The 57,205-nt window shown below is 64.2% G+C and carries 51 protein-coding genes, 1 tRNA gene and 4 pseudogenes (2 of these 56 only partly in view); 29 read left to right on the top strand and 27 right to left on the bottom strand.

Annotated elements, in window-relative coordinates:
- The 18 genes and pseudogenes from E5X34_RS00530 to E5X34_RS00445 form a co-directional block, all read right to left on the bottom strand.
- Positions 1-2,123 carry the 5' portion of an OmpA family protein gene (locus E5X34_RS00530; protein ID WP_292559651.1) on the bottom strand. The gene continues 925 nt to the left of window position 1, outside the view, so the window shows 2,123 of its 3,048 coding nt (coding positions 1-2,123); it begins with the start codon at positions 2,121-2,123; its stop codon lies off the left edge, out of view.
- Positions 2,124-2,130: 7 nt separating this feature from the next.
- Entirely contained in the window at positions 2,131-2,796 is a 666-nt protein-coding gene (locus tag E5X34_RS00525) for a hypothetical protein (protein ID WP_292559648.1), read from the bottom strand.
- 462 nt (positions 2,797-3,258) lie between these two features.
- Positions 3,259-3,394 (bottom strand): annotated as a pseudogene (locus E5X34_RS00520) (ATP-binding protein); the annotation flags it as partial.
- 178 nt (positions 3,395-3,572) lie between these two features.
- Positions 3,573-4,640, bottom strand: coding sequence for a cyclic nucleotide-gated potassium channel (locus E5X34_RS00515; RefSeq protein ID WP_292559645.1), 1,068 nt, complete (start codon positions 4,638-4,640; stop codon positions 3,573-3,575).
- A 348-nt stretch (positions 4,641-4,988) separates the two neighbouring features.
- Positions 4,989-5,753 (bottom strand): annotated as a pseudogene (locus E5X34_RS00510) (NAD(P)/FAD-dependent oxidoreductase); the annotation flags it as partial.
- A 430-nt stretch (positions 5,754-6,183) separates the two neighbouring features.
- Positions 6,184-7,191, bottom strand: a complete 1,008-nt coding sequence (locus E5X34_RS00505) for a sugar-binding protein (protein ID WP_292559642.1) — start codon at positions 7,189-7,191, stop codon at positions 6,184-6,186.
- Between the two features lie 78 nt (positions 7,192-7,269).
- On the bottom strand, positions 7,270-8,274 hold the full coding sequence (locus tag E5X34_RS00500) for an ABC transporter permease (RefSeq protein WP_292559639.1): 1,005 nt from the start codon (positions 8,272-8,274) through the stop codon (positions 7,270-7,272).
- Positions 8,275-8,292: 18 nt separating this feature from the next.
- Positions 8,293-9,033, bottom strand: a complete 741-nt coding sequence (locus E5X34_RS00495; protein ID WP_292559636.1) for an ATP-binding cassette domain-containing protein — start codon at positions 9,031-9,033, stop codon at positions 8,293-8,295.
- A complete protein-coding gene (locus E5X34_RS00490; protein ID WP_292559633.1) occupies positions 9,030-9,977 on the bottom strand; it encodes an ROK family protein in 948 nt (315 codons plus the stop codon). Before E5X34_RS00490 ends, E5X34_RS00495 begins: the two co-directional genes overlap by 4 nt.
- Entirely contained in the window at positions 9,974-10,792 is an 819-nt protein-coding gene (locus tag E5X34_RS00485) for an alpha/beta hydrolase (RefSeq protein WP_292559630.1), read from the bottom strand. Before E5X34_RS00485 ends, E5X34_RS00490 begins: the two co-directional genes overlap by 4 nt.
- Positions 10,789-11,616 (bottom strand): sugar phosphate isomerase/epimerase, encoded by an 828-nt coding sequence (locus tag E5X34_RS00480; RefSeq protein WP_292559628.1) that lies wholly within the window; start codon positions 11,614-11,616, stop codon positions 10,789-10,791. Before E5X34_RS00480 ends, E5X34_RS00485 begins: the two co-directional genes overlap by 4 nt.
- Complete coding sequence (locus E5X34_RS00475; protein ID WP_292559625.1) at positions 11,616-12,695, bottom strand: Gfo/Idh/MocA family oxidoreductase; 1,080 nt, start codon at positions 12,693-12,695, stop codon at positions 11,616-11,618. Before E5X34_RS00475 ends, E5X34_RS00480 begins: the two co-directional genes overlap by 1 nt.
- Positions 12,696-12,926: 231 nt before the next feature.
- Positions 12,927-13,997: an ROK family protein gene (locus E5X34_RS00470; RefSeq protein ID WP_292559622.1), complete on the bottom strand. Its 1,071-nt coding sequence runs from the start codon at positions 13,995-13,997 to the stop codon at positions 12,927-12,929.
- Between the two features lie 390 nt (positions 13,998-14,387).
- Positions 14,388-15,161, bottom strand: a complete 774-nt coding sequence (locus tag E5X34_RS00465; RefSeq protein ID WP_292559619.1) for a glucose 1-dehydrogenase — start codon at positions 15,159-15,161, stop codon at positions 14,388-14,390.
- Between the two features lie 103 nt (positions 15,162-15,264).
- Entirely contained in the window at positions 15,265-16,296 is a 1,032-nt protein-coding gene (locus E5X34_RS00460) for an ABC transporter permease (protein ID WP_127858552.1), read from the bottom strand.
- 23 nt (positions 16,297-16,319) lie between these two features.
- Complete coding sequence (locus tag E5X34_RS00455; protein WP_292560723.1) at positions 16,320-17,825, bottom strand: sugar ABC transporter ATP-binding protein; 1,506 nt, start codon at positions 17,823-17,825, stop codon at positions 16,320-16,322.
- 155 nt (positions 17,826-17,980) lie between these two features.
- A complete protein-coding gene (locus E5X34_RS00450) occupies positions 17,981-18,937 on the bottom strand; it encodes a substrate-binding domain-containing protein (RefSeq protein ID WP_292559614.1) in 957 nt (318 codons plus the stop codon).
- Positions 18,938-19,063: 126 nt separating this feature from the next.
- Positions 19,064-19,501: an RbsD/FucU domain-containing protein gene (locus tag E5X34_RS00445; RefSeq protein WP_292559611.1), complete on the bottom strand. Its 438-nt coding sequence runs from the start codon at positions 19,499-19,501 to the stop codon at positions 19,064-19,066.
- A 281-nt stretch (positions 19,502-19,782) separates the two neighbouring features.
- Between E5X34_RS00445 and E5X34_RS00440 the strand changes: the two genes are divergently transcribed.
- On the top strand, positions 19,783-21,009 hold the full coding sequence (locus tag E5X34_RS00440) for an ROK family transcriptional regulator (protein WP_292559609.1): 1,227 nt from the start codon (positions 19,783-19,785) through the stop codon (positions 21,007-21,009).
- A 639-nt stretch (positions 21,010-21,648) separates the two neighbouring features.
- Positions 21,649-21,993 (top strand): annotated as a pseudogene (locus E5X34_RS00435) (tyrosine-type recombinase/integrase); the annotation flags it as partial.
- Between the two features lie 83 nt (positions 21,994-22,076).
- Here the strand turns inward: E5X34_RS00435 and E5X34_RS00430 are convergent.
- A tRNA-Ile gene (locus E5X34_RS00430) sits at positions 22,077-22,152 on the bottom strand.
- An 881-nt stretch (positions 22,153-23,033) separates the two neighbouring features.
- Here E5X34_RS00430 and E5X34_RS00425 point away from each other — a divergent pair.
- From E5X34_RS00425 to E5X34_RS00390, 8 genes are all read left to right on the top strand, one after another.
- On the top strand, positions 23,034-23,165 hold the full coding sequence (locus E5X34_RS00425) for a hypothetical protein (RefSeq protein WP_292559606.1): 132 nt from the start codon (positions 23,034-23,036) through the stop codon (positions 23,163-23,165).
- Between the two features lie 150 nt (positions 23,166-23,315).
- A complete protein-coding gene (locus E5X34_RS00420; protein ID WP_292559603.1) occupies positions 23,316-23,744 on the top strand; it encodes an acid-shock protein in 429 nt (142 codons plus the stop codon).
- A gap of 45 nt (positions 23,745-23,789) precedes the next feature.
- Positions 23,790-24,332, top strand: coding sequence for an RNA polymerase sigma factor (locus E5X34_RS00415; RefSeq protein ID WP_292560720.1), 543 nt, complete (start codon positions 23,790-23,792; stop codon positions 24,330-24,332).
- A 74-nt stretch (positions 24,333-24,406) separates the two neighbouring features.
- The gene (locus E5X34_RS00410; RefSeq protein WP_292559600.1) at positions 24,407-24,856 is read left to right on the top strand and encodes a hypothetical protein; all 450 of its coding nucleotides are present in this window, start codon (positions 24,407-24,409) and stop codon (positions 24,854-24,856) included.
- On the top strand, positions 24,853-25,296 hold the full coding sequence (locus tag E5X34_RS00405) for a periplasmic heavy metal sensor (protein ID WP_292559598.1): 444 nt from the start codon (positions 24,853-24,855) through the stop codon (positions 25,294-25,296). Before E5X34_RS00410 ends, E5X34_RS00405 begins: the two co-directional genes overlap by 4 nt.
- A gap of 110 nt (positions 25,297-25,406) precedes the next feature.
- A complete protein-coding gene (locus E5X34_RS00400; RefSeq protein ID WP_292559596.1) occupies positions 25,407-25,694 on the top strand; it encodes a hypothetical protein in 288 nt (95 codons plus the stop codon).
- Positions 25,695-25,788: 94 nt separating this feature from the next.
- Positions 25,789-27,258: a DUF1800 family protein gene (locus E5X34_RS00395; RefSeq protein WP_292559593.1), complete on the top strand. Its 1,470-nt coding sequence runs from the start codon at positions 25,789-25,791 to the stop codon at positions 27,256-27,258.
- A 20-nt stretch (positions 27,259-27,278) separates the two neighbouring features.
- The gene (locus E5X34_RS00390; protein ID WP_292559590.1) at positions 27,279-28,517 is read left to right on the top strand and encodes a DUF1501 domain-containing protein; all 1,239 of its coding nucleotides are present in this window, start codon (positions 27,279-27,281) and stop codon (positions 28,515-28,517) included.
- 348 nt (positions 28,518-28,865) lie between these two features.
- On the opposite strand, the gene E5X34_RS00385 is transcribed toward E5X34_RS00390, so the two are convergent.
- Entirely contained in the window at positions 28,866-29,135 is a 270-nt protein-coding gene (locus E5X34_RS00385) for a hypothetical protein (RefSeq protein WP_292559588.1), read from the bottom strand.
- Between the two features lie 285 nt (positions 29,136-29,420).
- On the opposite strand from E5X34_RS00385, the gene E5X34_RS00380 reads away from it, so the two are divergent.
- Positions 29,421-29,867, top strand: coding sequence for a pyridoxamine 5'-phosphate oxidase family protein (locus tag E5X34_RS00380; RefSeq protein WP_292559586.1), 447 nt, complete (start codon positions 29,421-29,423; stop codon positions 29,865-29,867).
- 12 nt (positions 29,868-29,879) lie between these two features.
- Here the strand turns inward: E5X34_RS00380 and E5X34_RS00375 are convergent, their stop codons facing one another.
- Genes E5X34_RS00375 through E5X34_RS00355 form a run of 5 tightly spaced genes read right to left on the bottom strand, consistent with a single transcriptional unit; the run spans position 29,880 to position 36,515 of the window.
- A complete protein-coding gene (locus E5X34_RS00375) occupies positions 29,880-31,463 on the bottom strand; it encodes an indolepyruvate oxidoreductase subunit beta family protein (RefSeq protein WP_292559584.1) in 1,584 nt (527 codons plus the stop codon).
- Positions 31,456-33,609 (bottom strand): indolepyruvate ferredoxin oxidoreductase subunit alpha, encoded by a 2,154-nt coding sequence (locus E5X34_RS00370; protein ID WP_292559581.1) that lies wholly within the window; start codon positions 33,607-33,609, stop codon positions 31,456-31,458. Before E5X34_RS00370 ends, E5X34_RS00375 begins: the two co-directional genes overlap by 8 nt.
- A 44-nt stretch (positions 33,610-33,653) precedes the next feature.
- Positions 33,654-34,136, bottom strand: a complete 483-nt coding sequence (locus E5X34_RS00365; RefSeq protein ID WP_292559578.1) for a MarR family transcriptional regulator — start codon at positions 34,134-34,136, stop codon at positions 33,654-33,656.
- Positions 34,136-35,707 carry an NAD(P)/FAD-dependent oxidoreductase gene (locus E5X34_RS00360; protein ID WP_292559575.1) on the bottom strand — a complete coding sequence of 524 codons (1,572 nt, stop codon included), beginning with the start codon at positions 35,705-35,707 and terminating at the stop codon, positions 34,136-34,138. Before E5X34_RS00360 ends, E5X34_RS00365 begins: the two co-directional genes overlap by 1 nt.
- Positions 35,708-35,723: 16 nt before the next feature.
- Entirely contained in the window at positions 35,724-36,515 is a 792-nt protein-coding gene (locus tag E5X34_RS00355) for a cyclase family protein (protein ID WP_292559572.1), read from the bottom strand.
- 119 nt (positions 36,516-36,634) lie between these two features.
- On the opposite strand from E5X34_RS00355, the gene E5X34_RS00350 reads away from it, so the two are divergent.
- The 13 genes from E5X34_RS00350 (at position 36,635) to E5X34_RS00290 (ending at position 50,586) form a co-directional block, all read left to right on the top strand.
- Positions 36,635-38,209, top strand: coding sequence for an NAD(P)/FAD-dependent oxidoreductase (locus tag E5X34_RS00350; RefSeq protein WP_292559569.1), 1,575 nt, complete (start codon positions 36,635-36,637; stop codon positions 38,207-38,209).
- A 91-nt stretch (positions 38,210-38,300) separates the two neighbouring features.
- Entirely contained in the window at positions 38,301-39,830 is a 1,530-nt protein-coding gene (locus E5X34_RS00345; RefSeq protein ID WP_292559566.1) for an ABC transporter substrate-binding protein, read from the top strand.
- Positions 39,831-40,020: 190 nt separating this feature from the next.
- Positions 40,021-41,028, top strand: coding sequence for an ABC transporter permease (locus E5X34_RS00340; protein ID WP_292559564.1), 1,008 nt, complete (start codon positions 40,021-40,023; stop codon positions 41,026-41,028).
- Complete coding sequence (locus E5X34_RS00335; protein WP_292559561.1) at positions 41,021-41,869, top strand: ABC transporter permease; 849 nt, start codon at positions 41,021-41,023, stop codon at positions 41,867-41,869. Before E5X34_RS00340 ends, E5X34_RS00335 begins: the two co-directional genes overlap by 8 nt.
- Positions 41,866-42,744, top strand: a complete 879-nt coding sequence (locus tag E5X34_RS00330; protein ID WP_292559558.1) for an ABC transporter ATP-binding protein — start codon at positions 41,866-41,868, stop codon at positions 42,742-42,744. Before E5X34_RS00335 ends, E5X34_RS00330 begins: the two co-directional genes overlap by 4 nt.
- Positions 42,737-43,561: an ATP-binding cassette domain-containing protein gene (locus E5X34_RS00325; RefSeq protein ID WP_292559555.1), complete on the top strand. Its 825-nt coding sequence runs from the start codon at positions 42,737-42,739 to the stop codon at positions 43,559-43,561. Before E5X34_RS00330 ends, E5X34_RS00325 begins: the two co-directional genes overlap by 8 nt.
- Before the next feature lie 80 nt (positions 43,562-43,641).
- Positions 43,642-44,241: a VOC family protein gene (locus E5X34_RS00320; RefSeq protein WP_292559553.1), complete on the top strand. Its 600-nt coding sequence runs from the start codon at positions 43,642-43,644 to the stop codon at positions 44,239-44,241.
- A 196-nt stretch (positions 44,242-44,437) separates the two neighbouring features.
- Positions 44,438-46,732: a bifunctional salicylyl-CoA 5-hydroxylase/oxidoreductase gene (locus tag E5X34_RS00315; protein ID WP_292559550.1), complete on the top strand. Its 2,295-nt coding sequence runs from the start codon at positions 44,438-44,440 to the stop codon at positions 46,730-46,732.
- Complete coding sequence (locus E5X34_RS00310) at positions 46,729-47,502, top strand: SDR family NAD(P)-dependent oxidoreductase (RefSeq protein ID WP_292559547.1); 774 nt, start codon at positions 46,729-46,731, stop codon at positions 47,500-47,502. Before E5X34_RS00315 ends, E5X34_RS00310 begins: the two co-directional genes overlap by 4 nt.
- Positions 47,496-47,960, top strand: a complete 465-nt coding sequence (locus tag E5X34_RS00305) for a MarR family transcriptional regulator (protein ID WP_127249836.1) — start codon at positions 47,496-47,498, stop codon at positions 47,958-47,960. The genes E5X34_RS00310 and E5X34_RS00305 overlap by 7 nt, the downstream gene beginning before the upstream one ends.
- Complete coding sequence (locus tag E5X34_RS00300; RefSeq protein ID WP_292559545.1) at positions 47,957-48,769, top strand: enoyl-CoA hydratase family protein; 813 nt, start codon at positions 47,957-47,959, stop codon at positions 48,767-48,769. The genes E5X34_RS00305 and E5X34_RS00300 overlap by 4 nt, the downstream gene beginning before the upstream one ends.
- Before the next feature lie 237 nt (positions 48,770-49,006).
- A complete protein-coding gene (locus E5X34_RS00295) occupies positions 49,007-50,155 on the top strand; it encodes an acyl-CoA dehydrogenase family protein (RefSeq protein WP_292559542.1) in 1,149 nt (382 codons plus the stop codon).
- A 35-nt stretch (positions 50,156-50,190) separates the two neighbouring features.
- Positions 50,191-50,586 carry a RidA family protein gene (locus E5X34_RS00290; protein WP_292559539.1) on the top strand — a complete coding sequence of 132 codons (396 nt, stop codon included), beginning with the start codon at positions 50,191-50,193 and terminating at the stop codon, positions 50,584-50,586.
- Here the strand turns inward: E5X34_RS00290 and E5X34_RS00285 are convergent, their stop codons facing one another.
- On the bottom strand, positions 50,587-51,678 hold the full coding sequence (locus tag E5X34_RS00285; RefSeq protein ID WP_292559536.1) for an LLM class flavin-dependent oxidoreductase: 1,092 nt from the start codon (positions 51,676-51,678) through the stop codon (positions 50,587-50,589).
- Positions 51,679-51,799: 121 nt separating this feature from the next.
- On the opposite strand from E5X34_RS00285, the gene E5X34_RS00280 reads away from it, so the two are divergent.
- The 5 genes from E5X34_RS00280 to E5X34_RS00260 all read left to right on the top strand — a co-directional run bounded on the left by E5X34_RS00280 (position 51,800) and on the right by E5X34_RS00260 (position 56,991).
- Positions 51,800-52,561 (top strand): HpcH/HpaI aldolase/citrate lyase family protein, encoded by a 762-nt coding sequence (locus E5X34_RS00280; RefSeq protein ID WP_292559533.1) that lies wholly within the window; start codon positions 51,800-51,802, stop codon positions 52,559-52,561.
- 183 nt (positions 52,562-52,744) lie between these two features.
- Complete coding sequence (locus E5X34_RS00275) at positions 52,745-53,935, top strand: pyridoxal phosphate-dependent aminotransferase (RefSeq protein ID WP_292560717.1); 1,191 nt, start codon at positions 52,745-52,747, stop codon at positions 53,933-53,935.
- 88 nt (positions 53,936-54,023) lie between these two features.
- Positions 54,024-54,821 (top strand): ABC transporter substrate-binding protein, encoded by a 798-nt coding sequence (locus E5X34_RS00270; protein WP_126062926.1) that lies wholly within the window; start codon positions 54,024-54,026, stop codon positions 54,819-54,821.
- 159 nt (positions 54,822-54,980) lie between these two features.
- Entirely contained in the window at positions 54,981-55,655 is a 675-nt protein-coding gene (locus E5X34_RS00265) for an amino acid ABC transporter permease (protein WP_292559530.1), read from the top strand.
- Positions 55,656-55,704: 49 nt separating this feature from the next.
- Positions 55,705-56,991: a cysteine desulfurase-like protein gene (locus tag E5X34_RS00260; RefSeq protein WP_292559527.1), complete on the top strand. Its 1,287-nt coding sequence runs from the start codon at positions 55,705-55,707 to the stop codon at positions 56,989-56,991.
- A gap of 103 nt (positions 56,992-57,094) precedes the next feature.
- On the opposite strand, the pseudogene E5X34_RS00255 reads toward E5X34_RS00260, so the two are convergent.
- Positions 57,095-57,205, bottom strand: a pseudogene (locus E5X34_RS00255) (MocE family 2Fe-2S type ferredoxin) (its annotated part continues 198 nt past the right edge of the window); the annotation flags it as partial.

Raw genomic sequence — 57,205 nt, 5'->3', positions numbered from 1 at the left:
TCGACGATCGAAAGTCGCACTTTATCCATCGGATACAGTGACGCCGTCAGCCGCTTCAACACGAACGCCGGCTCGAGGCTCTGATAGAATTGCCAGCTTGCATGAACGCGCGCGGGATCGACCTGCGTTCCGGACAGCAGCGACTGCGGGTCGACGGCAAGCGGGTCTCTCAGTCCGGTAATATAGAATTGGCCATCGCGCACATTCTGCTGGGCGACGATGATGCCCGGCTGCGTCTCCAGTCGCGACACGTAGGCCTGCCAGCGCTCTTCGGGGCTCACATCACGGACCCCGGAGATGTCGAAGACCGGGCCGCCGGCTGAAAGCTGCTGCGCGGCCGCCCGCGCCCGGTTGATCCACGCGGTAGTAGCCTCGCCTGCGGCAACGATGCGATCATTGGCGACTGAAAGCCGCACCGAATCCGGTGGCGTGAGCGACGCCGTCAGCCGCTTCAGCACGAACTGCGGCTCAAGGCTCTGGTAGAATTGCCAGCTTGCATGCACACGCGCGGGATCGACCTGCGTTTCGGCCAAAAGCGACTGCGGGTCGGCGGCAAGCGGGTCTCTCAGACCGGTAATATAGAATTGGCCGTCGCGCACATTCTGATCGGCGACGATGATGCCAGGCTGGGTCTGCAGTCGCGACACATAGGCCTGCCAGCGGTCCTCGGCGCTCACATCGCGGACCCGGGAGATGTCGAAGACCGGGCCGCCTGCCGAAAGCTGCTGGGCAGCGGCCCGCGCCCGATTGATCCACGTGGTTGTCGCCTCACCCTCGGCGACGATGCGACCATCGACAACCGAGAGCCGTACCGAATCCGGAGGCGCCAGCGACGCCGACAGCCGCTTCAGCACGAACTGCGGCTCGAAGCTCTGATAGAACTGCCAGTTTGAATGAACGCGGGCGGGATCGACGTCCGTTCCCGGCAGCAGAGACCGCGGGTCCGCGGCGAGCGGGTCTCTCAGGCCGGCGACATAGAAGTCGCCGCCACGGATTTTTTGGTCCGAAACGACGATGCCCGGCTGGGCCGCCAGCCGCGACAGGTAGGTCTGCCAGCGGTGTGCGGATTGCCAGGACAGAAAGAACCAGCCGCCCGCCACGATCAAAACCAGCAGGACCGCCGTCACCACCAGCCACGGAAATCCCTCTTTCGAATCCATGTGCTGCAGCTCGACGCAGGTCTGCAACTGCGTCTCCACGCCGGGCAACTGGGAACTGTCGCCGTCGAACCGCTCCAGGGCCCGCGACGATTCTTGATGGATGCGAAGCAGTACATCGCGGATGACTTCATGCAGTTCCTCCGGGGGATTTCCCCGGATCACCGCAACCAGGGTCGCAAACTGTCCGACTTCCGACCAGAGGCGAAGTTCCCCGAACCGGATGGTGTCGAGGCCGCTGTTTTCTTTCTCTTTGAAAGAGTCCTTCACAAAATCCTGGATCGCGCTCAGCATCGAGGAAATCAGTTGAGGGTCTTCGCTGGTTGCGTCTTGAGAAGTTACATGTGCAATCAGGAGCCCGGAAGCGCGACTGATGAGAAAGACATGTTCCACGCGATAGACAAGAGAATGCTTGAGAACGACTGCCGAGAAGCTTGTCCCCGTTCGCCAGGCTTCAAACCTCCACTTCAACCCATGCCACGTGAATATATGCCTTAGAGACTCATTCAACGACTGGAAGGTCTGGTCGATCTTTTCGCCGATCGACTTGCGAATGGCCGGCAGAAACACCGGATACAATATATCCGTTAGCGTGTTCGGATTCTTCTGGATGGACCGCTGCGCTGCCCGCTCGACGGCCGGGGCAAGAGCCTCGCCGAGTTGCGCATGGGACGCGCGCGCGGTTGCTTCGGGCAGAACGTTGCCCACCGCGGCGGCAAGCTGCTCGGGTTCGTCGAGCAGGTGCGTAACGCGTGCCAGCTCAGAGATTTCGCCGCCGACGAGCAGTTGGCGGAGCCTTTCCAGCCGATGGTCGGCGGCTGGAACGCCTTCGTAAAGGGCATGATTGTCCGGATCGACGTTCCGGGCAATTTCCACCAAAAGGCGGGCCAAAGCCTCGCGATCAATACCGGTATCGTTCGAAGCTTGTCTTTGGGATAGGCTGATTGGTTCGACGCTCGACGTCAAGTTCCGATCAACTCACTTTCCAGCCACGCTCCGAATTGCTCTTGCTGCCGACGGGATCCTGGTTGAGACATTTCGCGACCTCGACGAACAGGCCGGCCAGAAGGTTGCGGTCGGTCTTGACGTTGCTGAGATCGGAAAAGATCTTCTCCATCAGCATTTGAGCGCTTTCGTTCTTCTGCTTGATTTCCTCGCGCAGCAAATGGTCGCTTCTGCTCATGCGATCCGCGAATTCGCGCTCGAGTTCGCTCAATTGATCCGACAAGGCGCGCACCTGCTTTTCGAGCGCCTGGTTTTGATCGCGAAGATTGCGGTCCATCTCCTTGTCGGCCTCGGCGCGCGCGTCCTTTTCGTTGCGCAACTGCGTCGCCAGCGAGTCAACCTGCTTCTTGGCATTCGACTCGTAGGTTTCAAGATTGCGCTTGGTTTCGGATTCGACATCCTTGAATCGCTGCAGGAACCGTTCCTCAAGCTTGGAGAAGCGGCGATCATAGTCCTGCATCTGATTGCCGAACAAAAGATCGCGTATCTTGTCGACACCTGGAGCGTCACCGCCTGGCCCGCCCTCGCGAGCCTGGGAGGCCATGAAGTTCAGCCCGTTTCCCTCTGAATTACCTATCAGATTTGCATCAGCTTTATTTGCCGAAGAAGCGGCACTCGAAGATTCCTTCGCCATCTCTAAACCCCGATTACCCCACACAACATTAGCAGATGGTAAATTATGTCAGACAAATACCAGGCCTGCAAGGCGGAATCTCCTTGGCCTAGCCAATCCGTCCGTTCTTGTTCGCCTCTTGGAATGGTAGCAAATGCGCCGATTGCGTCGCTCTCGGTACCGCTTGCGCCTTTGGTTAACTCGGGCAGGCGACCTCATCCTCGCCAAGGTCACAGAATGGAAGGCGTGATCGGCTCTTTGTGGTCCGCTGCCGTGGTGCGGACACAGAAGCAACGGGCCATTAGTGCGACGGGAGTGCTGTCCCGCCGAGCAGGAGACACTGGTTTCCATAAGCGTAACCCACTCCAACTGGATCATACGGGTTCGCAAGCTATAACTGGCCCTGTCATAGGCAAGGCGTTCACCATTTGTCCGGCGATGCGCGCCTCGATCACAGCAGAAGAGTTCCGGCACTGTGCGATTCTCGCGGCTTTCGGCCACCGCCTTGTTCGGAAGGCTGACGATCTGCATGGCGACCTTGCCCGGCACGATTATCCCCTGGACATCGACCGGCACGGCCTCGACGCCCAGGAAAGCTTACCGTGCGAACCCGCGCCACCGTCGCCTCAAGCTCCGGATCCCGGTTCGCCCGGCCTTGCGATCAGCCCGCGAGCGAGATCAGTCCAGACAATTACAGATTTGCGCAGCGCAACAACATTACGAGCACACAAGGGGCGCCGTCTGCGGCGATCTTGGGCGGAGATGATACACAGTCCGGAACCGCGCACCTAGTACGGTCAAGCCATCGGCGCCGTGCCGCGCCGCTCCAGGGCGGTCTTGCGGATGATTTCCGCGATCTCCGGGCTGCTGCCGCACAGCATCTGGAAATCCGCCGAGTGCAGCGACAGGAGTGAGACCGCCGTTGCGGCGCTGACGGTCGCCATGCGAGGTTCCCCGGTGATCAGCGCCATCTCGCCGAAGAAGGCGCCGGGGCCAAGCTCCACCGGATTCGGCGTCGCGACGCTGACGCGGCCCTCCACGACGAAGAACATCTGATCACCGGGCTCGCTAATGCGGCAGATCACGGCGCCCGCCGGCACCGTGCGGGGTCTCAACGCGCGCACGATCTCGACCAGCATGGCCGGGCCGAGCTTCTGAAACAACGGCACGGCAGCGACCATTTGCCAATTACGGACGAAATCACCGCGACGGACTTCTTGATAGAAGCCGGTGGCAAGAATGCCGGCCCAGAGCGCGAAGATGCCGATGCCACTCATCATGACGGCCCCGGAAAGGACGCGGCCGGCGAAGCTTTGCGGAATAGCGTCGCCATAGCCGGTGGTAGACAGCGTGACCACCGCCCACCACATTGCCTGGGGGATGCTGCCGAACTTTTCCGGCTGGATGCCGCGCTCGATGACATAGCCCGCGAGCGCGACGCCGAACAGAACGACGCCGAAGAGCGTGGTGACGCCGATCAGATTGCGCGCTTCGTTGGCCAGAACTCTGCCCAGCACTGGGAAAAAAGTCGAGTCGCGCAGCGGTTTCAGCAGCCAGACAGCACAGTAGAGACTCCGGTCGGGTGTGCCGACGAGCAGAAATGCCGCGAGTGGAACCAAAACCGCAAGCACATCGATGGCGATTGCCGGCGTCCTATTCCGAACGTCTCCTTCCCGGCGCCCGAGCAGCGTCGCGACCATTTGCAGGAGATAGGCGGCCCAAATGACGGCGAGCAGGGCAGCCAGAGCCACTCTGCTTCGTCCGGACATGTCCGGCATCGTGAGCGCAGCCACCGCCAGAAGCCCAGGCGCAGCCAGTACCGCGTTGAGCGGCGCGTAGATTCGTAAGAAAGGCAGTACCGACATTCCATGTCCACGAGCGGCTATAATTCGCCAAAATAGAATGCCTTCAAGGCAAGCGCAAAGGTGCGTGTGGTCGCTGCGATGTGCATCACCAACGGTGAACTCAAATGTCGTGCATTGCTTCGCAAGCGGACACGACCAACAAGAATGACCGGTCCGGACAATTGTCTGCGCGACCGCCTTCTGACCGACAATGTCCGCGGCGTCCGCTTTGATTACAGAACACAGCAACCGACGTTACCGCAGGTCCGGCACAGGCGAAGATGAACCCACCGCGAGCCGGACTTGAGGCAAACCTCGCAGCCAAGGGCATTTGGTGTCACATCCCCGATCTGCTCCGCGTGGCGACATTCAAATGGCACCGGTTACCTCCCTGTGCCTTTGTCGATGCGCCTTCGCCAAAAATTCGTGAATGGCGGCAACGACCTGGCGCGCCTTCTCCGACGGCTGACGCTACGCGCTTGACCGAGCCGGCTCGGACGTCTCCTATCGCGAAGGTTCCAGGCAGACTCGTCTCCAGAGGATGGCTCGCAGCCGGCAAGCCAGTCCGCATTCGGATCGGCGCCGACCAGCAGGAAGAGATGGCATATCCGGCGCATGGTCTCTTCGCCCGTGTCGGCATTCCGCCAGCTTACGTTGGTCAGATTTTCGCCGCCGTGAAGCCCGGTCACTTCCGTGCGCAGTACCACCTTTATGTTCGGTTGCGCCTCGATGCGCTCAATCAGATATTTCGACATCGATGCGGCGAGGCTGGCGCCGCGAACGATCAGCCAGACCTTTTCGACCTGACCTGCAAGATACACTGCGGCCTGGCCGGCGGAGTTGCCGGCGCCCACCAGCGCGATCTCCTGACCTTCGCAAAGACGCGCCTCGATGGACGAGGCCCAATAATGCACCGATCCCCCCCTCGAACTGGGTGATATTGGCCAGATCCAGCCTGCGGTAGCGTGCGCCGCTCGCGATGACCACGGAGCGTGCACGCACTCGCTCACCATCGCCGACAGCGAGACTGTAGGTTGAGCCATCGCCGTCCCGCTCTAGGCCGAGATGATGCACCTGGTCGGGTATCACCATCTCAACGCCGAACTTCTGCGCCTGGTTGTAGGCGCGGGCCACGAAAGAGGGGCGAAACGGCGACGCCAGCAATCGAATGCCCCGAAAATTGCCGCTCCAAGCAGCGAAAATTAAACCAAAGTTTCCCTGAAGGCTGTTCTGAACCCTTTTCTTGGCGTCGTTTGCCACCAAGCGGTCCAGCTTGAACGGTTTCAAGAGCGTCGGTGATACTCGCGACGAGACCCCGGGCGGCTTTGTCCGGCATTTTGTCGCTCGCCCGATCCGACTCCTGTTTGCGGAAAGAGAGATAGTGCAACACCATCATTGGATTTCTGCGCTCGATCGCGAAAGCCGCCTTGGGCTCGACGCATCGGAGGCAGCCCGCGAAGTATCCGCTATGTAGCGATGGCAGTCGGTTCTCCCGCCCCCTTGCTCACAAGTACCTACGCCCGGGGCTTGGTGAGAGCGAGAAACTCCCACCAAGCCGGTTTTGTCAGTTCTTGCCGCAGGTGTCCGCCATGTCGGGCGTGCACTTCACGAAGCCGGTGTCGATATAGGGCGGCACCGTCTTGCCCTGCTTCAGGTCGTGCAAAGCCTCGATCGACTTGTAGCCCATATTGTACGGGCTCTGGCCGACGAGGTAGTGGGCAAGCCCGTCCTTGAGCAGCGGCAGCTGCGGCGCGAAGGCGTCACCGAAGGAGATAACGAGGTCCTTGGAATCGACGCGGTCCTTCACGCGCCCGACCGCCTGCCGGTAGGCCGACGGCGCGTATTGCGCCCAGCCGCCGACGGCGACGAAGGCATCGAGCTTGGGATTGGCCACCAGCACGTCGTTCATCTGCTGGGCGGCGAGGCTGATGTTGTCATTGTTGTAGATCGGGCAGCCGTCGACCTCGGTCCAGCCGTTCTCGCCGGCCAGACGTTTCACGGGCTTGTCCTTGGTGACGTTGGCCAGCGTGTCGCGGATACCCTGGACACGCAGATCGAGGTTGAGCGAGCCGGCCGTGCCGGTTTGGATACAGACCGTGCCGCCCTTCGGCTTGTATTGGACGACCTTCTTCGCCAGCTCGACCCCGAAATTGTAGTTGTCGGTGCCGATGAAGGTCGAGCGCAGGCCGGCATCTTCCTTCAGCAGGTCGCCGTCGAAGGTGACGATCGGGATACCGGCGGCCTTCGCCTTCTCCAGCAGCCTGGCCACGGATTTCGGATTGGTCGCGGACACCGCGATGCCGTCGACGCCCTTGGTCAGCACGTCGTTGATGACCTGAAGCTGCTGCGCCTCGTTCACCTCGGACGGACCGATATAGTAGCACTCGACGCCGAGATCCTTGGCGGCCTTCTCGCAACCCTCCTTCACCGGAGCGCTGAAGACGTCGTTCACCGTCTTGACGATCACCGCATAGGTCTCGGCCGAAGCCGGCGCCGAGTGGATGCCCGCGGCGAACACCGCCGCGATCATGGTCGCGCCCATTCGGGCGGTCAATCTGTCGATGCTTCTCATGGTTTTCTCCTCTCTGATGTTATGTGCACGAAAATGCGCGAACCTTCCGGGCAGGCGAGTTGCCTGCCCGAACTGGCTCTAGGCGCGGGTGGAGCGGAACCGTTCGAGCAGTACCGCGAACAGGATGAAGAGGCCGACGAAGGTGCCCTGCCAGAAAGGGTTCACGCCGGCGAGCAGCAGGGCGTTGCGGATCACTTCGATCAGCACCGATCCGATGACGGCACCGAACGAAGTGCCGAAGCCACCGAGCAGGTTGGCGCCGCCAATGACGGTCGCAGCGATGACCTGCAGTTCTTGGCCCTGGCCGAGTGCGTTGGTGGCGGCCCCCATCCAGCCGACGAGGAAGATTGCGGTCATGCCGGTCATGGCGCCGAGGAGCGCGTAGGTCGAAACCTTGACGCGATCGACCGGGATGCCGGAAAGACGCGCGGCGTTCTCATTGCCGCCGATGGCGCGCACGTATCGGCCCCATTTGGTCATCGACAAGAGCCACTGCATGACGACGGCCGAGACGATCACGGCCCATAGCACGTTCGGCACGCCGAGGAAGGAGCCGCTGCCCAGCGCAAGAAGCGTGTCGCCGGCCTTGCCAAAATCGTAGACCACCTGGTTGTTGGTGACGACCAGCGTCTGGGAACGCACCAGGCTCATCATGCCGAGCGTGACGATGAAGGGCGGCAGCTTCAGGTATGAGACCAGAGCGCCGTTGACGATGCCGACGAACGCGCCGACGAGAAGCACGAACAGCACGACGACGGCGAAAGGATAACCGCTGGCGCAGAACAGGCCGAGCAGCACGCCGGTCAGGCCGAGCGTGGAGCCGACGGAGATGTCGATGCCGCCGGTCATGATCACCGGCGTCATGCCGATCGCCATCAGCGCCGTGAAGCAGAAATTCTGCAGGATGTTGGCCATGTTGGCGGAGGTCAGGAATCGCGGCGCAATCATGCCGACCACAGCGCCGATTATCAGCACTGCGACGACGATCCAGAATTCCTGGCTGCGCAGCATCTCGCCGAGCTTGCTGCGTTCCGACAGGTTGAAGACCGAATCCAGGTTGCTGGCGTCCGGAGACTTGTTCATCTCTTCCTCCCCTTTGCCTCAGGCCGCAGCCTTGGCGCCGACGATCAAGGCGGTGATTTCCTCGGGCGAGCTGGTCGAAGCGAGCTTGTTGGCGACGAGGTGGCCGCGCCGCAGCACCATGATGCGCTCACAGACGCCGAACACGTCGGGCATGCGGTGCGAGATCAGGATGACGGCGACGCCGCGCTCCTTGAGGCGCTTTATCAGCGCCAGCACCTCTGCGACCTGGCGCACCGAAATCGCGGCGGTCGGCTCGTCCATCAGCACCAGCTTGGCGTCGGCCAGGCGGGTGCGTGCGATCGCGACCGCCTGGCGCTGGCCGCCCGACATGCGCTTGACCACGTCGCGCGGCCGCGTTTCAGATTGCAGCTCGCGAAACAGCTCGGCGGCGCGCTCACGCATCTTGCGGTGGTCGAGGAATTTGAACGGGCCGACCGAGCGCATGATCTCGCGGCCGAGGAAGACATTGGCGGCTGCGCTCAGGTTGTCGCAGAGCGCCAGATCCTGGTAGACGATCTCGATGCCGGCCCGACGGGCGTCCGAAGGCTGGTTGAACTGAACTTCATTGCCGTCGAAGACCATCCTGCCGGACGAGGCCGGGAAGTTGCCGGCGATCATCTTGACCAGCGTCGACTTGCCGGCACCGTTGTCGCCCATCAGGCCGACGATCTCGCCCGGCTCGATCTGGAACGATACGTCCTCGACTGCGTGGATGGCGCCGAACTGGCGTGAGATGTTCTTCAGCTCCAACAGGCTCATGACAGGGATTCCCGTTCTTGCTTCGCTTCGGATGCCGGTATCGATCGGCCTGCGGAATAGTCGTCGGCGGCCTTGAGGCCGCCATAGAGGACGGCCCGCCAGCCGAGCTCGGCCCAGCGCAGATCCATTGGGCGACCCGTCTCGGCGAAGGGCGACCGGAGCGCCACCTGTTCTTCCAATTGCCGGCGAGGGAATGCATCGGTCGTGCAGACCCCTCCCCCGAGCACGATCGTGGCCGGTGAAAACAGCGCCACCGCCGTGCCGACGGCGAGCGCCTGATCGCGCACGAACCGGTCAATGTCGGCGCCAAGCCCCGGGATGCGCAGGGACTGAACAAAAAGCTCGGTGACGGGAACGCCGTATCTCTCGGCAATCACTTCCAGGGCGCGGCCGGAAACGTAGGTTTCCAGGCAGTCGGTGCGCAGCCCCTCCAGCGTCCGGCCCTCATTGCCGAACGGCATATGGCCGATCTCCAGCGCCCAGCCGCCGCCGCGAAACGCTTCGCCGCCCTGCACGAAGGCGCCGCCGACGCCGGTGCCGAAGAACAGGCCGAGCACGCTGTCAGACCCTTTGGCGGCACCCGCGATCACTTCGCCTGCCAGCATCAGCACGGAGTCGCGTTCTATGATGACGGGGAAGCCGAGGAGTTCGCCAAGCTCGCTCGCCAGACGATGGCCGTTGAGCTCCGGCACGTTGCCCGCGAAGAGCACGCGGTCGCCGTCGGTATCGATGAAGCCAGGGACAGTCGAGACCATCAGGTCCGGGGTGAGACCCGCCTCGGCGCAGAACTCCGTGACGAGCCTGGCGAAGCTGCCGACCGGATCGGCGTTGCGCAGCAAGGCGGACGGGAAGAGCCGCTCGCCGGCCTGCGGAACACGGTCCACGACCATGCCGCACTTGACCGAGGTGCCGCCGACATCGACGACCAGGATCGAGCGGATCATCGATCGCCCCCAACGTCCGGGAGGAAGCTTGCCAAGGCGTTGCGAAACTCGGCGACATAGGCCGCGCGGTCGATCGTCTTCGACGTGATCTCGCACAGCCGGGCGCCGGGAATGAGGTCGGCCAACTCACGCGCATAGGCCAGCGGGTGGACGTAGTCCTGATCATTGCCGATGATGAGCGCTGGCCGCCGGATCCTCGCGATTTGGGCGCGGTTCACGCCCGGCCAGTCGAGCGGAATACGCGAGAGAAGCGCGATCGTGGTGTCGGGCCGCGGGCGCTTGAAGAAACCGATCAGCGAAGCCGCGTTGTCCGGCGAGGCCGCCTTGACCTCGAGGAACTCCGGCGAGGCGCGAAAACGCTCCGCACCTTCTTCGGCGCCGTATGTTTCGAGATACTGCGCGGCGACGCGATAGCCGTGCTGGCGCGCGATGGAAGGTGCATCCACCCAGGCAGGCCGCGCCAGCACCAGCTTGGTAACGCGCACGGCGTTGAGGCTTGCCAGCCGCAGCGCGATCGCCGCGCCCAATGAGATGCCGCCGACCGCTGCCTGTTCGATGCCGAGATGGTCGAGCAACGCCAGGGCATCGTCGGCGAGTTGCGAGATCGAGAGGCGCGACGGATCGCCAAGCGCGGAGGCGCCATGGCCCCGGCACATCAACGTGATGCGCTGCAGGCCGCTGTCTTGCGGGAACACTTCGACCGGCTGGTCGAGAGGCGCGCCGAGCCCGTGCTGCCACAGCACCGGCTGCCCTTTGCCCACGACATCGAAGGTCAGAGCGCAGCCGTCAACGGTGGTGAAGGTACCGGCGGTCACGAGACGTCCCCAAGAAGCATGCGCAGGGCCGCGCCAGACGCTGCCGCATCCTTGTGCTCGAAGCCGTGCGCGACGACCGCCTGGTCGTAGCCGCATGAACGCAAGAGCCGCAGGAACCGATGGAGGTCGACGGCGCCGGCCCCGGTGGCAACCACCTTGCCGGCCCGGTCGACGTCCTTGGCATGCGCCAGGATGATGTGCTCGCCGAGCAGGTCCACCGCCTCTTCCATGACGCGGGCCTGGTTGCTCAGCCTGTCGCCGACGAGATTGGCGGCATCGAGGATGATGCCAAGGCGCGGGCTCCTGACCTCGTCGAGGATCCACCCCGCGAGAACGGCATTGGCGACGACGTTGCCAGGCTCGGGCTCGATACCGAGCCGGATATCGTGCTTTTCGGCAAGCTCGAGCGCCGCGTCGAGCTCGGCGCGCAGATCGGTCCATGCGGACGGCGAGGCGTTGTCGGGGTGGGCTGCCCACATGTCGTCGGCGTTGCGCGAACCGGTGCACAGCGTCACGATCGGCGCGCCGAGCAGCGGCGCGGCGGCGACGACATTGGCGAAGCGGGCGCGGGCCGCACGGCGCATCGCCGCATCGGGATGGACCATGTTATAGGTGCCGGAGAGACCAGCGATCGCCAGGCCGTGCTTGCGGGCAGCCTCGGCAAACGCTTTCAGCTCACCGGCAGGGACGGAGTCCGGAAGGCTGGCCAAACCCAGGCACGACAGGTTGAGCTGCATGCCTTCGTAGCCATCCTCCCCGATTGCCGAGAGCAGCTCGTTGACAGGGCCGAGCGGATAGGTCCGGGCAAAGATTGCGGGATACATCAGACCGGTCCCGAGGCGTCCGCCAGATCGACGGGCTTGCCGCTGCGCACCGACTGGCCGATCGCCACCATGGCGCGGACGGAGGCGACGCCGTCCTCGATCGAAGCGCCGTTCATCGGCGCGCCGTTCAGGACGACGGCGGTGAAGCCTTCGAGCTGGCGGCGGTAGAAATGGCCGTCGGCGCCAAGCACGCGCTGGGAGGACGCGCTGCTTTCGCGAAAGATGTCGACCTCGCTGGACTTGTAGTACCAGGGATTGAAGATCTTGCCGGTGGCGCTGCCGTTCTCGCCATAAAGCTGGAAGCCCTCGTGCCAATCCATCCGGACCGGCAGCGTCAGATCGAGATGGCCGAGCGCGCCGTTTTCGAATTCCGTGTCGACGAACCAGCAATAGGCGCCGAAGCGCTCGAGCAGGCGCGCCTGGACGGACTTGATCGGCCCCGCCAGATAGCGCGCGAGATCGACGAGATGGCTGCCATGCGCCAGCATGAAATAGCGCTGGCGATCGGCCTTCTGGTCTCCGGCGGGCTTCAGCGCCTTGGCGCCAGTTCTCGGCACGGGCTGAATTGCATCGGTCATGGTGTAGCGGTGGGTGGAATCGCAGTACCAGGCTTTCAGCGCCAGCAGCGAGCCCATCTCGCCGGTGGCGAACTCATGTGCCGCCTGGATGCCCGGATCGAAGCGCAGCATGTGGCCGATCTGAAGCACAAGGCCGGTGCGCTCCACATGGCCTTTCAGTTCTTCCGCCTCCTCCACCGACATGGCGATCGGCTTTTCGCAGAGGACATGCTTGCCGGCCGAGAGCGCCTTTATCGCCGCCGGAACGTGGAAGGCGTCGGAAATGCCGATGACGATCGCCTCAATCTCGGGATCGGCGAGCATGCGGTCATAGTCGTTGTAGATGCTGATCGCGTCGTAGAAGGAGCCGAACCGCCGCGCCAGATCGACATCGGCATCGCACACGGCCTGGAGGACGACATTCCTGCCTTTCTGCGCCGATTCCAGATGCGCGAATTGCGAGATCGGTCCGCAACCGAGGATACCGACACGCAGACACCGGGCGTCTTTCTTGACGGGCACAGGCTCACTCCCTGATATTTGTTTTTGTCTTATACAAAAACAAATATCACAAAACGCCTCGCGTCAAGGCGCTTGATCAGAATTTCTGCAACGGTGTCGTACCAAACGCGAAGATGGCGCGGCTCGACGTAGCCCTCTCCGCGCTAACTCGTTCATGTGGTTTGCAAATGAGATGGCCGCGACCGCATACGACGCTGCGCGAAACGTGGCGGAAAAACGCTGTGAAATACGTTACAGCGTGTTGGTCTCGAGATCCGGCAGAGCGAAAAGCGTGTCGCGGATAGTGGCGGCCGCGCCGATCGCGGCGCCATCGGCGCCGAACTGCGCCACCCTGATCTCGGGCATGGCGAAGCCAGCCAGAAGCCGCCGCTTGATGTCGGCCTGAATCCGCCGACTGAGCTTGGGATAGAGGCCAGCCAGCGGGCCGCCGAGGACGATGCGCCCGGGATCGAGCAGGTGAATGGCGTTGACGAGGCCGGCTGAAAGGCCGCTGACCCAGGCGTCGAGCGCGGCGTCCACTTCCTTGTTGCCGATGCCTGCAAGCAGCATCTGAACGCCGTCGGCCACCGGCTGACCCTCTTCGAACAGCCGCGTGAAAAGCTTGGCCCCGGCCAGCATCTCGAATGTATCGACGCGTCCGCCGGCGGAAACGATGGTGTGCCCGATTTCGCCGGAATAGCCATGCCCGCCCATCACGACGCGGCCGTCATCGATGATGGCCCCGCCGATGCCCTCGGCCAGGAGAACGACCAGCATACTGCCGGCCTTCGCCGTGGCGGAGGCGGCAAGCTCGGCATTGGCGAAGGCAAAGGCGTCGTTCCAGACCATGACCGACCAGTCGGCCGGCGCCTTCCGCGTCAGCTCCGCCTGAAGCGGATAGTTGAGCCATTCGAGGAATGGCGCGTGCACCACGCTGCCGTCGCGGCCGACAAGGCCCGGCACCGAAATGCCGATGCCCTCCACCTTATCCTGCAAGGTGGGGCTTTCGCTGAGCAGCCTCTCGATCAGCGAGAGCAGCTTTGCCGATATATGCCCGGCGTCGCGGTAGCGCGGGCCGGTCGGCTCGACGATCCGGCTGACGACATTCATCTGCAGGTCGAGCAGCACTCCGGTCAAGGAGCGCGTGCCGACATCGACCCCAACAAAATAGGCGCCCGAAGGGTTGAGCGTCACGCCGACGCCCGGACGACCCTTGCGCGATTCGGGGGACATTTCGGCACTCTCGACGACCAGGCCGGCATCGAGCAGAACGCGCATGGCGTTGCCGATCGTGGCCCTTGTCAGGCCCAGCTGCCGAGCCATGTCGGCGCGAGAAAGCTGCCGGCCGTTTTGCAGCAGTCTCAGACAACGCCTGGCGTTGATATGGCGCAGTAGGCTTGTCGTGCTCACGGCCGCATCTTTTGGTTAGGTCAGCGCAAATACCATCGGAAGGGGCTGTCCCAAAGCCGTTTTCTCACGGAAGCGTCCAAAGTCGGCACAGCCATCGCGTGGGCAAGGATATAATACTGAACCAGAGCCGCTATTGGGTTGGCCGGGCTTGCGCGCCGACGGCGGCCACCCGCCAGTTCGGCAACAAGTTCGTCCGCGCCAGTCTAACGAGGCGAAACGGGAACCACCACTTTCGACCGACTCGCTGTCTTTCGAGGATCGTCGCGAGCCTCATGACAATGAACACAGTGGAGTCCACTGATCTTATGCGATCGACCAACCCCCATCGATCATGAGGTTCGCCCCGTTGACGAGAGCGCCCGCAGGTGACGCCAGGTACACCACCGCGCCGGCGACATCTTCCGTCTCGCCAATCCGGCCGAGCGGAATGTGCGCCAGCGTCTGGCGATGCGCCTCGGGGTCACTCAGATACGGACGCGTCGAGTCGGTCCAGATAAAGGTCGGCGAAATACTGTTCACAGCAATTCCCAACGGACCCCACTCAGCAGCCAGGCACCTGCTGAGATGATTGATGGCAGCCTTCGACATGCAATAGATCGATTCCTCGCGCAGCGTGACGGTCCCGGCCTGGGAACTGATGTTGAGAATACGGCCAGCACGACGCTCGATCATTGTCCTTGCCACGGCCTGCGTGAGGAAGAACGTACCCTTGAGGTTCGTGCCCAGGATCAGATCGAAGTCCTCCTCACTGACGGATTGCGCCAGGCTTCGCCGCGAAATGCCGATATTGTTGACCAGGATGTCGATTTGGCCGAAATGGGCTACCGCATCGCGCACGGCGTCTTCAATTCGTCGGGTCTCGGCTATGTCCAGCGGGACGATCAGGGCGCGGCGCCCAAGCGCTTCGACGGCGGAGGTCAAATCTTTTCCGGCATTATCGTCACGAACGATCGCAACGATATCAGCTCCCGCCTCGGCGCATGCCAACGCGCATGCCCGGCCAATACCGCGCCCGGCGCCGCTCACCATTACGACCTTCCCGTGAAGGCCGAAGCTTGGCAGAGAACTCTTTGTCATCGTCAGTACTCCAATGAGCGCCGCTTCCCGGCGCCTGGTTGTCTGATGCGGCTTTGGTAAGGTGGCAAAACACGACCAGTTGTGATGGCTCGCCGTGATCGCCTCACAAGATCCGGCGCCGTGATTTCACGAAAGTGTCGAACGCGACCGCCAGAACGATGATCATCCCGATGATGATCTGCTGGACGTAAGCCGAGACATCCAGAAGAACGAGGCCGTTGAGCAGGACACCGATCAGTACGGTGCCGATGACCGTGCCGAATATTGTCCCGGTGCCCCCAAAAAGGCTGGTCCCACCGATCACAACCGAGGCGATGACAGTCAATTCAAAACCCGTACCTGCCACGGCCTCAGCCGAGTTCAGTCTTGCCGCCAGGACAAAAGCACCGAGGCCTGCGAAGAAGCCGGTGATGACATAGACACTGAGGATAATCTTCTGGACGTTGAGGCCAGCGAGGCGCGCAGCTTCGGGGTTTCCGCCAACTGCATAAATCTGCCGGCCGTAGCGCGTGTAGCTCAACGTTATGTGCGCGATGATCGCGAACAGAACAAAGATCAGCACCGGAACCGGGACTGGCCCCAGCTTACCTTGGCCCCACCAGACAAATGCTTCGTCGAAGCCGCTGACCGGCCCGCCGCCGGAGAAAAGCAAAGCCGCACCGCGAAAGGCTGACATGCCGCCCAGCGTCACTACGAAAGGCGGCACCTTGAACCGGGTGATAGCCAGCCCTTGAACAAATCCTGCCGCGACGCCTACGCCTATCGCTGCCAGCGCTGCGACCTCCCAACCGAAACCCGTTGCAGCCGATCCATCGCCAACACTGAAACGATTGTCTAGGCCGCCCTTAGCTACCACCGCCGCGACAAGCCCTGCCAATGCTAGGATCGAGCCTATCGAAAGGTCTATTCCGGCGGTGAGGATGACGAAGGTCATTCCTATCGCCAGCAGTCCGTAGATCGAGACCTGGCGGAGCACGTTGAAAAGGTTCAGCGGCGTGAGAAATCGCGGCTCGAGGATCGAGAAGCCGATCATGAGGACCACAAGGAACAGCACTGGCGCGAAGCGCGCCACCACGTTGAACGGCCGAATTTGCTGTCGCTTCGGGACCGGTGCCTCCGCTGCCACTTGCGCCATGTCGTTCTCCCCTGGTTGATCACTCATGCCGCGACCGCATCCACGGTCATCAGGGCCATCAGCATTTCTGGATTGGCGTCGTCCGCTTGCACCTCGCCGGTGACGCGGCCCTCGCGCATCGTGATGATGCGGTCGCTGATGGCCAGCACCTCGGGCAGCTCCGAAGAGATCACGACGATGGCGATCCCAGTGCTTGCCATTTGAAACAGCAGATTGTGGACTTCGGCCTTGGCCCCGACATCGATCCCGCGGGTCGGCTCGTCCACGATGAGCACCTTGGGACCAAGAGCGAGCCAACGTGCCAGGACAATCTTCTGCTGGTTGCCACCCGAGAGGTCGGAGACGATCTGCTCCGGCCCCAGCATCCGGATGCGAAGCAGTTTCCGATACTCCGAGATCAGGGTGTCCTCGGCACCTGAATCGATGAAGACACCCAGCCGGGAAACCCGGTCTTGCGCGGCGACCGTCAGGTTTGCACGGATCGACTGCGACAGGAACAGGGCTTGCTGCTTCCTGTCTTCTGGCACGAGGCCGATGCCTCTTCGGATGGCGTCTTGCGGCGATGTCGGCCGCAACGACACGCCATCGATAAAGATATTCCCGGAATCGAACGGATCCGCGCCAAAGACCGCACGCGCCGTCTCCGTGCGACCGGAGCCCACCAGCCCGGCGATGCCGAGGATTTCGCCGCGTCGAACCTCGAAACAGACGTCATGCAAGGCCATGGCATTCAGCCCTTCGGCGCCCCTGCGCCGCGACAGATTCTCGACACGAAGGACGACCCTCTCGGTCGCGGCCGGCGCCGGGCGCCGTTGCATCGCGGTGATCTCGCGGCCGACCATGTGACGGATGATGGCATCTATGGAGGTATCGGCGACGTCTCCTTCGCAGACAAACGCGCCGTCGCGCAGGATGGTGAAGCGGTCGCACACGCGCATGACCTCTTCCAGGCGGTGCGTGACGAATATGACGCTGAGCCCCTCGTCCCGGAACCCGCTGACGATGTCGAAAAGCCGATCCACCTCGGCATTTGAGAGCGCCGCTGTCGGCTCATCCATGATGATGAGTTTCGACCTCATCGACAGGGCGCGGGCGATCTCGACCAATTGTTGTTCGGCCACGGAGAGATCGCGAGCCAGTATACGTGGGTTCTTCTCGAGACCAACCTTCGACATCAGACCTTGCGCCTCGTCGACCAAGCGTCCCCAATCCACGAAGCTTGCCCGTCCAGGTTCACGGCCAAGGAAGATGTTCTCCGCAATCGACATTCCAGGAACGAGCGTGAGTTCCTGGTAGATTGTCGCTATGCCACTGCGCTGCGCATCCTGCGGCGAGTTGAACGTCGCCTTCGCGCCAAGAAGATTTATCTCGCCGGCGTCCGGCGACTGAGCTCCCGACAGGATCTTGAGCAGGGTCGATTTGCCGGCACCGTTTTCACCCAGCAAAGCGTGAACCTCGCCTGCGCCGACGCGCAGATCCACCGCTCTCAGCGCGGAGATGCCGCCAAACGACTTGGTGATGCCATTCATCTGCAAAAGAGGCTGGCGCATTGTGAGATCCAAACGAATTCAGCAGCTCGAATAGGCGCAATGCCGTGCGCCATTGAGGGTGAGGCCGGAGCTTCGGGCCTCACCCTCGCCCGCGATCACCTTGGAGGATAGCAGGCGGCGCGGGCGACGAAGAGCTACTTCAGCTCTCCCAAACGTTCGCCGGCGTCGAGGTTGTCCTTTGTCACAGCGATCGGTGTGAGCAGTGTGATCTTCTTATCCGGCGCCTTGCCGTCACGCACAAAGGCCACGAGAATATCGACCGCCTGCCTGCCCTGCTTTCCCGGCATTTGCTCGATGGTACCGGTCATGCCGCCATCGCGTACCTTGCCGAGGGATTCCGGCAGAGCATCGAAGCCGATCAATTTCACCTTCTCGGTCAGGTCGCGAGCCTTCAGCGCCTCAAGGGCTCCGAGCGCCATATCGTCGTTTGCCGCGGCGATGGCGTCGGGCGGGGTCGCCATGGATGCCAGCGCAGACTCGGTCATGGAGAGACCCTTTGCGCGGTCAAATCCGGCCGTGTCCTCGAACACGAACTTGTATTTGGCCGCGAGGGGGTCCAGCGCGTTGTGCAGGCCCTTGTTGCGATCGATCGCAGCGCTGGTGCCCGGCTGCCCCTGCAGATTCATCACCCTGGCGCCGCCGGGAAACAGCTTGATTATGAGCTGGCCCTGCACCTCGCCGCCCTTGACATTGTCGGCACCGACATGAGCGAGGATTCCTTTGACGCTGTCGATCGAGCGATCAACGGTGACGACCGGGATCTTGGCATCGATCGCCTCCTGGATTGCCGGCGCAAGCGCCGCGGAGTCGTTAGGGCTGATCACGATTCCGTCAACACCCTTGGCGATAGCCGCCTCGATATCGGCGCTCTGTTTGCTGGAGTTGCGCTGACCATCGCTCACCACAACGTTGATATTGCCGAGCTTTGCTGCCTCGTCCTGCATCTCTTTCATGATGTGGACCGAAAATGGAAAGGCCAGATCCGGGCTGGAAAGCATGATCGTCAGGGGTTTGTCGCCGGCCCACGACAGAGCCGGCGTCAGCAGCGTTCCGAGAACCGCGAGGGTTGTCGCGAAGGTGTTTGTGCGCATTTTCATTTCTCCTCCTTGGTTTGTGCACGGATCGCGGACAAATGCTCTCCTCCCACGATCTTCGCCAATTTGTTTATGTTCTATACATATTATGCAAAAAAAGAGAATGCAAGCCCCTCTCCTGGGTTAGTCAGCCTGCGGTGCGACAACGCCCTTTTTCAGCAGGATGTTTCCGTAGAGCCGCCGATCGCCGCTGAGAACGATCGCGAAGCCGCATTTTGCGCGCTGCTTGAATTCGTCGGGGGTAATCGGCGCCAGCGACAGCGGCCGGTCGGCATGCCTTGCGACGATATCCAGGAATTCGCCGAAAATAGGCAGCTCCGTTTCGGGGTTGCCCTCGACGATCATGCGACAGGCTGCTTCGGAACCGCCGCTTTCAAGTGGCATTACCGAAAGCACCGCTTCGAGGATCCGAGTGCCCAGCACGCCGTCCAGGCGAATGACATGGGCATCGTCGTCGCAAGGATAGTTGGCATCGACGATCGCGATTTCATGACCATGGCCCATGGACCGCAAAGCATGGAGCAGATCGGGCGACAGGATTGGATCGATACCTTTCAGCATGACAGCGTCCTTTCAGATTTGGGTTCTTGTTCAATAAGCGTGCGAGGGTTCCGCCGCTCAGTGGTTTGACAGGAGACGCAAAAAAGTATCCCATAAACCCGGATGTCTTGTATTTGCATTGAACCTATACTAATTGGATTTAGTGACCGTCAATGGCAATTTGCATAAGCGTTGCGAGCGCGACGCTGCCGGCGACGTCCAATCGCTCTGGACGCACCCAGCCGGCTGACGCTAACAGGGCAGACGCCACCGAATTGACGATGGAAATGCGGGCAGGAAACTTGAAAACCACCAACCTCATCCGCCACGTCAATGAGACGCGGTGCCTGCGCCTTTTGCGAAGGGCCTCGCCCCTTTCGCGCGCCGACGTTGCCCGCGAGCTTGGCCTGACCCGGGCGACTGCCGGCAACGTCATTGCCGTACTGCTCGAGGCGGATCTGGCCATGGAACTGACCGAGCCTCAGGAAGCGGGCAAGGTCGGCAGGCCGGGAATACGCGTAGCGCTAAATCCCAAGGGAGCATTCTTCGTGGGTATCGACGTATCAAGCACCTGGCTGGCCGGCGTGCTCGTCGACTTCAGCGGGGCTGCGCTCAACAAGATCACCATTCCCAACAGCAGGAATTTCAGGGACCCGGAAACCGTTGCGCAGGCGATCGCCGATCTCGCGCGCCGCCTTGTTGTTGGTGCCGGTGTCGATACCAGGCGAGTTCGAGGTGTGGGCGTGTCCGTTCCCGGTATCGTGGGCCGAGACGGGGTCGTGGTTTCGGCGAGACTGCTGGAGTGGGAGGACGTCGATCTTGGACAACTGGTTGCCAGCTCTCTTGGGGCACCATGGCCGATCCGGGTGTGCAATGACGCCGTCGCGCTTTCTGCGGCCATTGGCGCGCTAGACACCCACGAGCCGGAAGACATGCTCGTGGTGTTGCTCTCGGAGGGGATAGGTGCGGCGATCATCCGCAATGGTCGGGTTGCCGAGGGCGCCAGCGGTTTTGCTGGCGAAATCGGCCATATGGTCCTTTCCGTCAGACCAGAAGATGCCAAATCCCAAACCCTAGGGCTGCTTGGGGGCTATAGCCCTTTCCTGCCGCTTCTTCCCGACGGCCAGTCGATCGCCGAGGGCCTGGCGGATTTGGCGGCAGAGCGGGACCACGGCAGCGTCCTGGAAATGAAACTCGAGACATGGGCCGACGTGATTTCAATCGGACTGCTCAATCTTATCCACATTCTAAACCCGGCACGCATCGTCCTCGGCGGCCCATTGGCTGTGTTGTTCCCAAGGATCCAGAGGAGGGTTGATGCGATTCTGCGAGCCAATTTGCTGCACGGTCTGGCATTGCCGCCCATCAAGATCGCCGGCATTGAAGCCGACACCGTCGCTGTCGGCGCCGCCGGGACTCTTCGAGACAGCATTTTCCTGCTTCCTGAACTGGATCAAATTGGAAATGGAATGCCGGTCGGCCGATCGCCCCAATTTGCCGAAATCGCTAGCTCCCACAGCGAACGCTAATTGCGGTCGGACACGCCTACGCGCCATTCGAGCCATCAACGCAACAGGCCGTCGCTCCTGAAATTTTCTCAGCCGCACAACTTGGCGTGAGACCCGTAAGAATTGCTCGTTTTACTGGAAATTGCCGTCGCGCGGCCACTCCCTGCGGACGCTTCACGGCGGCCTTCATCGCAGAAAAGCTCAAAAAGCAGGGTAATCGCCTCTCGAAATCATCTTGCGCGACCAACCACATGAGCATCGTCGGTGACCTTGACTTGGGCGTCACCGAGACTTCAGCGTTGTTGGCTTGTCTACAGAGCATCTGCAGGGCCAGAGCAATCTTTGAAGTAGCAGATTTCGGGAATATCCGAACTGCGCCAAGCCCATGCAGGGGCGCAAAGTGGTCATCGGCTGAATGATCGGACTGAATGTCTGAAATGGGGCCGACTGCGGACTGTCCGGTTGCCGAACTTTCCCGGCCTTGTCAGTTAGGCCTTCGCCCCATCCATAATCGAATGGCTGCCTACTTCCGGCGAGCGCCGCAGTTTCCACGGGATTCGGTGGTGGACGTCTCACTTTGCCCTGCTGTTCCGAGCGCCCTTCTGCTACAATCTCGCGCATGCAAAACACACCGTCGGAGAATAGCGAAGAAGAACCGGCGGCAAGCGGCTTTTCGTGCCGATCACACCGATGCTCTCCGAGATTTTGGATGCGGCCGACAGGCGCGGCGAGACTGTCCTGGTCAATAGCTATGGTGAGCCGTTCTCCGCCAAGTCGCTCACTGGAATGATGGCGCATTGGTGCAAGCTTGCCGGCCTGCCGAAGGGGCTGACCCTGCATGGACTAAGGAAGTCGCTTGGCGTCTATCTGGCCGAGGCAGAGGCTTCGACCAGACAGCTCATGGATGTGCTCGGTCACGACGACATTGATCATGCCGAGCTCTATTCGCGCGAGGCACCGCAGGTACGGCTGGCAGTCCAGGGGATGGATCGAGTCGTGCGTCTGGTCACGCGCAAGCCGATGCTTGGCGAACCTATTGGCGAACCTCGTGGCGAACCACCCTATAAGCCATTGATAAATAACGATAATGGTGGGCCCGGAGGGACTCGAACCCCCAACCAAGCGGTTATGAGCCGCCGGCTCTAACCATTGAGCTACAGGCCCCACGCGGGCTGGCTTAGTGTTTTTCGCTCTTCCGCACAAGCCTCTCCGAATGCGCCGGTTCGATCACCAGGGTCAAGCGCCCAATGCCGGCGGCCTGGGACAGGTATCTGCTGGCGCCGACAGATTTTGCCAAGCCCGCTCTGCCAGATCACTGGCACAGGCAATCTGCCCCAACGGAATAAGGGGCTATATCTTTGGTCCTTTCGGACCAATGCGTCCGGCAGGATGGACCTCGGTCGATTGTGGACCAGCGGGCAAATCAGACAGTCTCGCCATCGCGCCGGCTGATAACCCCAAGCCCCCCGCCCATCGGTTGGCGCATGCCCGGCTCGCGGACCTCAAAATCCTAACCACAAAAGCGAGCCGGGCTTCCATCCGCTTGCCCGCGCCGAGACGCAAATTGCCGGAAATGCGATGAGGAGTTGGACTGTCTATCACGTCGATTTCGCAGCAGGCGGCAACAGCCCGCTTCTAACCGAGATCGGAAGCGTTGAAGCAGAGAATCTCCTGGCAGCGGTTATGAAGGCACAGGCATTGTGGCCCGATGAAAGGTCCATGACCGTCCGCCCGGCGGGACAAGACAGCCAGTCGGCGCTGCCGCCGCCCCCTCAGCACGACAGCTATTGAAGACACTGCGCGATCAGGTCGCTCGCTTCGCCTGCGAAGCCCCGACACGATCCGGCAACATATGGAGCGCTGCCCGGCGCGCCAGGCAAGCGGCATCGACACCTCCACAATCCTGTACCACGTCATCGGCCCATTCTCGGCCATTGTCGGGAGTAGCTGTTGGTGGGAAACTCGGCCGGTCAGCATGGGAGGTCGAAATGCCCACTAGTTTCAAGACCGGAGACGTCGTCAGGCTGAGATCCGGAGGGCCGGAAATGACAATCAGCGATGGCGCGGCCTCCGGCACGTATCTGTGCCACTGGTTCAACCGCGAAGGCGACGTCTGGACGCCGCAGCATGCCGGCTTCAAGCCGGACCAGCTGGTGGTGGTCGACAACCAGAGATAGTCGCCGCTTCCGTTCGGGCGCATTCCGGTCCGGCGCAACCGGATCGGACGGATTTGCTGTCCGGCCGAAAGGACCGACGGATTTTGCTCCTCGCCGCGTTCAATGGCTGAAGCGTGGTCGCCAATGGCCGCGCCAACCGGAGACGAGAGCATGATCCGCCTATTCGCCGTTGCCCTTGGCCTGCAGACCGCTGTCGCGGTCGCCCAGACGACGACGGCTGCCCCCGCCCAGACGACGCCGGACACTGCGGCTGCCGCCAAGCCCGACCAGACCAAGTCCGGCCTGACGCTGGAAAAGTTCGAGGCGCGCCGGGAAAAGGCGTTCATGCGGGCCGACACCGACAATGACGGCAAGGTCAGCCTCGCCGAATGGACCGCTTTCCAGATCGAACGCAAGGCCAAGGGCGATCCGGCCAAATCCTTCGCGCGCATGGACGCCAACAAGGACGGCTTCGTCGACAAGGGCGAACTCGACGCCTTCCTGGCCAAGCGCTTCGCCAAGCTGGACAAAAATGGCGACGGGGTGCTCAGCGCCGACGAGCGGCCGAGCCACAAATCCGCTCCCAAGCAGGAGCAATGACCCAGAGGTTATGCCGCGCAATGACACATGCGAGCGCCCCTGTTGATGGGCGCCGATCCGGACGAGGAACTGGTACGCCGCATCGGCGCCGGCGACCCCGTCGCAATGCAGGCGATGGTGGCGCGCAAGCTGCCGCGCATCCTGGCTCTGGCCGCGCGGATGCTTGGCGATCCTGCGGAGGCCGAGGACGTCGCGCAGGAGACTTTCGTGCGCATCTGGCGCCACGCCTCAGGCTGGCGCCAGGGGCACGCGCGATTCGACACCTGGATCCATCGCGTCGGGCTCAACCTCTGCTACGACCGGCTGCGGCGCCGGCGCGAATGGGTAACGGACGAGCTGCCGGAGGTGGCCGATGACGCGCCGCTTCCCGATGCCATGCCGGGCGACGAAGAGCGCAGGGTCAACCAGGCGCTGCAGCGCCTCGCGCCACGCCAGCGCGAGGCGATCGTGCTGGTCTATTATCAGGAGCTGTCCAACATCGAGGCCGCCGGCGCCATGCAGGTCAGCGTCGATGCGCTGGAGAGCCTGCTCGCGAGGGGTCGTCGCGCCCTGCAGGCGATGCTTATCGGAGATGATGGCGATGACTGAGACAGCAAGGGAGTTGCCGGCTTCGCGGACGAGGGCGTGGGGGGCCATGTCAAAACGGTGGAAGGGGGAACGATATGGCTGAGAGGACGAGAGAAGGGCCGATGGATGCCGGGCGTTTCGCCGCGTTGGCTGACGCCTATGGCGGCGCGTTGCACCGCTGGCCGCGGGCCGAACATGCCGCCGCGACATTGTTTGCCGAGACCGAGCAAGGCCGCGCCATCCTGGCGCGCGCCGGCAGGCTCGACGTCATGCTCGACCGACATCGGGTCGAGGCGCCCAGCCCGGCGCTGCATCGCGCCATCGTCGCCCGGGCAACGACCGAGGTCAGGCAGGAGCGGCGCCGGCGGTTCTGGTGGCTGGGCTTCGGGCTTGCGGGCGTCGGGCTCGCTGGCGCCGTGGCAGGGCTGGCGCTGGTGACCGTCGTCAGCCCGGATATCCAGTCCGACCATTATGTGATGGACGCCAACGCGACGTCGTTCGGCGACGCCGGACCCGATGCCGACCAGGCGGAGGAGGACCTATGAACCCCCGTCTTGTCGCGGCATCCCTGGTGCTCAACGTCTTTCTGATCGGCGCGGTGGCCGGCGGGGCGGGCTGGCTGATCGGCAAATCCACTCCGGGCTTTTCGCTGGAATCGGCAGGCGGCCGGCTGCCCGCCGCCGACCGCAAGATTTTCCGCCAGGCGCTGCGCGAGGTGCGCCGCGAATCCCGCGACGTGATCCTTGATGGACAGGCCGCAAGGCGCGAAGCGGCGAACCTCCTGCAGCAGCCGACCCTCGACAGCAACGCGCTTGCCGCCGCCCTGGAGCGAGCGCGCAACGCCGATGCCACCGTGCGGGCGCGGCTGGAACAACGCATCGTCGAATTCGCCGCATCGGGCTCGCCGGAAGACCGCCAGTTGCTGGCGGACGCACTGCTTCGGCGTGCCGGCCGGCAGCCGCCACCCGCAAAAAAATCGCCATAGGCGGCGACGGAAAGAGCGGACACGCCCGTTCAAGGAAAAGAGGGACAGGCCTGTGACCGCCTTCGGCGGCGGGCAGGTTCTCTTCAACCTTGGAACTTGGGGAGCATCCCATGAACAGTCTGACGAAATATTCGCTCGCCGCCGCGCTCGCCACCGGCGGGACGGTCGCGGCAAGCGCTGCCTCGGCCATGCCGATCGCGCCCGTGGCCCCAGCGCCGGCAATGATTGAGCATGTCGCCTGGGGTTGCGGTCCGGGCTGGCATCCCAACTACTGGGGCCGCTGCGTCCCCAATCGCCGCGTGATCTACCCCGGCTATTATTACTGGGGCGGGCCGCGCGTCTATATCGGCCCGGCCTGGCATCCTTACCACCGCTGGCACCACTGGCGCCGCTGGTAAGAGCCGCCTCGCGATGCCAGTGCTGCGGCCGGCATCGTGAAGCCATCCGACGACGTGGACAGGCCGGCCGACGCGGCGAGCGCCGGCCGGCGAGATGGAGGCTGGATTGGCCTTACCCGCATCGCATGCAAACCCGCCGGACCCGGCGCTGGTGGCGCTCCACCGCTTCGGTCTCGGCGCAAGACCGGGCGACGATTTCGGCAAGATCGCCGCCGATCCGCGCGGCCACCTCAAGGCCGAGCTCAAGCAGCAGGACATCGCGCTGATTTCCCCCGACGATCCGAGGAATGCCGGGCTGCTGGACAGCACGGCGGCGATCCAGGCCAGCATGGCGGCGGCCATGGAGCGCAAGGCGGCGCGGGGTGAAAAGGCGCCGGCCGTCATGCAGCCGATGGCGGCGGATGATCCAGCCGGCCCGGCCGTGGCAAAACCCAAGCCAGCAGTTCCGCGCGTCGAGGCCGATATCTATCGGGACGAGGCGCAGGCCCGGTTCGACAAGGCGCTCGCCGCGGCGCCTGGCTTCGTCGAGAGGCTGGTCGGCTTCTGGTCGAACCATTTCTGCGTTTCCGTCGCCAAGGCGCCGGTCGTGCGGGCCTGCGCCGGCGCCTTCGAACGCGAGGCGATCCGCCCCTTCGTGCTTGGCCGCTTCGCCGACATGCTTTTGGCTGTCGAGCATCATCCGGCGATGCTGTTCTATCTCGACAACCAACAGTCGATCGGGCCTGATTCGCGCGCCGGCAAAAGGCGTGGCCGCGGCCTCAACGAGAACCTAGCCCGCGAGATCCTGGAACTGCATACGCTCGGCGTCGGCAGCGGCTATGCCCAGGCCGACGTCACCAGTTTCGCCGCCATGCTGACCGGCTGGACCATGGCGGGCCGCGAGGGGCGGCTGGGAGAACCGGGAAGCTTCGTCTTCAACGCCAATGCGCATCAGCCGGGCCAGGCGGCGCTGCTCGGCAAGACCTATCCTGACGGCGGCATGGGCCAGGCGGAGGCGGCGCTCAACGACATTGCCCGCCATCCGGCCACCGCGCGGCACATCGCCACCAAGCTTGCGCGCCATTTCATCGCCGACGATCCGCCGGCGGCGGCGATCGCCCGCCTGGCCTCGGTCTTCACCAAGACCGACGGCGACCTGCGCTCGATTGCGTTGACGCTGATCGACATGCCCGAAGCCTGGTCGACGCCGCTCACGAAGCTGCGCTCGCCCTTGGACTATGTCGTGGCGCTGCGACGGGCGGTCGGCGCGACCGCCGGCAACGAACCGCAGCGGTCGCTGCGCTGGCTGAACGTGCTCGGCGAGAAACTGTGGCAGCCGCCGGGGCCGAACGGCTTTTCCGACAGCACCGACGCCTGGGCCTCTGCCGAAGGTCTCAAGACGCGGCTGGACATCGCCTGGCAGACAGCGAAGCAGGCGGACGACATCGGCGATCCCGACGAGATGCTGGCATCGCTGATCGGCACATCCGTCTCGGCCGAGACAAGGCAAGCGGTTTCGCGCGCCGAATCCAAGCAGCAGGGCCTGGCGATGTTGCTGATGGCGCCGGAATTCCAACGGCGGTGATCCAACACGGAGATATGGCCATGAGCCTTCTTTGCGAAACCCCAAGCCTGTCCCGCCGCGCGATGCTGATGACCGGCGGGGCGCTGTTTGCCTGGGCCTATCTGCCGCGCTTTGCCCGCGCCGCCGACAAACGCGACCCGCGCCTGATCGTCATCGTGCTGCGCGGCGCGCTGGATGGGCTGTCGACAGTCGGGCCGGTCGGCGATCCGGACTATGCCGGCCTGCATGGCGATATCGCGCTTTCGCTCTCAGGCGCCAACCCGGCATTGCCGCTCGACGGTTTCTTTGCCGTCAACCCGGCAATGCCGGTGTTTGCGCGCCTGTTCAAGGCCGGCCAGGCGGCGGTGGTGCACGCTGCCGCCACCGGCTATCGCGACCGCTCGCATTTCGACGGCCAGGACGTGCTGGAAAGCGGCCTTCCCGGTCCCGGCAACGCCACCACCGGCTGGCTCAACCGGGCTTTGGCCAGCCTGCCGGCGGGTGACAGGATCGCGAAGGCCGGCGGGCTCGCGGTCGGGCCGTCGACGCCGCTGGTGATCCGCGGCGCAGCCCCTGTGCTCGGCTGGGCGCCGCAAGCCCTGCCCACGCCCGGCGATGCCTTGGCCGAGCGCGTGCTCGACCTTTACAACCATCGTGACCCGGTTCTGGCTGCAGCCCTGCAGAAAGGTCTCGACGCCGATCGGATGGCGATGGGCGACCAGCTCGACGGCAAGACGATGAAGCCGAAAGGCGGCCTCGACAATGCCGCCGGCATGCGGCAGTCGGCGCAGGGCGCTGCAAGGCTGATGGCGGCCGATGACGGGCCGCGCATCGCAGCTTTGGCCTTCGACGGCTGGGACACGCATGTCAACGAAGGCGGCGCGACGGGGCGGCTCGCCAACCTGCTCGGCGGCCTCGACGGCGCGTTCGAGGAATTCGAGAAAGGGCTCGGCGCGCGCTGGCAGGACACGGCGGTCGTCGCGATCACCGAGTTCGGCCGCACGGCGCGCATCAACGGCACGGTCGGCACCGACCACGGCACCGGCACCGTGGTGCTGCTCGCCGGCGGCGCGATCAGGGGCGGCCGCGTCATCGCCGACTGGCCGGGACTGAAGCCGGCGCAGCTCTACGAACAGCGCGACCTTGCGCCGACCAGCGATGTGCGCGCGGTGCTGAAGGGATTGCTGGCGGATCAGTTCGGGCTTTCCGCGGCAGTGCTTGGCGACAAGGTGTTTCCTGAGTCGGCGGCGGTGAAGCCGATGGGGGATTTGGTGGGGTGAGCCTGGGTTTGCCGGTCAGCGATGACCTTCGGCGCCCGTCAGTTCGTCATCCACGGGCGGAGCGGGAGCGAAGCGGACGCGCAGACCCGAGGATCCATTCCGTTACCTTCACCGAAGGGCGCAGCGGAGCAGAATTCTAAACCGCTGCGGCGCCTCAACGTCACGGAATGGATCCTCGGGTCTGCGCTGCGTCGCTTCGCTCCTTGCTCCGCCCGTGGATGACGAGGCTGAGGGGCCTCGGCCAATCACGAACGCTGGCGCGGCGGTTTCGAACCTGTGCGTGGGGACCTTAGCCAAACCGCCCGCCCCGTTTCCGGCGCGGCGTCAACGGCGATCCGGGTGCGATTGTCAGCTCCAAAAACCAGGATGCCAACGGCCGTGATGCCAGAAGCCCGGGTGCCAGTGGCGCACATGCATCGGGCGAATGATCGCCCGGCCGTTCGGCACGCATCTGCCCCAGCGGTTCATGTGCCAGCCGGGACCGCAGCGCCAGCCGACGGTCTGGACCGGCAGCGGCGCAGCGCTTGGCTTGACAAGCGGCATGGCCTCGGAGCCGACGGCGGACAGCGTCAACGTGCCGGCGGCCAGAGCGATGGACAGAAAGTATCTTGCGAACATGCATTGTCTCCGTAATTCATCCCTACGTCCGTGAAACGGAGTACAGGCCGATTTCCGTCGGAGCGGTGTGGATCACATCTTCGTTAACCCCCCTCGACGGTACCGCCCCGCGACGGTTCGGCACGCGTCGCATCGCGGTTGCGCCGCTGAAATGGGGTTGTCGCAGCCGGCATCAAATTGATCCATATCAAGGAGCCACGAGGTCCTCCGCTCTAGGCTTTAACTTGATAGAGGCCGATCGGCGGAGACCGGCCGACGGCGAGTTGAGACCAGGAGTCCACAGCGATGATGATCCGCACGCTCTCCACTTTGGAATGTACGAAATTGCTGGCTGCCAACCGCACCGGACATCTGGCATGCGTGAAGGACGGACAGCCCTATGTCGTGCCCTTCAACTACGCCTATGCCGACAGTCACCTCTATGCGTTTTCGCTGCTTGGCAAGAAGGTCGACTGGATGCGGGCCAATCCCCTGGTGTGCGCGCAAGTGGCGGAACACACACAGGGGCGCGGGTGGAAAAGCGTGATTGTCGACGGCCGCTATGAGGAACTGCCGGACCGGATCGGCCACAAGGTTCAGCGCGACCATGCGTGGGCAGTGTTAAGCAAGCACACCGACTGGTGGGAGCCCGGCGCGCTCAAACCCGTCACGCCTCCCACCTCGGATAACATGCCGCACGTCTTTTTCCGGATCCTCGTCGAGCAGGTTTCGGGACGGGAAGCGACCGAATAGACTGCTCGACGGTTATTGAACTGGGCTATCGCCCAGCGTCGCCACCGTCTTCAGCGCGCCGTCCAGCATGTCGCCCTTCTCGTCCTTCAGCGCCGCCTCGCGCAGGCGGCGGATCCAGTCGGCGGCGTCTTCGCGGCCCTTGAGCATCGGCAGCGCCGAGAGCACGCGGTCGAATTTCGACTGGGCGCGGGCATGGGTGTCGCTGTAGCCCTTGATCAGCCGGCGGCAGTTCAGGATCTCGGTGCCCAAAGCGTAGTCCTGGCGGGCATGACTAAGCGCCAAGCCGTACCAGCGCTCGAGATGCTCCAGCTCGACCTTGTGGCGCAGCAGGCGGCGGCGCCAGCGGCGCAGGCCGCCGATGAACCAGAGCATGGCGAAGCCGGTAAAGCTGTCGGTGCGGATGTGGCGGCCGCGATTGATGCGGCGGTCGAGGAAGGCGGCGAGCTTCGGCCGGCTCTCGATATAGCTGCCGAGCCCCGCCGGCAGCGTGCCGCAGAACTCCTCGATGCGCGGATGGAAATATTCGGTGACCTGCAGGACCGAACCTTCCTTGACCCCGACCTCCTTGCGCACGCGCCGGTCGCGGGTCGAGCGCGTCTTGAGATCGGCGACGCGGATCATGTCGTCATAGCACATGGCGTTGGCGAGATGCTTCGCCGCGGCCATCGACAGAGCATAGCCACGCTCCGCATCGTCCAGCGCGACGGCCTTGTCCAGCCGGTCGAGATATTCGCCGCCATAGGCGATATCCTGGTAGTCGACGACCTTCTTCAGGCCGCGCTCGGCCATGTCGCGCAGCGGCTGCGGCAGCGCCGCGACGCGGGCGGCAAGCTGCTGCCAGCCCTTCAGCAGGGTTTCCGGTCCGCTGACCTTCGCCGTCGGCTTGGGTTCGGCGGCGGCAGGCTTCGCCGCCTTCTCGCTTGTTGGCGCGGCCGCGATGCCGCACGCGCGATCACAGGCGGCGCCGAAGGCGGCAAGGCTGGCTTCCACACCACGGCCGCCGGCGCCGATCGCCTGTTCGTAGCTTTCGCGGGTGAAGGGCAAGGCGTCGGAGCCGGCCAGCGCGCCGAGCAGGCTGGCCGAGATCATGGTGCCGTTCTCGGCGGCGATCTTTTCCATGTCGAAGGCAATGAAGCGCTTAGCCGCGGCCTCAGCCGTCGCGTGCACCTTTTCCGACGAGGCGCGGCCATCGCCCGGCTCGATCTTTTCCGACACGGCGGCGATGCGGTGGGAGGAGGTGATCAGCGTCGTGCGCTCGGGCGTGACGAAGCCGCGGATGATGGCGCGGCCGGCTTCCATCAGCTCGGCTGCGATCAGGATATCGACGTCGCCCTGCGATGGCGATAGCGCGAAGACCGGCAGCCGGCCGGTGTCGCGGGCCATCTCGATGTAATAGATCGTCGCGCCGGTGCGCTGGGCGACGCCGGCCACCGAGGTCGATTGCGCGATGTAGCCGTTGCGCTCGGCGACATCGGTGATCCAGTCGGCCAGCACGCCGCCGCCCTGGCCGCCGACGGCCAGCACGGCGAGCTTTATCACCCGCTCGTCGTCTGAGGCGCCCGCCTTCGGGCGCAGCGCTGCGGTGGGATCAAGCATCGGCGAACATCAAACGGCGGCTCTCGCGGCGGCGCTGCAGCAGCCCGATCACGGCCCGGCGCGCGCTTTCGAGGAAACGGTCCCAGCGGCCGGGATTGTGCACCACATCGGCGCGGTAGAAGGACGGGCAGAGCACGGCAGCGTCCGCCACCTCGCCGCAATTGCCGCAGCCGACGCAGTTCTGGTCGATCGAGGCCACCGGATCGTCGCGCAGCGGATCGTCGAGCGACTTGACCGACAGCGAGGGACAGCCGGAGAGGCGCATGCAGGCGTGATCGCCGGTGCAGATGTCCTCGTCGACGCCGAATTTGGGCTTGACCACGCGCTCGCCGCCCTTGATCGCCTTGTCGACCAGCGGCTTCTCGCGGCGCTGGCGGTTGAGCATGCATTCGGACGAGGCGACGATGACCTTCGGCCCCTTCTCCTCGGTGGTCAGCGCATCGCGCAAAGCGGCGCGCATCTTGCCGACATCATAGGTGCGGTCGATGTGGCGCAGCCATTTGACCCCCATGCCCTTCACCGCTTCATCGATCGGATGCTTCGTCGACTTGGTGCGGTTGTTGGCGCGCGACGACAGGATGTCCTGCCCGCCGGTGGCGGCCGAGTAGAAATTGTCGACGATGACGATGACGCCGTCATTCCGGTTGAAGACGGCGTTGCCGATCGAGGAGGTGAGGCCGTTGTGCCAAAACCCGCCGTCGCCGACGAACGAGATCGAGCGGCGTTTCGCGTCCGGCGAGTTGAAGGCGGAGGCCGAGGCGGGCCCCAGCCCGTAGCCCATGGTGGTGGCGCCGAGCTCGAAGGGCGGCATGATCGAGAACAGGTGGCAGCCGATGTCGGAGGCGATGTGGTGCTTGCCGAGCTCCTGCTCGACCAGCTTGGTCGCGGCGAAGATCGGCCGCTCCGGGCAGCCGACGCAGAAGCCTGGCGGACGTCCAGGCACGACATTGATGAGATCGGCGGTGTCGACGCCTTCGCCCGTTTTGTTCGGCGCGCGGACATCACCCGGCAGCAGGTGCGGGGCGTTGGCGCGCAGGAAGGAGCCGATGCCGTCAAGCATGACCTGTCCAGTATATTCGCCGGCCATCGGCAAATGCTCCTTGCCGACGAGCTTGGTTCCGCGCCCGGCCTTGTGCAGCATCGCGGCAAAGGCCTGCTCGATGTAGTTGGGCTGGCCTTCCTCGACGACCAGCACCGCCTGCTTGTCTTCGCAGAAGGCGAGGAACTCGTCATCGACCAGCGGATAGACGGCGTTCAGCACATAGAGCGGCACGTCGGTGTCGCCATAGGTGTCGGCGAGGCCGAGCCGCTGCAGCGCGCGGATGACCGAGTTGTACATGCCGCCCTGCATGACGATGCCGACCGAGCCGTGGTCCGGCCCGAACATCTCGTTGATCTTGCGGCTCTTGATGAAATCGACCGCCGCCGGCCAGCGCTTGGCGACCTTCTCCTTCTCATGCAGAAAGGAGGCGGGCGGCAGCACGATACGGCCGGTGTCGCGGCGTGGTGCGGACAGCGCGTCGGCGACCGACATTGGCGGGCGCTTGTTATCCTTGGCGGTGAAGTGGCCATGCACGTGGCAGCAGCGGATGCGCACTTGCAGCATCACGGGTGTGTTCGACGCCTCCGACAGTTCGAAGCCGTCCTCGACCGCCTTGACGATCGAGGGCAGGTTCGGGCGCGGATCGAGCAGCCAGACCTGGCTCTTCATGGCGAAGGCGTGGCTGCGCTCCTGCATGATGGAGGAGCCCTCGCCATAGTCCTCGCCGACGATGATCAGCGCGCCGCCGGTGACCCCGCCCGACGCCAGATTGGCGAGCGCATCGGACGCGACGTTGGTGCCGACCGTCGATTTGAAGGTGGCGGCGCCGCGGATCGGGTAATGCACCGAAGCGGCAAGCATGGCGGTGGCGGTCGCCTCCGAGGCGCTCGCCTCGAAATGCACGCCGAGCTCGCCCAGAATGTCCTGCGCATCGGCCAGCACATCCATCAGATGGCTGATCGGCGCGCCCTGGTAGCCGCCGACATAGCCGACGCCGCATTGCAGCAGCGCCTTGGTGATTGCGAGGATGCCCTCGCCGGCGAATTCCTCGCCGGCCCCTAACCTCAGCTTTTCGACTTCCTTGGCAAAAGACCGTTCGGCCATCTCTGCCTCCTTCCGTTGCCGCAATCAGCGGCGCGTACGTCAACTCAGATGTCGTGCTTGCGGATGTTCTTCAGCATCTTCTGCAGGATCGCGATCAGCGCGGCATATTCGGCATCGTCGACATCCTCGAACATCGCCTCGAACGCGTCGTGCATCGCCGGCCAGGCGCGGGTGAACAGCGCGCGTCCGTCATCGGTCAGGAACACATGGCGGATGCGGCTGTCGGTGACGCCCTGCTCGCGCCGCACAAGGCCCTGGCCTTCCAGCGTGTCGAGCGTGCGGCTCAAGGTCGACTGCTCTATCACCGTATAGACCGAGAGGTCGTTGACGGTGACGCCGTCGGTGACCGAGAGCACGGCGAGCGTCCGCACCTGCGGAATGGTAAGACCTTGCTTACGGAAGTCCTCGCGCAAAGTGGCGTTGTAGCGGCCCATGATGCGGTTCATCAGATAGGGCGCGAATTGCTGCAGCCCGATCTGGCCGAGGGTCGAGATGCGCTGGCGTTTTTCGGCGAGCTTCTGTTCCATCAGAGCCTCCCCGCCAGAAGGAAGCCGGAGCCGCCGCCTAGGCCGGCTCCTGGATGGGTCGAAGCGCCGATATGGTAGAGGCCCTTGATGCCGGTCTCGTGGTTGCGGCTCGCCTTGAACGGCCGCCACAGGAAGGACTGGTCGATGGTCGACGAGCCGCCATAGGGATCGCCGCCGACCAGGTTGATGTTCATCGCCTCGAGATCGGCCGGCGAATAGGCGCGGCGCGCAATCACCGTGTCGCGGAAATCGTCGATATGGTTGGCGAGGATCGCCTCGACACGATCGGCATAGGCCTCGCGCAGCGCCTCGGTCCAGCGTCCGTCAGCCGGCACTTCGAGCTTGCCGGCGGCATCGCCCTTGATGTGGCGCGGCGCCTCGGGCAATTGCAGCCAGAGGATCGCCTTGCCTTCAGGACAGCGCGACGGGTCGAGCGCGTGCGGTTGGCCGACGCAGATGGTTGGAATTTCCGGCAGCAGGCCGCGCACCGCCTCGTTGCAGGCTTTGGAGACGCCGTCGAGCCCCGGCGTCAGATGCAGCAGCGCCACCTTGTCGAGGCCCTCGCCGCGCCAGGTCGGCGGCTTGTCCAGCGCATAGTGGATCTGGAAATTGCCTTTGCCGTAGCGATAGGACTGGGTGGCCTTGGTGGCTGCTTCCGGCGCATCCGTGCCGAGCAGGCGGCCGTAAAGCTGCGTCGGCGTGACCGAGCAGATGACGCTCTTCGTGGCGCTCAACGTCTCGCCGGACGCAAGCCGCACGCCGCTGGCGCGACCGCTTGTCTGGTCGACCGAGGCGACATCGGCGTTGACGCGGATCTCGCCGCCGCGCTCCTTGATCAGCGCCTCGAAGGCGGCGAGCAGGTTTTTAGCGCCGCCCTTGACGATCGGCGCGCCTGCCGCCTCCAGGGCGAAGGCGATGACCTTGGCGATCTGGCCGGAGAAGGCGTCTTCGGGTCCAAGCCCGGCATGCAGCACCCAGGGCGCCCAGAGCGCGCGGACGACGTCGGATGTGTAAGTCGTTTCCAGCCAGCCGCGCGCAGGCACCAGCGCCTCGCCCATGAAGGCGGCGAGGTTGCGCGGGCCGCGCCGCCAGGCCTCGCCGGCCAGCAGTTTTGTCGTTGGATAGGACCAGAGCGCGCCGCCGAGCAGGCCGAACAGCAAGCCGGCATTGCGCTCGATGTCGCCGACATCGCCGCCATGGCGGTCGCCGTCACTGGGCGCGATCCGGTTCAGCGCCGCGATGTTGGCGGCGCGATCGGTGGTGATAACAGCATGGCTGCCGTCGGGCCGAAGCACGCCGGTCGGCGTCGCCGTGTGGCAGAACTCCAGCCCGTGCCGCGCAAGGTCCTTGCCCAACGCAGCAAAGGCCGGCGAGGTGATGAACAGCACGAAGGTCGTCGCCATCACGTCATGGACGAAACCGGGCGCCGTGATCTCCTCGGTGCGCATGCAGCCGCCGATGCGGTCGTTGCGCTCGAGCAAGAGCACCTTGGCGCCTTTGGCGCCAAGCATCGCCGCGCAGACCAGGGCGTTGATGCCGCTGCCGACGATGATGTGATCGACGTCGCTCATCGTCGTGGCCTTGGCTTTAACCCCGCGGCACCAGCGCCAGCGCGCGGATCGGGCTGCCGGTGCCGCGCTCGATCTTGAGCGGGGCGGCGATCAGGATCGCGCCCTTCGGCGGCAGCTGGTCGAGGTTGCAGAGGCTGGCGAGGCCGTAGCGATTGGCCTTGTGCATCAGCGTGTGGGCCGGGAATGGCGGCTCCATGCCGCCGGCCTTGCCGGCATCCGTGCCGATCGTCTCCGATCCCCAGCCCTTGATATCCTTGGCTATCAGGAACTGGATGGCTTCCGCCGTCGGGCCGGGCGTGTGCGGGCCGGTTTCGTTGGCATTGAGGAACTCGGCTTCCGAGCCGTTGCGCTTGTACCAGTCGGTGCGCATCACCACCCACTCGCCGGGATTGATGGCGCCATGCTTGGCCTCCCAGGCCTTGATGTGGTCGACGGTGAGCAGGAAATCGTGGTCTTCAGCCGCTTCCACTGAGCAGTCGATGACGTTGACCGGGCCGATGAAATTCTGCGCCGGAATGGTGTCTGTGGCGCCGTCCGGATAATCCTTGCCGGTGATCCAGTGCTGCGGCGCGTCGAAATGCGTGCCCGAATGCTCGCCGAGCTTCAACCAGTTCCAGGCCCACCACGGACCGTTCTTGTCGTATTTGGAAATCTCATGGATCTCGACCTTCGGCGTGTCGACGGCGAGCTCCGGCGGCAGCTTGATCAGCGGCGTGTTCGGCCCGAGTGGCGCCGTCAGGTCGACCACCTTGATGGCGCCCGAGAGCAGCTGGCCGGCGACCTCGCCGAGGAGTTTCTGCGTGTCCATGGTCTTTGTTCCCTCTTCTCTCTGATGATCAAGGCTCGTTGCGGCCCTTAATATACCTACTAGACGAAAACATATGCATCTGCAATTATCTTTAAGCATAAAGCATTTTGGGGCGGGGCGTGAGCGAGTTCGACGCCATCTTTGTCGGGGCGGGCCACAACAGTCTGGCATGCGCCGCGCATCTGGCGCTCAAAGGCTGGAAAATAGCGGTTTTCGAGCGCAGCCAGACGGTCGGCGGCGCTGTGCAAACCGGCGAATACACGCTTCCCGGCTTCCGGCACGATTTCGGCGCGATGAATTTGAGCCTCTTTGCAGGTTCCGCCTTTCATCGAAAATATGCAAATGAATTGAAAAGCCACGGGCTGGAGTTCGCGCCCGTGGCCGACTGTTTCGCCAGCGCCTTCCCCGACGGGAAATGGTTCGGCGTCAGCAACGACCTGGAAAAGACCGCATCGCGGCTGGCCGCCTTCTCCGCGGCGGACGCGGCCACATGGCGCAGGCTGGTGGGCGCCTTTCCGGGCGAAGCCGAGCATCTGTTCCGGCTGCTCGGATCGCCGATGAGCGCGAAGGCGCTTGCCGGCACGGGCTGGAATCTCTGGCGCAAGAAGGGTCTTGCCGGCGCGCTGGATACGGCTCGATTGCTGCTCTCCTCGCCGCGTGCGTGGCTTGAGGAGAATTTCGAGACGCCGCATGTGCGCACGACGCTCGCCGCCTGGGGCATGCATCTCGACTTCGCGCCCGACATCGCCGGCGGTGCCGTATTCCCCTATTTGGAATCGATGGCAAACCAGAGTTTCGGCATGGTGCTGGGCAAAGGCGGCGCCGATACGATCATCCGCGCGCTGGCCGGCATGGTGACGGCGGCCGGCGGCCGGATCACGACCGGCGCGGATGTCGCCGAGATCACGGTTTCCGGCGGCAAGGCGACCGGCGTGCGGCTGGCATCCGGCGAAACGCATGTCGCGACCAAGGCAGTGATCGCCGGCGTCGCGCCGAAAGCACTGACGGGCACGCTGCTGCCCAATGGCTCGGGCGACGCCGGCTTCGACGCGGCGATGCGGAAATTCCGGCATGCGCCGGGCACGATGATGATCCATCTGGCGATGGACGACTTGCCGGACTGGAGCGCAAGCGCCGAGCTTCGCCAGTTCGCCTATGTGCATCTGGCGCCATCGCTCGACGCCATGTCGCGCACCTACCAGCAGGCGATCGCCGGCCAACTGCCCGATCAGCCCGTGCTCGTGGTCGGCCAGCCGACGGCCGTCGACCCGTCGCGCGCGCCGCAGGGCAAGCATGTGCTGTGGGTGCAGGTGCGCATGCTGCCGGCCGAGATCCTCGGCGATGCCGCAGGCAAGATCGCGCCGGCGCAGTGGGATACGGTCAGGGACGCCTATGCCGAGCGGGTGCTCGACATCGTGGAGAGCTACGCGCCGGGATTGCGCCGCAAGGTGCTTGGCCGCGCGGTCTTCTCGCCGCTCGACCTCGAGCGCGAAAACCCGAACCTCGTCGGCGGCGACCAGATCTGCGGCAGCCACCATCTGTCGCAGAATTTCGTCTTCCGCCCGGCGCGGTCCTTCGCACGCTGGAACACGCCGGTCTCGAACCTCTACCTCACCGGCGCGGCGACATGGCCGGGCGCCGGCACGGGCGCGGGCTCCGGCTTCATGCTCGCCCAACAGCTGGGAGGGAGTTGAGCTGAAGAAATTCCGGGATGGACAAGGCGCGGTTGCCCACCACCGAATGAAAACGCCGCGCGTACAATGACAACCAACAAGGGGAACGACCATGACCATCAACAGACGCGACTTGCTTGGATATGGCGCCGCCGCGATCGGCGCGGCGACGCTTGGCCTGCCGAGGACGGCCAAGGCAGCCGACGAGCTCACCATCGCCTACAACGTGAACCTGCCCTCCTGGGATCCGACCACCGGGCCCTCGGCTGTCAACCCGACTATTCAGGGCCTCTACCAGTCGGTGTTCGACCAGATCATAGGCCAGAAACCGGACCTTTCCTTCACGCCCGGACTGCTCACCGAATGGGGCTGGAACGACGACCGCACCAAGGTGACGATGACGGTGCGCGAAGGCGTCAAGTGGCATGACGGCTCGTCCTTCACACCGGAAGACGTCGTGTGGTCGCTAACCCGGGCTGGCGATGAGAAAACCGGCAACCCGATCCAGTTCGTCTGGAAGAACGTCAACAATTTCAAGATCGATGGCAACAAGATCACCGGCGACGTCGTGCAGTTCGATCCGGTCTATTTCAAGTGGATGTCGTTCCTGACTGGCTACATCCTGCCGAAAGCCTATTACGAGAAGGTCGGGGCCGAAGGCTTCGAGAAGGCCCCGATCGGCACCGGGCCATATATGGTCGACAAGTTCGAGCGCAACGCCTTCCTGCGGCTGAAGGCCAATCCGCATTATTGGGGCACGAAACCCGCCTTCGGGAATGTGACGATCAAGTTCGTCACCGACGCGGCGAGCCGCGTTGCCGAAATCGAGTCCGGCTCCTCGCAGGTGACGCTTGAAATCCCCTATGAGGAATATGACCGGCTGATCGCCAAGGACGGGCTTGCCGGCTCGATCAAGAACGTCTCCGACATCGGCATGATCTTCTTCAACGACATCGAGGCGATGCTGGACAAGAACGTCCGCCAGGCGGCCGTGATGGCGGTCGACAAGGAGCTCCTGGTCAAGCGCCTGCTGCGCGGCTACGGCCAGCCGATCGCGACGCTGGAGACGCCGGAATACACGGCCTTCGATCCCTCGATCAAGGTCGAGCACAACCCGGAGAAAGCCAAGGAATTGCTAGCCGCTTCCGGCTATTCGCCCAAGAAACCTGTCAAGTTCACCATCCAGACCACCAAGGGCTTCAAGCCCAAGGACTATGAGATGATCCAAGCGATCGTCGGCATGTGGCGCAAGGTCGGCATCGAGGCCAAGATCGAGGTCTACGAGATCGCCAAGCATTACGAGCTGCGCGCCGCCGACAAGTTGGCGCCGGCCGCCTTCTACAATTGGGGCAATTCCATCGGCGACCCGACCACCTCGACCGGCTTCGCCATGTACGGCCCAAGCCCTCATTCGGTGTGGGACAGCAAGGACCTGATCGACATGATCAACCCGCTCTGGGGCGAGAAGGACGAGGCCAAGCGCATCGCCGGCTGGAAGGCGGTCGACAAATACATCGCCGAGCAGGCCTATGTGCTGCCGCTGATGCAGTATGCGCAGCCGATCGTGCATTCGAAGAAGGTCAATGTCGTGCAGCACGTGTCCGGCGCGCTGCTGCCGGCGCTGATGACCCCGGCCGCCTGATCGAAATGAGGAGGCGCGGTAGCGTGCCTCTTTCAACGACGCAGCCCCCTCATCCGGCCCTTCGGGCCACCTTCTCCCCCAAGGGAGAAGAGGTCGCCGACGGCTGAGCCAGCCTCTTCTCCCCACTGGGGAGAAGGTGGCCGCGAAGCGGCAGGATGAGGGGGAGTCCGTTCAGAGTGATTACGCACGCATGCTGCTGCAGAGATTCCTCGTTCGTCTGTTGACGATGCTCGTGACGCTTTTTGGCGTCGCCATCGTCGTTTTCGTCGTCATCCGCGTCGCGCCCGGCGACCCGATCGCCATGATGCTGCCGCCCGGCGCCAGCGACGACGACATCGCCCGGCTGCGCGCGCTCTACGGGCTCGACAAGTCAATCGTGCAGCAATTCTTCATCTGGCTCGGCGGCGTGCTGCATGGCGATTTCGGCACCTCGATCTCGCTGCGCCAGGACGTGCTCGGTCTTGTCTTCGACCGGCTGCCGGCGACGCTGGAGCTGGCGACCGTGGCGCTGCTAATGGCGATCGTGCTCGGCGCCACCGCGGCGATCCTCGGCGCGCGCTCGCGCGGCACGGCAATCGAGGCCGGCATCGACGTCGTGAGCGGCGCGACGCTCTCCATCCCCGACTTCCTGTGGGGTCTAGTGCTGATCCTTTTGTTTGGCGTGCTGGTGCCGGTGTTCGACATTTCCGGCCGGGTGTCGCCGCAGCTCGATCTGCCTTTCGTCACGCAGTTCTATCTGGTCGAGAGCATTCTCAGGCTGCGCTTCGACCTCACCTGGGACCTGCTGAAACACATCCTGATGCCGGCCGTGGCCTTGGCGCTGCCGCTGGCGGCGATCATCGCGCAGTTGCTCAAACAGTCGCTGAAGGAAGTGCTCGACCTCGACTATGTCGTGCTGGCGCGTGTCAAAGGCTTTTCCGAGACACAGGTGATCCTGCGCGAGGCGCTGAAGAACGCGGCCCTGCCGACACTGACGCTGGTCGGCGTGCAATTCACCTTCCTCATCGGCGGCACCGTCATCGTCGAGCGGCTGTTTTCCTATGAAGGCCTCGGCAACATGGCGATCGACGCCGTCATCAACCGAGACCTGCCGCTGATCCAGGGCATCGTGCTGGTGTTCGCGCTGCTCTTCGTGCTGATCAACCTTGCCGTCGACATGATGTATGCGCTGCTCAATCCGAGGCTGCGGCATGGATGACGCACGCGTTGCCCGGCGCGGTTTGAGCCCGCGGCTGTGGCTGGCCGGCGGTTGGCTTGTGCTGGCGCTGCTTGCGACGATCTTCGCGCCACTGATCGCGCCGCAGGACCCGCTGGCGCAGGACCTGATGCTGGAGCGCCTGCCGCCCTTCTGGCTGGACGGCGCCGAGCCCGGCTATTGGCTGGGCACCGACAGCCTGGGACGCGATCTGTTGTCGCGACTGATCTTCGGCGGCCGCATCGCCTTCATCGTCGCTTTCGCGGCGGCGACATCCGCCTGCCTTCTCGGTTCGGCGCTCGGGCTGATCGCCGGCTATTTCGGCGGCTGGGCCGACCGCATCATCTCGCGCGTCGTCGATGTCTGGATGGCGTTCCCGCCGGTGCTGTTCGCGATCCTGCTGGTGGCGGTGCTGGGCACCGGCTTGAGCTCCGTCATCCTTGCCATCGCCATCATCGACTGGACGCGCTTTTGCCGGGTGATCCGCGCCGAGGCGATGAGCCAGGCGCGTATGGATTATGTCGAAAGCGCGCGCATCGCCGGCTATGGCCGCATCGGCATCATGCTGCGCGAGGTGCTGCCCAATGTGCTGCCGTCGGTGGTGGCGCTGCTGTCACTGGAGATGGGCATCGCCGTCATCGTCGAGGCGATCCTGTCCTTCGTCAACCTGTCGATCTCGACCGACGATCCGACCTGGGGCGGCATCATCGCCGAGGGCCGGCTGTCGATCCACCAGGCCTGGTGGGTGCTGGTGTTCCCGCTGATCACGCTGATCCTCACCGTACTTTCCTTCAGCCAGTTCGGCGAAGCGCTGAAGGCGCGCTTCGATCCGGTGCTGCGATGAGCGTGTGTCTCGACATCCGCGGCCTGAGCGCCGAGCTGCCCAACGGCCAGCGCGTGCTGCGTTCGGTGTCGCTCAGCGTCCAGCCGGGCGAGGTGCGCGCGCTGGTCGGCGAGAGCGGCGCCGGCAAGACGATGATCGGCAAGGCGGTGCTCGGCGTGCTGCCGAAAAGCGTGCGCATCGTCGAGGGCGACATGCTGATCGAAGGCGAGGATCTCGGCCGGCTCGATGCCAAGGCGCGGCGGACCCTGATCGGTGCGCGCACGGCGCTGATCCCGCAGGATCCGCTGACCGCGCTCAACCCGTCGCGCCGCATCGGCCCGCAGATGACCGACCGGCTGGTGCGCATCCTCGGCTGGCGCGGCGAGCGGGCCGACACACGCATCCGGCAATTGCTCGACGAGGTGCAGATCCGCGATCCGGAGCGCGTGCTGAAAAGCTATCCGCACGAATTGTCCGGCGGCATGCGCCAGCGCGTGCTGATCGCCGCTGCTTTCGCGGCGGAACCGAGGCTGATCGTCGCCGACGAGCCGACGACGGCGCTCGATGTCACCGTGCAGAAGCAGATCCTGCGGCTGATCGCGCAGTTGCAGCGCGATCACGGCACGGCGATCCTGTTCGTGACCCACGATCTCGGCGTCGTCGCCAAGATCAGTCAGAAAGTGTCGGTGCTCTATGCCGGCAAGGTGGTGGAGGAGGCAGAGACCGCCCAGCTCTTCGCCGCTCCGCAGCATCCCTATACGCGGGCGCTGATCGCTGCGACGCCGCGCTACACCGATCCATACGCCTCGCTGAAGCCGGTGGACGAAAGCGTGCTTGCCGGGCTCACGGCCGAGATCGCAGCCGCCGACAAGGATTGGAGGCCCGGCCATGGCTGAGCCGCTGTTTTCCGTGCGCGGGCTGAAAGTGGCGCTGCCCGACATGACGCGCAAGCCGCTGATCGGCCGCGCGCCGCTGGCCGAAATCCTGAAAGGGCTCGACTTCGACCTGCCCAAGGGCTCGGTCACCGGCATTGTCGGCGAGTCCGGCTCCGGCAAGTCGACGCTCGGCCGCGCCCTGGTCAGGCTGCTCGAGCCGAGCGCCGGCTCGATCAGCTTCGAGGGGCGCGACATCAGCCACCTTTCGGAGGCTGAGCTCAGGCCGCTGCGCCGCGACCTGCAGATGATCTTCCAGGACCCGATGTCGTCGCTCAATCCGCGACATACGATCTTCAGCATTATCGCCGCACCGCTTCGGCAGAACGGACTTGGCGACAGGCTGAAGGAGCGCGTCGCGGAAGCGCTGCAGCGCGTCGGCCTGCCGCAGAATTTTGCCAGCCGCTACCGCCACGAACTGTCCGGAGGCCAACGCCAGCGCGTCGGCATCGCGCGGGCGCTCGCGCTGGCGCCGAAATTCGTTCTGGCCGACGAGATCGTCTCCGGGCTCGACGTCTCGACCCAGGCGCAGATCCTGACGCTGCTGGAAAAGCTGGCGGCCGAGATGGGGCTGACGGTCGGCTTCATCAGCCACGACCTGTCGGTGATCCGGCGGCTCTGCCAGCAGGTCATCGTCATGCGCGAGGGAAGGATCGTCGAGGCCAGCGCCACGGACGCGCTGTTCGACAATCCGAAGGAGACCTACACGCGCGACCTGCTCGCCGCCATTCCGCTGCCGGAGATCGACGCGGACTGGCTGCGGCCAAAGGCGCCGGCATGAATTGAGCTTCGATATCCGCACGCCGACCAGTGGGCCTCGGACGTGCGCAAGGACAAGCAGGCCCGCCAACGGAGGGTGACATGAAATACGCAATCCAGGCAGCGGTCCTCGCGGCCTCCTTGTTCAGCGCAATGGGAGCGGCATCGGCGGATTCGATCCCCGGCATGCGTGGCCACGACCATACCGGCATCACCGTGCCCGACATGAAGCAGGCGGTCGACTTCTTCACCGATGTCGTCGGCTGCAAGAAGGCGATGTCGTTCGGCCCGTTTGCCGACGACAAAGGCACCTTCATGCAGGACCTGCTCGGCGTCGATCCGAAGGCGGTGATCCAGGAGATCACCATGGTCCGCTGCGGCACTGGCTCGAACATCGAACTGTTCAAATACACCGCGCCCGACCAGAAGGACTTGACGCCGAAGAACAGCGACATCGGCGGTTTCCACATCGCCTTCTATGTCGACGACGTCGCCGCCGCGAAGGCCTATCTCGACGCCAAGGGCGTGAAGACGAGGCTGGGACCGCTGCCAGTGAAGGAAGGACCCGCGGCCGGCCAGACCATCCTCTATTTCCAGGCGCCCTGGGGCCTGCAGCTGGAAGCCATCAGCTACCCGCAGGGCATGGCCTATGAGAAGGGTGCGGAGACCGTGTTGTGGAGCCCGAAGGATCCGAGCAAATGACCTCAACCGCCCGCGCCCAAACCATCGTTCAATTATAAAACTTTAAGCTTGAAATAATTGGCCCCGGGCGCAATACTGACGGTCGGAACCGCTGGTCCCATCCGGCGGTTCCGGACATCTTGTAGAGTTCACGCAATTCCGGACGGAAAACCGCTACGCACTTTTCCTGGAATTGCCCTAGAGGAGATCGCAAGATATGAAGGTTGCGGTTCTCGGCGGCGGACCGGCCGGACTCTACTTTGCCATCTCGCTGAAGCTGCGCGATGCCGCGCATGAGGTGACGGTGTATGAACGCAACCGCCCGGACGACACGTTCGGCTGGGGCGTGGTGCTGTCGGCGGAGACGCTCGAGAACCTGACCAGGAACGACCCGGTCAGCGCCGTCTGGATCAAGAAACACTTCGCCTATTGGGACGACATCGCGGTCATCCATGACGGCGTGCGCACCGTGTCTTCCGGCCATGGCTTCTGCGGCATCGGCCGCAAGCGGCTGCTGATCCTCCTGCAGCGTCGCGCTCGCGAGCTCGGCATCAAGCTGCAGTTCGAGACCGAGATTTCCGATCCCAGGCCCTTCATGGAAACGCACGACCTGGTGGTTGCTTCGGATGGGTTGAACTCGAAATCCCGCGCCACTTTCGCCGATGTCTTCAAGCCCGACATCGACACACGCAAATGCAAGTTCGTGTGGCTCGGCACGACGCAGAAATTCGACGATGCCTTCACCTTCATCTTCGAGAAGACGGAGCATGGCTGGGTGTGGGCGCATGCCTACCAGTTCGACAGCGAGACGGCGACCTTCATCGTCGAATGCAGCGAGCAGACCTGGAGCGCCTTCGGCTTCGGCCAGATGACACAGCAGGAATCGATAGCGGCCTGCGAACGCATTTTTGCGAAGCACCTCGGCGGCCATCCGCTGATGACCAACGCCAACCACATCAGGGGTTCGGCCTGGATCAATTTCCCCCGCGTGTTGTGCGAGCGCTGGTCTTACAAGAACCTGGCGCTGATGGGCGATGCTGCGGCATCGGCGCATTTCTCGATCGGTTCCGGCACCAAGCTTGCGCTCGAAAGCGCCGTGGCGCTGGCCGACTATGTCGAAACCGAGCCCAACCTCGAGGCGGCCTTCCGCAAATATGAGGATGCGCGGCGCACCGAGGTGCTCAAGCTGCAATCGGCGGCGCGCAACTCGCTCGAATGGTTCGAGGAAGTCGAACGATATCTCGGACTTGATCCAGTTCAGTTCAACTATTCGCTGCTCACCCGCTCGCAGCGCATCAGCCATGAGAACCTTCGCCTGCGCGACGCCGAATGGCTGGCGGGCGCCGAGGAGTGGTTCCAGCGCAAGGCCGGCGCCGGCGGCAACATGCTGCGCCGCGCGCCGATGTTCGCACCGTTCAGGCTGCGCGACATGGCGCTCGCCAACCGCATCGTCGTCTCGCCGATGGCGCAGTACAAGGCGGTCGACGGCTGCCCGACCGACTGGCATTTTGCTCACTATGCCGAGCGCGCCAAGGGCGGCGCGGGCCTGCTCTATATCGAGATGACCTGCGTCAGCCCGGAAGGGCGCATCACGCCCGGATGCCCCGGCTTCTACAAGCCCGAACATGAGGTCGCCTGGAAACGGCTGGTCGATTTCGTCCATGCCGAAACGGAGGCCAAGATCTGCGCCCAGATCGGCCACTCCGGCGCCAAGGGCTCGACCCGCGTCGGCTGGGAAGGAACCGACGTGCCGTTGCCTTCCGGCAACTGGCCGGTGATGGCGCCGTCGGCCGTGGCGTGGTCGCCGCAGAACCAGGTGCCGAAGGCGATGGACCGCGCCGACATGGATCTGGTCCGCGATCAGTTTGTCGCCTCAGCTCAGATGGCCGGGCGTTGCGGCTTCGACATGCTGGAGATCCATGCCGCGCATGGCTATCTGCTGTCGGCCTTCATCACGCCGCTAACCAATCGCCGCACCGACGACTATGGCGGCTCGCTGGAAAACCGCATGCGATATCCGCTGGAGATTTTTCATGCGGTGCGCGCGGTGTGGCCGGCGGAAAAGCCGATCTCGATGCGCATCTCGGCCAATGACTGGGTCGGGATCGAAGGCGTGACACCGGCGGACGCCGTCGAGATCGCAAAGCTGCTGCGCGAAGCTGGCGTCGATCTCTGCGACGTCTCGGCCGGACAGACGTCCATCGCCGCCAAACCAGTCTATGGCCGCATGTTCCAGACGCCGTTCTCCGACCGCATCCGCAACGAGGTCGGCATGGCGACCATGGCGGTCGGCAACATCTACGAGCCGGACCATGCCAACTCGATCCTGATGGCAGGCCGCGCCGATCTTGTGGCGCTGGCGCGGCCCCATCTGGCAGACCCCTATTGGACGCTGCATGCGGCGGTGACGCTCGGCGACCGTGGCGTCAAATGGCCGGATCCCTATCTGCCCGGACGCGACCAGATCTACCGGCTGGCCGAGCGCGAAGCAGCCGCGGGGCTGAAAGTATGAGCGCCGCGCGGGCAATCGAGGGCAAGCATGCGCTGGTCACCGGCGGCGGCTCCGGCGTCGGCAAGGCCATCGCGCTGGCGCTGGCGGAAGCTGGGGTGAATGTCACCATCTGCGGGCGGCGCGAGGCGGAGCTTGCCAAAGTGGCTCGCGAAGACGATCACATCCTCGGCATTGCCGCCGACGTCACCGATGAGGCGTCGATGGGGGCCCTTTATCAGCAGGCCGAGGTGGCGCGCGGACCGTTCGACATCGTCGTCGCCAATGCCGGTATGGCGGGCAGCGCGCCGGCGCACAAGACGTCTTTGGCCGACTGGCAGCGTACGCTCGACGTCAATCTCACCGGCGCCTTCCTGACGGTGAAGCCGGCGCTCGGCGGCATGCTCGCGCGAAAGGCAGGCCGTATCGTCTTCGTTGCCTCGACCGCCGGGCTGAAAGGCTACGCCTATGTTGCGCCTTACGTCGCTGCCAAGCATGGCGTCGTCGGGCTCATGCGCGCCTTGGCCGCCGAGACCGCCAAGTCAGGCGTTACCGTCAATGCGGTCTGCCCCGGTTTCGTCGAGACCGACATGCTGGAGGAATCTGTCCGACGCATCGTTGAGAAGACCGGGCGTTCGGCAGAGGAAGTAAGGCAGAGCCTGTCGTCCGTGAACCCGCAGGGGCGTTTCATCCAGCCGGACGAGGTCGCAGACGCGGTGCTGTGGCTGTGCAGCGATGCGGCGGGATCGATCACCGGACAGGCAATCTCCATTTCCGGAGGCGAGACATGGTAGCGGGACCGACCTCCACCGGGCCGGGCAAGGAGAGGCTGCGGCTGTGGATCCGCCTGCTGCGCGCCTCGCGCACCATCGAGGCGGAACTGCGCGAACGGCTGAAGAAGGAATTCGACACCACGCTGCCGCGCTTCGACGTGATGGCGGCGCTCTATCGCGTGCCGGAAGGGATGCTGATGAGCGACCTGTCGCGCTTCCTTCTGGTGTCGAACGGCAATGTGACGGGCATCGTCGACCGGCTGGTTTCGGAAGGGCTGGTGACGCGCGCGCGCCGCAACGGCGACCGCCGCACCTCGATGGTGCGGCTGACCGAGGAAGGCAGCAAAGCTTTCGCGAGGATCGCGGCCGTGCATGAGGGCTGGGTCGGCGAGCTGCTCGGCGGTGTCAGCGAGGAGGAAGCGAAGCGGCTCACCGGCATGCTGAAATCGTTCCGCAGCAATTGGGAGGGACGCGAATGAACGCCATGGCAAAGCTCAAGCCGAAGCATTTTCTCTGGGAGGTCGAAGGCAAAGTCGCGAAAATCCGGCTCGACCGACCCGAGCGCAAGAACCCGCTGACCTTCGACAGCTATGCCGAGCTGCGCGACACGTTTCGCGACCTGGTCTATGCCGAGGATGTCGACGCCGTCGTGTTCCTGCCCAATGGCGGCAATTTCTGCTCGGGCGGCGATGTCCACGACATCATCGGGCCGCTGGTCAAGATGGATATGAAGCAGTTGCTGGCCTTCACGCGCATGACCGGCGATTTCGTCAAGGCGATGCTGAATTGCGGCAAACCCATCATCTCCGCCGTCGACGGCGTGGCTGTCGGCGCTGGCGCGATCATCGCCATGGCCTCCGACATCCGCATCGCCACCCCGGAAGCAAAGACGGCCTTCCTGTTCACCCGCGTCGGGCTCGCCGGCAGCGACATGGGCGCCTGCGCGATCCTGCCGCGCATCATCGGCCAGGGCCGCGCCGCCGAGCTGCTCTACACCGGCCGCACGATGAGCGCCACCGAGGGCGAGCGCTGGGGTTTCTACAACCGGCTTGTAGATGCGGCCGCGTTGGAGGCCGACGCGCTCGACATGGCGGCGCGCATCGTCTCCGGCCCGACCTTCGCGCACGGCATCACCAAGACGCAGCTCAATCAGGAATGGTCGATGGGCCTCGACCAGGCGATCGAGGCGGAAGCGCAGGCGCAAGCGATCTGCATGCAGACCGGCGATTTCGAGCGGGCCTACAAGGCGTTCGTGGCGAAGGAAAAGCCGGTGTTCGAGGGGAATTGAGGATGTTGTCTTCGCTCGAGACGGACACGCTGGCGGGACAGCGCCCCCCTCTGTCCTGCCGGACATCTCCCCCACTTGGGGGGAGATTGGCAGTTCCGGCGCCGGCTCCAACCTTGCAACGCCGGCAATTGGCGAAATCGTGGGCGACGTCTGATCTCCCCCCTTGTGGGGGAGATGTCCGGCAGGACAGAGGGGGGCGCCGTGGAGCGCAAACCTCGCGGAACTGCGGAGGCAAACATGCCTGACCGTTCCTTCCTCAACTGGCCCTTCTTCGAGGACCGTCACCGCGCACTTGCCGAACGCCTCGACGCCTGGTGCGCCAAGAATCTCCCCGTCGATCACCACGACGTGGACGCCTCCTGCCGCGCGCTGGTGGCCAAGCTCGGCCGCGACGGCTGGCTGAAGCCGACGGCGCTCGACCTTGCCAACCCTGGACCGCTCGATGTGCGCACGCTTTGCATCACACGCGAGACGCTGGCGCGGCATGACGGGCTCGCCGACTTCGCCTTCGCCATGCAGGGTCTCGGCACCGGCGCGATCTCGCTGTTCGGCACGCCGGAGCAGCAGCGCTGGCTGGAAAGGACGCGAGCCGGCGATGCGATCTCGGCCTTTGCGCTGTCGGAGCCGCGCTCGGGATCGGACGTCGCCAACATGGAAATGACGGCCACGCGAAACGGCGACAACTACATCCTCTCGGGTGAAAAGACCTGGATCTCCAATGGCGGCATCGCCGACCTCTATGTCGTCTTCGCCCGCACCGGCGAGGCGCCCGGCGCCAAGGGGATTTCCGCCTTCATCGTGCCGGCCGACACGAAGGGTCTCGGCATAGCCGAACGGCTCGAGGTCATTGCCCCTCACCCGCTGGCGCGGCTGTCCTTCGACACTGTCCGCATTCCGGCTTCCGCCCTGATCGGCAAGCCCGGCGACGGTTTCCGCATCGCCATGTCGGTGCTCGACGTCTTCCGCTCGACGGTGGGCGCTGCGGCGCTTGGTTTCGCGCGGCGCGCGCTGGACGAGAGCGTCAAGCGCGCTGCGGAACGCAAACTCTTCGGTGCGCCGATGGCGGAGTTGCAGATGGTGCAGGGCCACATCGCCGAGATGGCGCTCGATGTCGACGCGGCCGCGCTGCTCATCTACCGCGCCGCCTGGACCAAGGACATGGGCGCACCGCGGGTGACGCGCGAAGCCGCCATGGCAAAGCTCTTCGCCACCGACAAGGCGCAAGAGGTGATCGACAAGGCGGTGCAACTGCATGGCGGCGACGGCGTGCGCAAGGGCCATATCGTCGAGAGCCTCTATCGCGAAATAAGGGCGCTACGCATCTATGAGGGAGCGTCCGACGTGCAGAAGGTGGTGATCGCCAGACAGGTCATGGGCGCGGCGTGAAACCTTTGCCAACCGCATCTGAAATGGGGGGAGACATGCACACCATCCTGCAGCCTGAAGGCTGGGCCAAACCGGTCGGCTATGCCAATGGCGTGGCCGCGCGTGGCCGGCTTGTCTTTATCGGCGGTCAGGTCGGCTGGAACGCCGAGTGCAAATTCGAGACCGACGACTTCGTCGGCCAGGTGCGCCAGACGCTCGCCAATATTGTCGCCGTGCTGACTGAGGCCGGCGGGGAGCCGCGGCACATCACCTCGATGACCTGGTATTTCACCGACAAGGCCGAATATGTCGGTAACCTCAAAGGCATCGGCGAGGCCTATCGCGCCGTGATCGGCCGGCACTTTCCGGCGATGGCGGCCATGCAGGTGGTGGCGCTGGTCGAGGAGCGCGCCAAGGTCGAGATCCAGGCGACCGCGGTCATACCGGACTGACTACTGACGCAGCCCGGCCTGCTTCAGCAGCGGCAGAACGTGATCGCAGAAATAGGGCAGTTCCTGCGTGTAGTTGACGAAGGACAGCGCGATGCCCTGGTAGCCATGCCCAGCTATTTCGGCCATGTCGGCCGCGATCGTTTCAGGGGTGCCGATCAGCGGGTAGGTTCCGGCGCCGCCGGCGAAGCGCTGGCGATAGCGGTCATAGGCGTGCTGGTCGTGCGACTGCGAGAATTCCTTCTTGCCGGCCATGTGCGCATCGACCGCCTCGTGGTCGGCCATCGTGACGGCATAGCGCGTGTAATAGGCCTGCGCCTCTTCCATCGTCGGGCGGCACACCACATGCGCCACCGTATAGACGCCGACGTCGCGGCCTGCCTTGGCGGCACGCTCGCCGATATCGGCGACATGCTTGCCGGCATCGGCCATTTCCGAAAAGGTCGTGAACAGGTAGTCGCATCGGGCGGCGGCGAAATCCCGGCCCGGGCCGCCGAAAGCGGCGTTCATTGTCACTGGGCGCGGCACCTGAAGACTGGTCGGCCGGCTCACCGCCTCCTTCAGACGATAATAGGCGCCCTCATAATCGAGCGGCTCGCTCGATGTGTAGAGCCGCTCCAGGATCTCGATCCATTCCGCCGCCTGGTCATACCCCTTTTCGACCAGCGGCGTACCGAACATGCCGAACTCCTTCGGGTTCCAGCCGCAGACGATGTTGAGCCCCGCGCGCCCCTGGCTGATATGGTCGACCGTCGCCAGCGCCTTGGCGGCGTAGAGCGGATGCACCAGCGGCACGTGCACCGTCATGAACAGGCCGATCTGCTCGGTCGACGCGGCAAGGGCTGCCGCCCAGGTAAAGGTCTCGAAGGAGAATTCGCGCACCTTGTTGCGGCCGCCGAAGCCGCGCCAGCGCGCGATCGGAAGTATGAATTCCAGCCCGGCGCGGTCGGCGATCTGGGCCGCCGTCAGATTGTCCTGCCAGCTTGCCGTCCAGCGCTCCGGCACATCGGTGATGGCAAGCCCGCCATCCGCGTTGGTCGAGAACACGCCTAGCTTCAGTCTGTTCGGGCCATGCAAGGGATGCGCTTTGATCATCTTGGAAACTCTCGGGCGGAACGCCACACGCTAGGCCGGCGTGAAAATATTTCAAGCCTGAAATAGCTTCGCGTCGTCGTCGTTTGCGGATATGGATTGGGCAACATGAAAGGGGATCGGCATGAGCGAGTTCCGCCAGAAATGCATCAGCAGGACCAACCTCGTCGGGTCCTTTGCCGCTATCCCCCATCCGGTCGCCGTCGAAGTCATGGCGTCGTCCGGGCTCGATTTCCTGTGCATCGACTGGGAGCATGCGCAGATCTCGCGCGAGATGATCGAAACCATGGTGCGGTCGGCCGACGTGCATCGCGTGCCGGCCATGGTGCGCGTTCCCGGCCATGCGCCGGAAGCCATTCAAGCGGCGCTGGACAGCGGCGCGCAGGGCGTGCTCGTGCCGCGTGTCTCGACCGCCGCGCAAGCTGCTCTCGCCGTGAAGGCCTCGCGCTATCCGCCGCTCGGCGAGCGCGGCGTCGGTCCCGGACGCGCCGCCGGCTATGGCTATCGCATTCCCGAATATCTTGCCGTCGCCAATGAGCGGATCGTCGTCGCGGTCCAGGTCGAGACGGCGGAAGGTCTCGCCAACATCGAAGCAATCGCAGCCGTGGACGGCATCGACTTGATCTTCGTCGGCCCCGGCGATCTCTCGGTGTCGATCGATGCGATCGGACCTGCCGGCACGGAGAAGCTCAATGCGGCGATCAGGACGATCATCGGCGCGACGTTGGCGCAGGGCCGGACCGCCGGCATATTCTGCGCCAGCCCGCAGAATGTCGGCCGGTGGGGCGCCCTCGGCGCGAGCTTCTTCGTGCTGGCCAGCGACACGATGTTTCTTGGCGCCGGCGCGGCGGCCAATTCTGCCGCCGCGCGGGATGAGTTGGCGTAAAGCGGAAGCGACCCGAGGCGTATCAGCGGGGGCCACAGGCGCGCCGAACTTTTTAAGCTTAAAACTTTTGCCTTGAAATACGCGGCGCTTTGGATAGCATCCTGATGGCGGCTGCCGCGGCAGAGGGGTTTTCCTGTCAGTCCGTCATCGCCCGGGTGGGAGGGGTTTCAGTCCTTGTCGTTTGTGTTGCCCCAGACATCGTCCAGCGCGCGCTATGCCTTCGATGGTGTGCGCGCCCAGATTCGCGACCTGCACACGGAAAACATCGCCAACCTCGCGGTCCGTGCGCGGGAGCTCGGCGATGTCATCGCGCTCTGGTACGGCGAAGGCGACTTGGTGACGCCGGCCTTCATCCGCGACGCGGCAAAGGCGGCTTTCGACGAAGGCCTGACCTTCTACGTTCCCAACATGCGCGGGCATGGCCCGCTGAATGAAGCGCTGTCGGAATACCAGACGCGTATCCATGGACGCCCGATCCCGATCGCACGCACCACGGTTACGCCGGGCGGCATGCAGGCGCTGTATCTTGCCCTGGAGCTGCTGGTCGATACCGGCACCAATGTCGTCTATGTCGCGCCGCAATGGCCCAACATCCAAAACGCCATCCACCTGATCGGCGGCGAGCCGCGGCCGTTCTCCCTCGACTTCAAGGATGACTGGCGGCTCGATCTCGACCGGCTGTTCGCCACCTGCGACGCGCGTACTCGCGCCATCTTCCTGTCGACGCCGTCGAACCCGACCGGCTGGACCGCGTCGCGCGAGGAGATGCAGGCGCTGCTGGATTTCAGCCGGCGCACCGGCATCTGGATCATTTCCGACGAGGTCTATGGCCGGCTCTATTTCGACGGCGACGTCGCGCCCTCGATCCTGCAGATCGCCGAGGACGGCGACCGGGTGCTGTCGGTCAACAGTTTTTCGAAAGCCTGGGCGATGACCGGCTGGCGCATCGGCTGGCTGGCGCACCCATCGGGCGTTGCCGACCAGCTCGGCGCCATGACGCAATATATCAACAGCGGCACCGCGGCGCCGATCCAGGCCGGCGCCGTCGCGGCGATCCGCCAGGGCGAGCCGCTGGTCGAAGAGATCAGGCAACGGATCAGGACCGGCCTCGACCTCGCCTATGACCGGCTGGCCCGGATCCCGGGCGTCATCCTGCCGACCAAACCGCGCGGCGGCATGTATGCCTTCTTCGCCATGGAAGGCGAAGCCGATGCGCGGCAGGTCTGCGCCAGGATCCTGGAGACGGCGCGCGTCGGGCTGGCGCCCGGTCACCTGTTTGGAAATTCGGCGGCGGCATTCCTGCGCATGTGTGTGTGCCGCGACAGCGGTCAGATAGAAACGGCGCTCGAGCGCATGGTCGCCGCCATGAATTGACGCCCCGCTGGGAGGCGGGACGGCAACAAACCGTGCGGGGCGAGCCCCGCCCGATCGACAACAGAGGGAAGACCCAGAGGGAAAACCAATGAGCTTTACACGTCGCAATCTGCTTGTTCTGGCCGCCGCCATCGGCATCGCCGCCGGCCCCGCCACCGCCTATGCCGCCGATGTGCTCAATGTCGGCGCCTACCCGACAAATCCGCCTTTCGAATACAAGAACGAGAGCGGCACTTTCGAGGGTTTCGAGGTCGACATCGTCAACGAAGCGGCCAAGCGCATCGGCATGACCACCGATATCGCCGATCTCGGCTTCCAGGCGCTGTTCGCGGCTGTCAGTTCCAACCGCATCGATGTCGCGATCTCCTCGATCACCATCACCCCGGAGCGGCTAAAAACGCTCTCCTTCAGCCAGCCCTACTATGATTCCGACATGGGCATCGCCACCAAGACCGACAGCGCGATCAGCAAGGAAGCCGATCTCAAGGGCAAGGTCGTCGGCGTGCTCTCCGGCTCGACCGGCGAGACCTGGGTCAAGGACCATCAGGCAGCCGACGGCTTCAGCGACGTGAAGGGTTACGACACGCAGCAGAACCTGCTGCTCGACCTCAGCGCCGGCCGCGTCGATGCCGCCGTCAGCGACATCCCCGGCATGCAGTATTCGTTCCAGAAGATGAAGGACCTCGTCGTCAAGGAACGCATCAAGACCGGCGAGCAGTACGGCTTGATGATGAGCAAGGACCATCCGCTGCTCGGCAAGCTCAACGACGCGCTGACGGCGATGAAGAAGGACGGCACGCTGGCCGCGATCCACAAGAAGTGGTTCGGCACCGACGCGCCGGCGGATTCCTCGACGGTCAAGGAAATGCCGCTGCCCAAGGCCTGAGCGGCCAGCGGCAAAACGAGCGACGTGCCGGCTCCAAAGGCCGGCACGTCTTGTTTGACGCGTAACGCCCCGGACCACCATGGTTTCGGCCAATCCGATTTGGGTAGTCCGGGTCCTGTCAAGGCATCGCATGACGCAATACGGTCCGGGAATGCTCCCATGTCGCTGATCGACACCTTCTTCAATCCCGAGGTCATTGCGTCGAGTTTGCCGGCGCTGCTGCGCGGCTTCCTCAACACGCTGCTGCTCGGAATCATGAGCATCGTCATCGGCATCGCGGTGGGGCTGGCGATCAGCCTGGTGCGGCTCTACGCACCGAAGCCGCTGCGCTGGCTCGCCATCGGCTATACCGACATCTTCCGCGCCCTGCCGGTGCTGGTGGTGCTGATCCTGATCTATTATGCGCTGCCCTTCCTCGGCATCCGCCTGTCGTCGTGGGCATCCGCGGTGATGGCGTTCGCGATCATCATGTCGGCCTATTCGGCCGAGGTGTTCCGCTCCGGCATCGAAAGCATTCCGAAGGGCCAGTTCGAGGCGGCGCAGGCGCTCGGCCTCCCCTTCATGCTCACCTTGCGCAAGGTGGTGCTGCCGCAGGCGATCCGCGTGGTGATCCCGCCAATGACCAGCAACTGCGTCTCGATGTTCAAGGATACCTCGCTCGCCTCGACCGTGGCGCTGCCGGAACTTCTGAAGGAAGCGACCAATGCGCAATCGCTCTACGCCAACCCCTCGCCGCTGATCGGCGCCGCGTTGGTCTACCTCATCTTCCTGTGGCCGATGGTGCGCCTCGTCAGCCTGCTCGAGCGCCGCTTCAAGGACGAGAAAGCGCGCTGACCGCCATCGATACCCCTCCCCGCCCAAGTCCCTCGCAGGAGCCTGCCCCGTGAACAAGCATCAGACCGACAGCACCAGCGCCGCCTTCCCGGTCGAAAAGATCCGCGCCATGTTTCCCGCCCTGCAGCGGGCCGGCGATTTCATCTTCATGGACAATGCCGCGGGCGCCCAGATTCCGCAAAGCGTGCTCGACGCGGTGACCAACCATCTGGTGTCGCACAATGTACAGCGCGGCGGCCGCTATGGCCGCAGCGTCACCGTCGACCAGTCGGTCGCCGAAGCGCGTGAAAGCGTCGCGCTTCTGATCAACGCCTACAGCCCGTCCGAAATCTGCTTCGGCATGAACGCCACCTCGTTCATCCGCCTGGTCAGCCTCGGCATCGGCCAGATGCTCGCCAAGGACGCGGATGGGGGACGCGACGAGATCATCGTCACCGACATGGATCACGACGCCAACATCGCCACCTGGCTGGCGCTGGAGCCGGCCGGCGCGAAGTTCAAATGGTGGCGCATGCGCGAGGACGGCAATCTGCATGTCGACGACCTCAAGCCGCTGGTGTCGGAGCGCACCCGCCTCGTCGCCTGCACGGTGACGGCGCATTCGATCGGCTCGATCGTCGATGTCGCTTCGGTGGCCAGGATCGCGCATGCGGCAGGCGCCGAAGTGTTCCTCGACTGCGTGCATTACGGCCCGCACGGGCTGATGGACGTGCAGGCCTGGGACTGCGACTATCTCGTCTGCTCCGGCTACAAGAATTTCTCGCCGCATATGGGCTTCCTGTGGGGCCGCTTCGACACGCTGAAGCGGCTGCCGACCTTCCGGGAGGATTTCATTCCGGACGAACCGCCCTACAAGGTCGAAGCAGGCACCTTCATCTACGAGAACGTGTCGGGCATGGACGCGGCGGTGCGCTACCTGGAGTCGATCGGCCGCAACTTCCTGCCCGAGAACAACCGCTCACGCCGCGACAACATCGTCGCCGGCATGAACGCCATCCGCGACTACGAGCTGATGCTGGCGCGCGAGATGATGAAGGTGCTGAAGGATTGCAATGCCACCATCTACGGCGTCGCCGACGAGGCGCGCATCACTGAGCGCGTGCCGACCTTCTGCTTCAATATCGGCAAGCTTTCGCCGCAGCGGATCATCGAGGAGATGGCGGCCATGCAGATCGGCATCCGCGACGGCCACATGTATGCTCCGCGGCTGATGAAGCGGCTCAACCTGTCGATGGACAGCGGCGCGATCCGCGCCTCGCTGGTGCATTACAACACGGTCGAGGAAGTGCACAAATTTGGCGAGGCGCTGCGCGCGATTATCGCGAAGCTGTCGTGATCTGCGTCTGGCCTAGCGCGCTGGCTTGCCTGCCAGTGACCTGACCCAAAGCAGTCAGGCTCAGATCGCTCGGCCCGCGAAGTCTTCGGACAGCTGCTATCGGCATTGCAACCAGGACGGAGCCGCCTTCCACCTTCGCAGGATAGGTTCGCAGATTTATGCAGGGCGGTGGGCGCGTGGCCGCGCCGGTGCGGTAATCGAAGGCGCCGGCATG

The organism is Mesorhizobium sp. (genome assembly GCF_004963255.1).
Classification (GTDB): domain Bacteria; phylum Pseudomonadota; class Alphaproteobacteria; order Rhizobiales; family Rhizobiaceae; genus Mesorhizobium.
This window is presented reverse-complemented; position numbering and strand designations above follow the sequence as displayed.

Excerpts from the sequence above, each read along its gene's own strand:
- E5X34_RS00525 (WP_292559648.1), bottom strand. The coding sequence starts at position 2,796 with ATGGCGAAGGAATCTTCGAGTGCCGCTTCTTCGGCAAATAAAGCTGAT.
- E5X34_RS00515 (WP_292559645.1), bottom strand. The coding sequence starts at position 4,640 with ATGTCGGTACTGCCTTTCTTACGAATCTACGCGCCGCTCAACGCGGTA.
- E5X34_RS00505 (WP_292559642.1), bottom strand. The coding sequence starts at position 7,191 with ATGAGAAGCATCGACAGATTGACCGCCCGAATGGGCGCGACCATGATC.
- E5X34_RS00500 (WP_292559639.1), bottom strand. The coding sequence starts at position 8,274 with ATGAACAAGTCTCCGGACGCCAGCAACCTGGATTCGGTCTTCAACCTG.
- E5X34_RS00495 (WP_292559636.1), bottom strand. The coding sequence starts at position 9,033 with ATGAGCCTGTTGGAGCTGAAGAACATCTCACGCCAGTTCGGCGCCATC.
- E5X34_RS00490 (WP_292559633.1), bottom strand. The coding sequence starts at position 9,977 with ATGATCCGCTCGATCCTGGTCGTCGATGTCGGCGGCACCTCGGTCAAG.
- E5X34_RS00480 (WP_292559628.1), bottom strand. The coding sequence starts at position 11,616 with ATGTATCCCGCAATCTTTGCCCGGACCTATCCGCTCGGCCCTGTCAAC.
- E5X34_RS00470 (WP_292559622.1), bottom strand. The coding sequence starts at position 13,997 with ATGGCTCGGCAGCTGGGCCTGACAAGGGCCACGATCGGCAACGCCATG.
- E5X34_RS00465 (WP_292559619.1), bottom strand. The coding sequence starts at position 15,161 with ATGACAAAGAGTTCTCTGCCAAGCTTCGGCCTTCACGGGAAGGTCGTA.
- E5X34_RS00460 (WP_127858552.1), bottom strand. The coding sequence starts at position 16,296 with ATGGCGCAAGTGGCAGCGGAGGCACCGGTCCCGAAGCGACAGCAAATT.
- E5X34_RS00455 (WP_292560723.1), bottom strand. The coding sequence starts at position 17,825 with ATGAATGGCATCACCAAGTCGTTTGGCGGCATCTCCGCGCTGAGAGCG.
- E5X34_RS00450 (WP_292559614.1), bottom strand. The coding sequence starts at position 18,937 with ATGCGCACAAACACCTTCGCGACAACCCTCGCGGTTCTCGGAACGCTG.
- E5X34_RS00445 (WP_292559611.1), bottom strand. The coding sequence starts at position 19,501 with ATGCTGAAAGGTATCGATCCAATCCTGTCGCCCGATCTGCTCCATGCT.
- E5X34_RS00425 (WP_292559606.1), top strand. The coding sequence starts at position 23,034 with ATGACAATCAGCGATGGCGCGGCCTCCGGCACGTATCTGTGCCACTGG.
- E5X34_RS00420 (WP_292559603.1), top strand. The coding sequence starts at position 23,316 with ATGATCCGCCTATTCGCCGTTGCCCTTGGCCTGCAGACCGCTGTCGCG.
- E5X34_RS00415 (WP_292560720.1), top strand. The coding sequence starts at position 23,790 with ATGGGCGCCGATCCGGACGAGGAACTGGTACGCCGCATCGGCGCCGGC.
- E5X34_RS00410 (WP_292559600.1), top strand. The coding sequence starts at position 24,407 with ATGGCTGAGAGGACGAGAGAAGGGCCGATGGATGCCGGGCGTTTCGCC.
- E5X34_RS00405 (WP_292559598.1), top strand. The coding sequence starts at position 24,853 with ATGAACCCCCGTCTTGTCGCGGCATCCCTGGTGCTCAACGTCTTTCTG.
- E5X34_RS00400 (WP_292559596.1), top strand. The coding sequence starts at position 25,407 with ATGAACAGTCTGACGAAATATTCGCTCGCCGCCGCGCTCGCCACCGGC.
- E5X34_RS00395 (WP_292559593.1), top strand. The coding sequence starts at position 25,789 with ATGGAGGCTGGATTGGCCTTACCCGCATCGCATGCAAACCCGCCGGAC.
- E5X34_RS00390 (WP_292559590.1), top strand. The coding sequence starts at position 27,279 with ATGAGCCTTCTTTGCGAAACCCCAAGCCTGTCCCGCCGCGCGATGCTG.
- E5X34_RS00385 (WP_292559588.1), bottom strand. The coding sequence starts at position 29,135 with ATGTTCGCAAGATACTTTCTGTCCATCGCTCTGGCCGCCGGCACGTTG.
- E5X34_RS00380 (WP_292559586.1), top strand. The coding sequence starts at position 29,421 with ATGATGATCCGCACGCTCTCCACTTTGGAATGTACGAAATTGCTGGCT.
- E5X34_RS00375 (WP_292559584.1), bottom strand. The coding sequence starts at position 31,463 with ATGCTTGATCCCACCGCAGCGCTGCGCCCGAAGGCGGGCGCCTCAGAC.
- E5X34_RS00370 (WP_292559581.1), bottom strand. The coding sequence starts at position 33,609 with ATGGCCGAACGGTCTTTTGCCAAGGAAGTCGAAAAGCTGAGGTTAGGG.
- E5X34_RS00365 (WP_292559578.1), bottom strand. The coding sequence starts at position 34,136 with ATGGAACAGAAGCTCGCCGAAAAACGCCAGCGCATCTCGACCCTCGGC.
- E5X34_RS00360 (WP_292559575.1), bottom strand. The coding sequence starts at position 35,707 with ATGAGCGACGTCGATCACATCATCGTCGGCAGCGGCATCAACGCCCTG.
- E5X34_RS00355 (WP_292559572.1), bottom strand. The coding sequence starts at position 36,515 with ATGGACACGCAGAAACTCCTCGGCGAGGTCGCCGGCCAGCTGCTCTCG.
- E5X34_RS00345 (WP_292559566.1), top strand. The coding sequence starts at position 38,301 with ATGACCATCAACAGACGCGACTTGCTTGGATATGGCGCCGCCGCGATC.
- E5X34_RS00340 (WP_292559564.1), top strand. The coding sequence starts at position 40,021 with ATGCTGCTGCAGAGATTCCTCGTTCGTCTGTTGACGATGCTCGTGACG.
- E5X34_RS00335 (WP_292559561.1), top strand. The coding sequence starts at position 41,021 with ATGGATGACGCACGCGTTGCCCGGCGCGGTTTGAGCCCGCGGCTGTGG.
- E5X34_RS00330 (WP_292559558.1), top strand. The coding sequence starts at position 41,866 with ATGAGCGTGTGTCTCGACATCCGCGGCCTGAGCGCCGAGCTGCCCAAC.
- E5X34_RS00325 (WP_292559555.1), top strand. The coding sequence starts at position 42,737 with ATGGCTGAGCCGCTGTTTTCCGTGCGCGGGCTGAAAGTGGCGCTGCCC.
- E5X34_RS00320 (WP_292559553.1), top strand. The coding sequence starts at position 43,642 with ATGAAATACGCAATCCAGGCAGCGGTCCTCGCGGCCTCCTTGTTCAGC.
- E5X34_RS00315 (WP_292559550.1), top strand. The coding sequence starts at position 44,438 with ATGAAGGTTGCGGTTCTCGGCGGCGGACCGGCCGGACTCTACTTTGCC.
- E5X34_RS00310 (WP_292559547.1), top strand. The coding sequence starts at position 46,729 with ATGAGCGCCGCGCGGGCAATCGAGGGCAAGCATGCGCTGGTCACCGGC.
- E5X34_RS00305 (WP_127249836.1), top strand. The coding sequence starts at position 47,496 with ATGGTAGCGGGACCGACCTCCACCGGGCCGGGCAAGGAGAGGCTGCGG.
- E5X34_RS00300 (WP_292559545.1), top strand. The coding sequence starts at position 47,957 with ATGAACGCCATGGCAAAGCTCAAGCCGAAGCATTTTCTCTGGGAGGTC.
- E5X34_RS00295 (WP_292559542.1), top strand. The coding sequence starts at position 49,007 with ATGCCTGACCGTTCCTTCCTCAACTGGCCCTTCTTCGAGGACCGTCAC.
- E5X34_RS00290 (WP_292559539.1), top strand. The coding sequence starts at position 50,191 with ATGCACACCATCCTGCAGCCTGAAGGCTGGGCCAAACCGGTCGGCTAT.
- E5X34_RS00285 (WP_292559536.1), bottom strand. The coding sequence starts at position 51,678 with ATGATCAAAGCGCATCCCTTGCATGGCCCGAACAGACTGAAGCTAGGC.
- E5X34_RS00280 (WP_292559533.1), top strand. The coding sequence starts at position 51,800 with ATGAGCGAGTTCCGCCAGAAATGCATCAGCAGGACCAACCTCGTCGGG.
- E5X34_RS00270 (WP_126062926.1), top strand. The coding sequence starts at position 54,024 with ATGAGCTTTACACGTCGCAATCTGCTTGTTCTGGCCGCCGCCATCGGC.
- E5X34_RS00265 (WP_292559530.1), top strand. The coding sequence starts at position 54,981 with ATGTCGCTGATCGACACCTTCTTCAATCCCGAGGTCATTGCGTCGAGT.